Origin of the sequence: Aquidulcibacter paucihalophilus (genome assembly GCF_002105465.1) — a bacterium.
In the GTDB taxonomy this organism is placed as follows: Bacteria; Pseudomonadota; Alphaproteobacteria; order Caulobacterales; family Aquidulcibacteraceae; genus Aquidulcibacter; species Aquidulcibacter paucihalophilus.
In genome coordinates this window covers 1-57346 of sequence record NZ_NCSQ01000169.1, presented here as the reverse complement: position 1 = coordinate 57346, position 57346 = coordinate 1, and the positions used below count along the sequence as shown (strand labels likewise).

Here is a 57346-nt window from a genome sequence, read left to right as displayed (position 1 = left end):
GGCGGTCAACGGTGTCTTTAGGGCATGTGCTAAATCACGTGCCCGCTCACGCGCGCGCGTCATATCGCCGCTACGTGCATCGGCAAGATCATTGATTGCTTCAATCAGTGGCTGGACTTCGTCGGGATGGTCTTTGACTTCAAGACGCGCTTCTGAGTCAGATTTCAAGCCGGCCAAGCGAACCCGCACCAAGGCTAAAGGAATCAAGCCTTGGGTTACCTGCACCACAGATGCCAAGGTCAAGATCGACCACAGCACCAAGAGAAATAGTCCAAGTTCACGCGCGAAATCCCTCCGGGCAATGGTAATGGCCTGATGGTCCAGACCGACCTCGACGACAAGCTCGGGGCCCGTCGCATCTGGGCGAATGGTGCGGGCTACGCGGATCATGCTTGGTTCGAACGGCCCGCTGGTGGTTGCACTTTCCCAATTTTTCGGCGACGCTTTTGGCCAAACAGGCCAACTTCCATCCCAAAGAGAGCGGGACTTAGCCGTGCCAGCGGGCCCCTCCACATGCCAGTAAAGCCCGCTCGCAGGACGGGTGAAGCGGGGATCATAGGGGCCTTGTGTTACGACAGGCGCGGTTTGCTCGTTTAAGGAAAGCCCAGCAACCAAAGCCTCGCCATAACGGACCAACTCTCCCGTCACTTGTCGCTCTGTATGACGCTCAAACAGTAGTGACAGCGCGACCCATGATAAGCCAAGCGCCAAGGCATTCCACAAAGCAGCCAGTGCGAATAGGCGAAGCTTAAGGCTGTTGCGCTTCATGACGGATCAGCGAGCCCACGCAGCACATAGCCAAAGCCACGGCGCGTCTCGATGGTCTCAGCACCAATCTTGCGGCGCAAGCGAGCGACCAAAGCCTCTACTGCATTGGCGTCCAACATGTCGGTGCCGTGTAAATGTTCGCCCAATTCGCCAGCCGACAGGGGCCGCCCGCCTGCGTTGGCGAGCAAGTCCAATAGCCGAAATTCCAGTGGCGATAGGCGCACAGGTGCCCCGTCATAGGTCGCGGTTGCGCGGAACAAATCAAGGCTGAGACGACCTGCCTGGATCACATTGCCGGTACGTCCAGCCGCTCGGCGGATGAGACCACGCAACCGGGCAATCAATTCTGGTGGCTCAAACGGTTTGGCCAAATAATCATCAGCACCGGCCTCAATCCCCGCGACTTTTTCTGCCCAAGACCCGCGTGCCGAGAGAATGATGACCGGCATTGAACGTCCGCTTTGTCGCCAGTCCCTTAGGACGGATAAGCCGTCCAAACGCGGGAGACCGAGATCAAGGATCACGGCGTCAAAATCCTCATCATGGCCCAAGGTGCAGGCCTTCTCGCCATCGGCACAGGCCTCCACCAAAAAGCCTGCTGCTTCGAGGCTCAGTCTCAGCGCCATGCTGATTACGGGATCATCTTCAACCAACAACAGGCGCATCAATCGGCCTCCTGCTTGAGGATTTGGCCGGTCCCGGCATCAATCTCGAGCTCGATAACCCGACCGGAAGCGGCGAGGATCTTGAACTCATAAATGTCTTTGCCATGCTCTTCTTCAAGGTCCACCCGCACCACTTCGCCTGGCACTGCGGCCAATGCGATTGCTTGAACCTTTAAAAATGGCAAATTGGTAGAGGCGGGTTTGATCGGGCCGGTATCCTGACGCGGTGCCATCCCATGTGGCGCAGCCTCTGCCCGTTCATCACTTTGGGCTGGGGCTTGGCCGCAAGCGGTAAGCAGAAGGAGTAGAATCAGGCAAGGGGCGCACAGCGGCTTCATGGACAGACTGTGTAATGGAACGGGGCTGACATCAAGCTGACGGCTAGCTGACGCAAACCAGCGGCAGGCCGTCAGGAAGGCCCGGCTAAAGTCTCCCCATCAACAACCCCCTGGAGGAGAATTCACATGGCCCTTTCAACCCCAATTCGCATCGCCCTTGGCCTCGGTGTCGCCACACTCGCGCTTGCCGGCTTTGCGCTCGCCTCGGGTCAATTGTCGCCGACAAAGGCCAATGCTGGCCCAACATCTTTGACCAATCAAATCACCAACCACGTCGACGATCAGGAGGACGATGACCGCGGCGACCGCCACGAAAGTCGCACGGAGACCCGCGTCATTGACGCACGGACTGGCCAAGTCTTGACCGAAGATATCCGCCACAGCAAATACCGCTCTGACGATGCACACGACGATGATGAGCGGCAGGATCGCACGGATGATCATGGCGGTCGTGACCATGACTGACCGTCCTGCACCTGTCACCGAAGCCGCTTGTGAACCAGAAGCTACCAACCCATGGGTTAAGGTATGGGACCCCTTGGTTCGCATCGGCCATTGGCTGTTGCTGGTCGCGATTGCTACGGCTCTCATCACCCGCGGCGAACCTGAAACCCTACATCAAGCAGCTGGGTATTTCGTTGCGGGTTATGTGGTGTTTCGCCTGTTTTGGGGGATCTCTGGGCCAACCCATGCACGGTTTGAAAACTTCCTAGCTTCGCCTCTGGCGGCCATTCGGTATCTAACCCATTTGGTGACCGGTAAAGGCACGCGCCATATCGGCCACTCCCCCCCGGGTGGCCTGATGGTGATTGCGCTTCTTGTGGTCATGAGTTTGACTGCGGGGACGGGCATGGCGATGGAGAACCGCACACCAGTGCCCACGGCCTTGGAAAGCCTGCTACAAGGTGAAGCGCGTGCGGGCGGCGATGACGATGACAGCCCATGGGAGGAGGTGCATGAGGCCAGCGCCAATCTCCTGCTCGGCTTGGTGTTCTTCCACTTGGGCGGCGTGCTTTTGGCCTCTTTCGGTCATCGCGAAAACTTGGTCCGCGCCATGGTGGACGGGAAGAAGCGGGCGGCGTGAAATCGCCCGCTTCTGCCAGATGTGCTGGCGGCTCCCGACGGCATCACGCTCCAGCGCTCACACGATTTGAAAGTCGACCTGCTGGGCTGGAACCGCCTGACCATCGGGGGTCACCAAGGCAATTTGAAGCATCTGGCCAGTCCGGCGATCGGTGAGCCGGACTGGGGAAGGACCGGTTTGCAGGTGACGCTCGCCCCATTGCATCAAAGCGATCAGGGTTAAGGCCAGATCTTGGCCCATCGGGCTCAATTGATACGCATAGCGAACCCGGTCGCGCCCTTGTCGATAAGGTGTTTTCACCAGAAGGCCTGCACCAACGAGGGCCTTCAAGCGGGTGCTTAAAATGCCACGCGGAATGGAAAGGTCCGCGCGTAAATCATCAAAGCGCGACACGCCATAAAAAGCCTCACGCAGGATCAAAAGGGTCCAACGATCTCCCAAAAGCTCGGTCGCCAAAGCCATGCCACAGGCATCGCGCGCCACAGGGGCAGATCGGACGGGGGGTTCAGAGGGGTAAGTTTCCGGCGTTGACATCAGGGACTGAGTAGGACATTTTTAGCTAAGTTCAAACTAAAGACTCAGGAGCCTTGAACGTGCGCTTACTTCCCCCGCTTCCCGATCCACATCGATTTGGCGGTCCTGGATGGGTGGAACGCTCAGGCGGGGTCATGAATCTGCCCGAATGCGCGCGCGGCCTTGCCATTGCCAGCCAGCAGCAGGTGGCCAACATCTGGCAGCGCCTAACGCCCCGCTTGGCACGCGTGGGAGATGTAAGTGACCTGCCGCCCGTCCCTGATAGCCGACTGGTGCGTCTGGCCGAGGAAGCCGCCCTTTCCCAAAGCCCAGAACTCTTAAACCACGGCTATCGCTCTGCCCTTTTCGGGCGGGCGTTAGCCCATATCGACAAGGTGAAGATTGATCCTGAATTGCTGCATCTGTGTGGGATATTGCACGATGTTGGGCTGATGGAGGACGTCGCGGGCGAGGATTTTACGCTGCGCAGCGCCAAAACGGCCCGCGCCTGTGCGCATGAGGCTGGCGAACCAGCGGCCACGGGCGAGCATCTCCACGATGCGCTGATTGTCCATACCAGCGTCGGCATCAAGCCGGATCGCGACGGTGCCTTGGGGTGTTACACCCAATATGGCGCGATGGTTGACTTAACCGGTTTACGCCTCTCCCACTTGCCGCGCCCCTTTGTCTATGAGGTGCTGGCGCGGCATCCGCGCGGTGCATTTAAGCGGGAAATCTTGCGGCGTCTCGAACTGGAAGCGAAAGCTGTGAAAGGCGGCCGCTTTGATTTTGCGATCCAAGTTGGTTTCCCATTGGCCGTGAGGGCCGCCCCTTTTAAAGGTTAAGCGCGAAGCTATCGACACCGATTGCCCCTCGCTTTCTGGTTCGGAGTTTCTCTGAAAGCGCGCTAGGGTCTGAGGCCTTGGGTTGAGAAGTTTCTCCTGCATCCGGATGTGACCTGAGACGCCAAACCGATCCAGGATCACTCACGATCAGGCCCCCCGGCGAGGTCCGCGTTCTCGGCCTTACTTCGGCGTGGATGACATCGTGGGGGTGTGGGGAGCGCGGGACCAAGGCTGCACAGGCAAAGGATACCGAAGTTTATAGATCACCCATCGATTTCTTAAGCCCTTGGCGGCCACCAAAAATGCCAACACAAACGCCCACCTGTTGTCGTGGTGTGGAGCACGAAGTCCCCTTCGCCACGTGCAAGTCTCTCAAGACAGGCAATCAAATCTGCAGAACTTGTTGCCCCAATCGTCAGGTGCAAATGATTGCCCTGCGCAACCAGTTCAAGCCCGGATACATCGGATGAATAGGCCACGCGAAGCTTATCAAACTGGCGATCACAGGCTTGATTGTATCCAACCCCATAGAGGAGAGGCTCCGAGACCAATTCCAGAGGCGAAGTACGGTAAGCAGCATCATCGCTGCGCAAAAAGTCGATCCATGTGATAAAGGCTTCAGCGCCGGCTCGATCAGCCGAGACATGCCAGCCCCGCCAGCCTTCTTTTGGCTCGCGATATTGCCACATCCAAATCTTTCCCAAAAATGGCGGAGGGGGTTTCCAAGTCTGCACGCCAACCTCCTTTGTCTTTGGACGCCGTGCACGCGCACGTGCCTATGCGTGAACGCAGGCTACGGCTAGGTAAGGACATTTCTCTCTCGGTCAAGCGTGGGCAAGCCCCCGGAGTGCCGTGGAGTGATCCCACTGACTCACTTCGGCTCATGGATGCCGCAGGGCGATAGCCAAGTCTGTGGTAAAAAGCCCCACCCTGTCTCCAAAAAGTATATCCTTCATGTGGAAATCGGTTGCATAAATCTGTGTTCGCTTTCAAATCTGATTTCAGAAAGCGGTGACAAGCTGCGTCAGCCTTGCACACGCAAAAGGAGATGATTTGTGGCAGAAGATGGCCCCTTGAAGATGGCCGATGTGGCGCGCTTGGCAAAGGTGTCTATGTCGACGGTGTCGCGGGCGCTGGCAGATAATCCCTTGATCCCAGAAGACCGGCGGCGGGAAATTCAGCGTATCGCAGCCGAGGCTGGTTATGTCATCAATCAATCGGCGCGTTCGCTCCGCATGCGGAAAACCCAAACGATTGGCGTTGTTTTCCCATTGGGCCATGACGTTGGCCAATTAATCTCTGACCCCTTCTTTATTGAGATGTTTGGCCGCTTGGCCGATGAAATCACAACCCGCGGCTATCAAGTCCTGTTATGCCGGGTGACCGATACGTCAGACGGGTGGCTCAACCGGATCATCCAATCGCATCGCCAAGATGGTTTGGTGATTGTCGGCCAATCCGACCAACATGAAGCCCTGAATCATGCAGCAGCGTCCTACCATCCGCTGGTAGTATGGGGCGGGCATTTGAGTGGGCAGGTCTATTGTTCGGTGGGGACCGACAATATTGGCGGGGCGCGCCGGGCCGTGGATCATTTGTTGGCGCTGGGTCGCAAACGCATTGCCTTTTTGGGCATGTTGGAACTGCCGGAAATTAGTTTACGCTATGAAGGCTATATGCGGGCCCTGCGCGCGGCGGGGATTGAGCACGACCCTGCCTTGGTGATCCCCGCCCATTTCTCGTTTGAGACCGCCTATGAGGCCGCCCGCGAACTGATTGAAAGCGGCACGCCCTTTGACGCGATTTTCGCCACGTCTGACATTATCGCGCTGGCCGCCATCCAAGCCCTTGCCGCGGCGGGGATTGATGTGCCGGGGCAAGTCAGTGTCGTGGGCTTTGACGACATCGCCATCGCGGCCCAATCAACCCCACCCTTGACCAGTGTGCAACAAGACCTCGCCAAGGGGGCCAGAACCATCGTCGACCTTTTGTTTAAGCGCATGGCCGGCGAAGACGCACCATCGGCAACCCTCCTACCCAAACTGGTCGTGCGCAAATCCTGCGGCGGCTAGAACGACTGGGCTTCACGGCCGCCAATGAGCCTCCACGACCCCGGCCTACAAATGGTCACGCTTTTCCACTTGCTTTTGCAATCGATTGCGTTAGCGTAAATCTCTGAGGACAGAGCGCAAAAGCGCCGATGCACTTTTGGGAGGAAGAACATGACTCAACCGGCTTTGAAGCCGCATTTGCCCTTATGGCGCATTGCGGAAATGAATCTGGGCTTTCTCGGCTTGCAGTTCAGCTTTGGCTTGCAGCAGGGCAATATGGGCCCGATCTATAGCTATTTGGGTGCTGATGAGGCATCGCTCCCCTTATTGCAACTGGCAGGGCCGCTGACCGGTCTTTTGGTGCAACCCATTATTGGCGCGATGAGTGACCGGACGGCCAGCAAATGGGGCCGCCGTACCCCCTATTTCATTGTCGGGGCGATCATGTGTTCGCTCGGGCTGTTCTTCATGCCCTTAAGCTCGTCCATTCTGATGGCGGTCTCGCTCCTGTGGATTTTGGACGCGGGCAATAACATCACGATGGAACCCTACCGCGCCTATGTCAGCGACCGGCTGAATCCGAACCAACGTCAATTCGGCTTCCTATCGCAGAGCGCCTTTACCGGCCTCGCCCAGATGTTGGCGTTCCTGTCGCCCTCGATCATGATTAATCTATTGGGCTTTGATGTGAATGCGGTCGATGCCCATAATATCCCTGAGACCACCAAAGTTGCCTTTACCATTGGTGCGGTCTTGTCGATCAGCACGATCCTATGGTCGGTTTTCCGCGTCCGCGAATTGCCACTGACTGAGGCTGAAATCGCTTATATCAAAAGCAAGCCTTTGACGGTGAAAGGCACGTTGCTTGAGATTTGGGACGCGATCCTCACCATGCCGAAGGCCATGCGCAAGTTGGCGCTCATGAGCTTGTTTCAATGGTATGGCATGGCCGCTTATTGGGGCTATATCATCTATTCCATCAGCCGGTCGGTTTATGGAACGTCCGAGGCGGTCTCTGAAGGCTTTCGAATGGCCGTGGTTACTAATGGCGAGATTGGTGGCTTTTATAATGGGATTGCCTTTATCGCCGCGTTCGCGATGGTGCCCTTTACCCGGCGCTTTGGGCCGGAAGTTGTTCATGCCTGCTGTCTGACTTTGGGCGGGATTGGCATGTTGTTTATGCCCCATATTGGCGAGAAGGCCCTCTTATTCATCCCCGCCATTGGCATAGGCTTGGCGTGGGCAAGCATCATGGGCAATCCCTTTGTGATCCTGTCAGGGGCGGTGCCACCTGAGCGGACCGGGGTGTATATGGGGATTTTCAACATGATGATCGTCATCCCGATGTTGCTGATCGCCGCAACCTTGCCCTTCTATTACGAGCCTTTGATGGGGGGTGATGCGCGCCATGTGATTACGATGGCTGGCATCATGTTGATGATTGCGGCAGTCTGCGTGCTGTGGGTGCGAGAGAAGCGCCCCGCTTAGGCAGGATAATGGCAGTCCATTGGCTTCAAACTGGCCTCGCCAAGCGCGACCTTCAGGATATGGAGGGCGCGCTTGACGCATTAGAGCGCGCGGTCGCTTTCAGCCCGACGAACCCGACCGCCGCCTTTGCCTATGCGCAGGTGCGGTTTGAAACCGGACGCGAAGCGGTAACTGCCTTTGAACGCGCCCGCGCGCTGGACCCCGCTAATCCGCATTTGATCCGCACCTATGCAGCGGCCTTGGCCGCCGAAGGTGATGCGGCGCGCGCCCAATCCATCCTGCTCGATACTTTAACCCAACATCCCCAATGGCTCGACGGACATAAAGGTCTTGCGACCTTGCGGGTGGCCATCGGCCAGCGGGACAGCTTTGACGAGAGCTATCGCCGCGCGATTGCCGCATTGCCGGGTAGCCTCAGCCTGCGGCTGGCTCATCTCCACTTGCTGCAAACCGCTCAGGCTTGGGAGGAAGCCCGCACCCATCTTGCCCAAGCCCACCAAGCGTTGGGCCCAAGTCGCGGGTTAGAAGTCGCCCGTGTCTCGATTGAGAGTGAAAGCGGCGGGCCTTTGAGCCGCGATCCGCATTTGTTTGATGCCCTGAAAGATTGGGCCGATCCTGGCCTGGATCTGTGCCGGGTGAGGCATGCCTTGCGCCTTCGAAATCCAGAAGCCGCCCTTGCCCGCGCGAAACCTTATGTGTCGACACCCCAAGCCCGCTTGTTCTGGCCCTATCTGTCCTTATGCTGGCGGCTTCTAGGCGACCCAGCGGCCCCTTGGCTGGATGGGGCGGCGACGGATTATGTCCGCGCGATTGATCTTGGCCTAAGTGCGGTTGAGTTGAGCCAACTGGCCGATGATTTGCGTGCCTTACACACCGCTCAAGCCCCCTATTTGGAACAATCGGTGAAGGGTGGCACACAAACCGACCGCCAACTTTTTTTCCGTCCGATTCCAAGCATTCAGCAGGTTCGCACCAAGATCCAAAGCGCGGTTGCACAGTATCTGGCAAGCCTTCCGCCCCCGCGTGAGGGCCATCCCCTCTTGGCCCCGGCAAGGGACAAGCCAATCCTGTTTGAAGGCAGCTGGTCGGTTCTGTTACGGGCAGGTGGCTTTCATCGTGTCCATACCCATCCGATGGGCTGGATCAGCTCAGCCTTACATATAGAGATGCCAGACCGGGCGGCGGCAGGGCCAGCGCCTGCCGGCTTCCTTAGCTATGGCGAAGGCCCGCCCGAGTTGGAGCTTGGACTTGGCCCAACCCATCAAATTGCCCCTAAAGCCGGAACGCTCGTCCTCTTTCCATCCACCCATTGGCACCGGACCGTGCCGATTGAGGCTGGCGAACGCCTCAGCCTCGCCTTTGATATTCGCCAGCCGACCTAGCCGATAATGGTGCTGGTCCTCCCGTCTAGTTTCAAAAAACTGGACGGGGCGATAGAGCCTGCGAATTGGGCTTGCTTCAGCGCTGGATCCTTGAGGATATCCCCGCCCTTTAGCCCCCAGAAATCGACGAAGCTGACGACTTCAAGCGATGGCAGAACTTGCCAGGCATAGGCTTGGCGTGGCTCTTCGGGTGGATTGGCGAGCACAAGGCCTGAGCCATTCAAGGGCTCAAACGGTCCAAACAAAGAAGGGCCGACCATGCCATAAAGCCCGGTCGGGCCTTGAGCAAAACGGGTGTCAAAAATATGCGATTGGGTCGACCAGAATAGATAATAAAGCCCATCGCGCACAAAAATATGTGGCCGCTCCATCTCACTGGCCAGACCAAAGGCATCCAGAATAGGTGGCAAAAGCTCAAAGGCCTCTTGGCCGTCTGGGTCGTTTGCTTTGGCCAGACCAATCACCCCGTCATAGGGGCTGGCCGGCAAATGCGAGGCGCGCGAAGCGGTGAACAAGAGATAGCCCACGCCGTCAGCAGGGTCGCGGAACCAGTACGGGTCGCGGAAGCCCTTGATTTGACCGGGCACGCCTTGGGTAATGGACAGGTCGGCATAAAGCTCACCGGTATTGACGACTGTTTGGGTGAGGCCACGCCAATTTATCACGCGGGGCAAGGTGCCCGTCAGGTCCAAAGTGCCGACCGCATGGAACAAGCGTTGCTCAAAGTCTGGCTTGGCTTCGCCGCGGCGACCAGCAGCGGTAAACCATAAGGTGACTTCGCCGGTTTCAGGGTTTAGGCGGGTAGACCCCGACCACTCGCGGCTGCCGGGAGAAAAGCCGTCGGGCAAAAGATTGCCGCAATCGCGCCAACCCGCTTCAGACTTCAAGAGCAAGCGCATCCGCGCCATATTGTGGCGCACATCCGGGTCTGGCAGGCGCGGTGCAGACAACATCACCCATAAGCTGCCCGCCTCAAGCGTAACCAGATCGCCAGTATCCAATTGAACGGGCCAAATGTCCCACAGGGTTAAAGTTGGATCGAGATGTTGAACATCGGCTGCGCCAAATAGGCGTGGGCTCGGCTGGCGCGCGGCATCAAGCTGGGCCAAATGCGACGCACGCCAAAAATTAGGCCGCCACTGCGGGCTGACATCAGGAACACGTTTTGGAGACGGGGTTAGAGGCACGCTGAATTTGTCCTGATTGGTCATCACACAGGTGATGGTAAATGGCGGCAGAGGAAGGTCACTTAAGCAACCGCCCGTTCTGCCGCGCAATGTTGATTGACAAAGGCTTGGTGGGTCGGCACGTTTTCAGCACTTGCTACCAAGGCGGCCTTGAGCTTACCCAGATAGTCGCGGCCATCCGTCCCCCGGAAGTCAAACAAGGGGTCGACATCTTGGGGGATATTGCCTTGACCAATATGGACCGCAAGCCAGCTCGGCTGACCAAACAAATCCATATCGCGGGCAATATGGCGGCCATAACGCCGGAAGTGTTCAATCTTCAGCTTCAACGTGTCTGGGATGTCCATGCTGGCGCAATAGCGCCAAAGTGGGCTGTCATCCCGGGTCGTGAGCTTATAGTGCAGGACCAAGAAGTCGCGGATACGCTCAAACTCGGTTGCGGCGATATGGTTGTATTCGTCTACGATGAGCGGATCAAAGTCGCGCTGCGGGAAAAGGGCAAGCAGCTTTGAAATACCGGCTTGGATCAAATGGATCGACGTGGATTCAAGTGGTTCCAAAAAGCCGCTGGACAGGCCAATGGCCACCACATTCTTTTCCCAAAATTTGTCACGTCGCCCGGTGGTAAAGCGCAACTTATTGGGTCCGGCCAAGGCTTCGCCATCGAGATTGGCGCGGAGCGAGGCTTCGGCATCTTCGTCGGAGATAAACTGGCTACAATAGACATAGCCATTGCCCGTCCGGTGCTGCAGCGGAATGCGCCATTGCCAGCCCGCTTCGCAGGCGGTTGAGCGTGTATAGGGCAGCATGTCACCGACCTTGGCACACGGCATGGCCACAGCGCGATCACACGGCAGCCAATGGGTCCAATCCTGATAGCCCACTTTGAGGGCCTCGCCGATCAAAAGGCCGCGAAAGCCAGAGCAATCGATGAAGAGATCGCCTGTTAGTTCCAGTCCACTCTCCAGCGTCACGCCTTCGACAAAGCCGGTCTCGCTGTGTTGGCGGACGCGGACAACTTTGCCCTCGTGACGGGTGACGCCGCGGGTCTCTGCATAATCGCGCAGCAAGCGCGCATAAAGGCCCGCATCAAAATGATAGGCATAGTCAAAGGTCGACATGACGTGTCGCGGGTCGGGGCTTGGGCGGGTAAAACGACCACGTTGGGCCAAAGCCCAAGCCATCGAAAAGTCGTCAAACGAGGTTGTATCCCCCGCCTCGCGGGCTTTCAGCCAAAAATGGTGCAGGCCGACGATGTCAAAGGCCCTGCCATGTGGTCCAAAGGGGTGGAAATAGCGATTGCCCTGATTTCCCCAATTGACAAACTCAATGCCGAGCTTGAAGGAGCCCCTCGTCTTGGCAACAAATTCGCGCTCATCAATCCCCAGCATTTCATTGAAGGTACGGATCGGTGGAATGGTGGCCTCGCCCACACCCACTGTCCCGATCAGTTCGGATTCAACAAGCTTGATGTCGCAATCCTGTTTGAGGGTATTGGCCAAAGCTGCGGCGGTCATCCAGCCAGCAGACCCACCGCCAACAATGACGATGGAGCGGATGCGTCGATCAGATGATGGGGTCATAACGCCTCCTTGATCCAGCGTTTCAGCTTAGTCGAACAAATGGGGCTGAAAGCAGTTGCGTCCAGCCCCATCTATCAAACTCCCTGCCCTGTAGGGAGCCTCATCTTGTTCCTAGCATTGGCTTGAAACCAAGTCTGGTTTCAAGCCTCTGCCACGGCAGCTTTCACCTTGAGAGCCGGGCTCTAGAAGGTGTAGCGGATCGCTGCCGTCAGGGTACGACCCAAAGCTGGGTTACCACTGATGACGACGGGGTTCACAGCGGCGTTTGCCACGCCACCATTGCCGCGCAGGTCAAACTTGTCGAACAAATTGTAAGCCGAGAGGCTCAGTTCGATGTTTTCCTTAATGGCATATTTCGCCGTTGCGTTCAGGATCGCACCACCTGGATATTCACGGCCAGCATCGTCGATCGACGAGGTTTGGCCCGTGGTGCTGACGCCTAAGGTGACTTTGTCGTTGAAGTCATAATTGGCCGCGACCGTGAAGCTCAAGTCAGGAATGCCTGGCGCGCGGGTAAATGGTCCCGAGACACCGCTGCTATTGGGACGCGAGATTTTTGCGTTCGAATAAGTGGCATTGCCGATCACCGAGAAGGGGCCATTGCGATAGGTGGCATAGGCTTCCGCACCGCTCGACTCATATTTGGCATCGATCACGCAGCCGCCCGAACCGCCAGGGCAACGGGTTGCCGACAATTCAAACGTGCTCTGCTTGAAGTCGCCTTGCAGCAAGGTGAATTCCAGCGTGTAGCGGCCCCCGGCCAATTCGCCGCGGTTCTTCACGCCCAGCTCGTCCTGATTGACGAAGTCGACCGAAGCGGTCCGGCCCGCTTGGGTGAGCGAGCCGTCCGCATTGATCTTGCCACTGACAGTTTGGCGGTCACCATTGAAGCGGCCACCCTTCGAACGACGAACGAAGACGCTGGTGTCTTCATTGACTTTGTAGAGGGCACCAACCGACCACGAGGTATAGTCTCGGGTATAGTTCAGCCGCTCCCGCGCGCCATTGGCACGAATGGTGGTGATTTGAACACCACCAGAATTGACGAGGAATTCCGGACCGCCAGCAACCGTGGTGCCGCGTGCTTCGACCGATTCAAAGCGGACCGAGCCGTCGAGTGCAAACTTATCTGCATCCAATTCCAACGCGATATAAGGCGCGGTGTTGGTGTAAGACAGGTCGTAATCGCGGGCGCAGCAATCGCCCCAATTGTTGTTATAGCCGGAGATACCTTCTTGAGTCAGTTTGTTGCCAGCCGCATCAAAGAGGTCCAATTGCGAAGGATTATTGCCGCTTAACTCACGCAGCGATTTGTTGACATGCCAATCCATGGCGATGTCTTGCTTCATGTAGAAATAGCCAACCCGTGCCGTTACCGCCCCAAAGCCGGTGTCATATTTGCCGGTCAGTTTGAAATCGTTAGCGGTGCTGCCAATGTCACGGATGTTGGTGCGGACATTGACGTTATTGTCGACATAGGTGTCGGTGAATACCTGACCGGCCCGGGGACCAGCGGCGTAACGGATGCTCGCAACTGTTGCATTTGGCAGACCTGGGCGGCTGATGACCGAGCCAATGACGCTGGCGCGGGTAGCGACGTTCAAGAAGGGCGAGGCAAACCCACCGCTCATATCCGTCCAACGGAAGTTGTTATCAACGCTCCAATTGTCATTCACATTGTAGCGCAACTGACCGCCCAAGGAGGTCGCCTTGGTGGTGATCCCGTCCATTTTGACGCGCTCTAGCACGCCATCGCGGTTAAAGATCAAGAAGTCTTTATTATAGACCGAATAATTGGAGTCCTTACGGCCATCAAAGCCGGGGAATGGCTTAATGTTGGAAACTTCCAAACCATTGATCGTGGCCAGAGCTGGCGAGCCGGTATAGTTTGGCTCTTGCGTGTCGGCGATCTTCACCAAAACCCGGACAAAGCCTTTGTCGTCGGCAAAGTCGTGGGTCAGATTGGCCTTGATTTGATAGGAATTGCTGACGTCATAGCCAGCGTCCAAGGGACCGCTGCCCTTTTTGTAGAAGCCACCGACATGGAAGCGGGTCGAGTCATTAATCGGGCTGCCATAACGGAAGTCCAACTTGTTCTCATCAAAGCCGAGGCCGGTGTTCCACTGAACATAGCCGCCCTTCTGCTGACCTGTGTTGGAGATGTAGTTGATAACCGCACCTGGAGCTTGCGAGGCATAGGTCGAAGCCGAACCGCCGCGAACACCTTCGACATTGGCGACGGTAGCGTCAAAACGGGTCCAATAGTCGTTGTTCCCAAACTGAATATCGCCGAACAGAACGGTTGGCAGGCCATCCTCTTGGATCTGCACGAAGGGCGAACCCCCGGTGGCAACGGGAAGACCGCGTACGGCGATGTTGGAGTTCCCGCCTGGGCCAGCGGTACCAGCGACCTGAATACCGGGGATCATCCGAAGCAATTCGGATTCAGAACTTGGCTTGAAGTCTGCAATCACTTGCGCATTGACAGTGGTCACCGAGACCGAGCTGTTGATTTGGGTGCGATTACCACCCGAGGCGGTTACGATAACGACTTCCAAGCCTTCAGGCTCTGCAGGCGCTGCTGCGGCCTGTTGAGCCATGGCAGGCGCACCGGCTGCGAGCGCAGTAACCAGCGCAATCGCCGAAACGCAATTAGAGAATTGGGCAACCTTCATGACTTAACTCCCAGTGTCTGTTTATAGCTAAGGCTCTGATGGCCTGCCTGACCTTTTTGATACCATCTATGCAATGGATTGCAAGAACGATAATGCAATCCATTGCATAAAAAGCGTCACAAATTTCCTTAGCCTCTGACAGTGCTAGGTTTTTTGTATCCCCATCTGGCCAGTTCCGCCGAGTAAGGCCGGAAAAATGACGATTTTTGGGCTAGGATTGTGCCTGTTCGGCCAACCAAAGAGCGCCCAGAAGGCCTGAGTCTAGTCCTAATCCGGCACCCACAACATCAAAACCGCCTTCGCCGGGAGCGGCCGTCCCATAGGGGCCGATGAGGGCTTTTGCCTGGGTGGCGACCCGCTCTACCAGCCCACCACGGGCCATCACGCCACCACCAAAAATGACGCGTTTGACCGCTGTGGTCAGGACCAGATTGGCTGCCAAATGCGCCAAATAATGGGCTTCTATGTCCCAGGCAGGATGATCATCTGGCAATTCAGACGCATCCATCCCCCAACGCGCCAGCAAGGCCGGGGCCGAAGCTAGGCCTTCAATGCAATCGCCGTGGAAGGGGCAAACGCCCTTGAATTGCAGGTCGTTTGGATGTCGCGGGGCCCGCATATGCCCGGCCTCAGGGTGCATCGTGCCCCAAACGGCTTTTCCACCCAAAATGATTCCGGCACCTATGCCTGTGCCCACCGTCACATAGGCAAGATCATCAAGACCCTGACCCGCACCCCATGCCCGCTCCGCAAAGGCTGCTGCCGTCACATCGGTCTCCAAGGCGATCTGACACCCCGTCCCGGCTGCCATATGTCCTGCCACATCCGCACCCGACCAATGCGGCTTGGTGGTCGCCAAAATATGACCCCAACGTGGGCTGGCGGGATTCACGGCCAAGGGGCCAAAGCAGGCCATGCCAATATGGCTGACGGCCAAGCCTTGGTCTTTATGCCCATTAAAAAAGGCTATCGCGCGCGCCAAAGTCTCGTCTGGCGTTGTGGTAGGAAAGGCCGTCCGCGACAGGATTTTGTCCTTGCCGTCGAAAATGGCACAGCGCCATGAGGTCCCTCCCGCATCTATACCGCCAAACTTGCTCACGAATCTGCCTTTCTTGGGATGGGGTGCCTGCGGCTTCCCCCTCTAGCGGGAAATGGGCCGCTGGCAAGGGTCGCCTGCGAAACCGATTGCAGGGACTTAGGCATGGGCCGACCCATTCGCTTGCGCTGCCACTGCTTGCCGCAGCAAAGGACGGGCAAAGATCAGCGCAACAACAGCGATCGCGTAAAGACCCGCCATCATCGCAAAGCCTGCAGCAAGGCCGGTATAGACCGCCATGGCCGGCAAAGCGAAGCTGGTGATCCCGGCGCCGATAAAGCCCAACATTGTCATCAGGCCAGCTGCCGTCGCCCGGGCCTCCGGTGGCATCACATCATGCATGGCCGCATAGATACAACCGTCAAACAGGCCCTTGCCAAAGCTGGTTGCGAACAACAAAAGCCCTACCGCCGTCGCGTTTGAAACCCAAGGGAATGGCACCAGGAAAAGGGCGGCAAAAACCAACCCAATCGCCAAAACAGTGAAGCGGCCAATGGGGCTGCGCGCCGCAAATTTATCGGCCATAAAACCACCCACGAGGACCGAGAAGAAGCCAGCTGTTGTAATCATCACAGGGCCTACCAAAGCACTATCGGCTAAGTTCAGGCCCAATTCGTCGTGCGCATAGGTGTTACACCAGTTCAAAACCCCCGACGAAGCCGATGTTGCCAGAAAGAAAACAAAGCACAGCAACAAAGCAGCCGGGTTCTTAAAGATGATCCCAATCGGCTCTGCCTTCTGCTCATCCTTAACGACGGGCTCGCCCGGTGCATCATCGCGCAAGTATTTGAACAAAATCGCCATGACAACAAAGCCAAGCGCAGCAAACACGATGAAGGGTGCGGGCCAGCCGTGGTGGTCAGCAAGTTTACCGGCCACCCAACCCCCAATGCCACCGCCGGCGAACACGGCGGTTTGATGGATCGACAGCGCGCGGCTGCGCACACTTGGCTTATGCCACGAGCTGATGAGTGCAGTCGCGGTTGGATAATAGGTCGACTCCCCGATCGCGACCAAGGTCCGCATGCCGAGCAACATGGCAAAGCCTGTGGCCAATGGCATGATCCCGGTTGCCATGCTCCAAAAGACGAGGCCGAAGATAATCATGTGGCGACGTCGGACGCTGTCGCCCATCCGTCCAAACACAAAGGCGCAGACGGCATAGGTCCAGAAGAAGGTCGTATCGATAATCCCCAATTGCACATCTGTCAGACCGAATGCATCGCGCAATAAGGGTTTGACAGAATTGAGGATGGAGCGGTCGGCCGCATTGAGGAAGGACACCATCCAGAGGAGAGCGATCAGGATCCACGGATAGGTGTCAGGCGCTGGCTTGCGTTGTTTCTCGGTCATGTTCTGCCTCACTTTCCACACCAAGCCAGCCACATGGCTGCTGTCCAAGAGAAGTCTGGTCCACCAGACCCCGCACCGGTCTCTGGGCTGAAGCTTTCGAAAAAGCCCGAGAGCTCGATCAGCTTGCGGGAATCGGTGCGAATGCGTTCAGCCCAATCGTCATGACCTGCTTCGGCAAGACCTTGGGCGACCATATAGCTAACCACCAGCCAGATCGGCCCACGCCAATAACGCTTATGGTCATAGGCACGGCTACCGGCTTCCAAGCTGGGCACCAGATAGGTTGCGCTTTTGGTCATGCGCTCTAAAGCGGCGATCAGGCGTTGCCTTTGTGCCTGCGTTCCCACCCCAGCATAAAAGGCGAGGAAACTGGCATTGGTCACAAGGCCCGAACTTTCGCCTGTGACCACATCGCGCGAGCAATAGGCCCCGACGTCCTCATGCCAGAGCCAGTCCATCCCCGCTTCTGATAGGGCGATACGGGCCTCCAGTTCTGCCACGACTTCGCGATCGTGCAGCGCGCGCGCCAAGACCAAAAGGTCGCGATTGGCGCGCAATAATTCCATCGACATGCCTACATCCAGCATCCGGAAGGGCCCATGATTGGCAATTTCACGGTGGTTCCAGCCAGACTTGCGGCCAAACTGCAGGATGGCAACATAGCGGTCATATTCCACAGCGGTAGGCCGCATGGCCGCATCAACATGGCCCGTATCGCGGCGCTGATAAGTGCCGACGCCAGAGGTGTCGACACGTGCAAGCGCGTCATCCCATTCACTGCTATTATCTCGGCCCGTCTCCCAATTATGGGTCACCATCACGAGGCCATTGCCCAAAGGATCACGATAGGTGTGGAACCAGCGATGGCTTTTCACGCAGGCTTGATAGAGCGCGATCATACGCGGATTGGCGGGGTCTGCCCCTTCATCTTCCCAGAGTTTTCGCACGATCGTGGCCAAAACAGGGGGTTGGGTAATGCCAGAAGTGGGCGGAGTTTTCCCCGTAGCCCACACCGATGGCCCCGGAAAATAGCCCGGATCATCCTTATGAAAGATGATATGCGGGATCATGCCATCTTCCCATTGGCCAGAAACCAAAGTCTCAATTTCTTGCCACGCGCGATCACGATCAAACTCGGCAAAGCCCAAAGCCACGAAGGCCGAGTCCCAATTCCATTGGTAGGGATAAAGCCCATGGGTTGGCACCGTATAGCCGCCGCGATCATTGCGGCGCAGAATCTCTTGGGCAGTTTGAGACAGGTCTTGCGTCACGTGGAAGCTCCTTCAATGGCAATCAGCCGGATATCATTCACATTGGTTCGGGTAGGCCCGGTCATAATCAGCCCGCCAAATCGCTCAACGAGGGGGTAGGTCCGGTTCGTGCTTAGGGCGTGGAGGGCCTCATCTTGAGGCACCCAAGAGGCGTGCAAATAGCCCCCAGCATTATCCTGCGTCCCATCAATCCCATCGGTGTCGCCAGCCAGAGCTTCAATCTTGGCCGTGTGCGGCAAGGCCGACATAATGCCCACTAAATATTCAAGATTGGGCCCACCCTGCCCATCCTTGCGGGCTTTGGTGACCGTCAGTTCCCCGCCTGAAATCATGAGGTGCCGACCGGGCGAGCGGGCAAGTAATTGGGCGCGCAATGCATGGGCTTTGCCGCAGCTTGCAGCATCACCCGTCAAGGCTTTGCCCGCGTCAATAATGTTCCAGCCATCGGCACTGGCACGGGCTTCAACGGCGGCCAAGGCGTCGCGATTGGTAGCGATGACTTTGACAGGATGGGTAGGTGTTGGGCTCGGCTCATTGGTGAGGATGGCTGCGCGAACAGCCTCGGGAACATCGACGCCGGCTGCCTGTAAAACCGACAAAGCGCCCTCAGGATAAAAGGTTGAGGCGATGCTGGGGCCAGATGCAACCAAGGCAGGGTCATCGCCCGCCACATCGGAAATCACATAGGTATAAAGCTCTGCGCCGCGAGCGCCGGCAATGGCGGCCAGCCGTCCACCCTTGACCCGGGACAAATGACGGCGAACCAGATTAATGTCCTGAATGGGCGCGCCCGAGCGCACCAAAGCATCGGTCACGGCCTGCTTTTCAGCCAAACTAATGCCCTTAGCGGGCGCACATAAAAGCGCGGAACCACCGCCCGAGGCCAGAAAGATCACGCGGTCATCGGGGCCAGCGGTCGCAGCCAAGTCCAACATCTTGGTGCCAGCTTGCAGGCTGTCATCATCGGGAACAGGATGGCGGGCCTCGATCAGCTCAATGCCTGTCTGGCTGAGATCTACCCCATGGCCATGCCGCGTGACCGCAAGACCCGTGATTGGCCCGTCTAGGGTTTCGGCTGCAACCAAAGCCATCTCAGCGGCAGCTTTTCCATAGGCCAGAACATAGGTTTTGCCCTTGACCAACCCCTTGGGCAGGGCCGGCGGCAGGGCGAGACGAGGACTTGCGGCGGCAATCGCGGCAGCAAAATAGTCGGTCAAGACGGTGCGATAGGTCATGATGCGTGCTCCTCCCCAGCCAAGAGCCATAAGGCTTCCATCAAGGAAGCGGTTGGAAGGAAAGCGTGCAAGGCTTGACTTGCGCCCTGCCCTGCACGCCTGTGATTGGCAGCTTTAGAAGCTATAGGTTACGCGAGCCATGATGCGGCGCGGCAGAACCGGACGGCCGACGAAGAAAGCACCATTTGCCGCTTGGTTATTGTCCTGCCGGGGCGAGCCTTCAGTCACGGCATCCTCATCCAAGAGATTATAGACATTGAGGCTGAAGCGCGCGCTTTGGTTGCCGATTGGCAGGGTATAGCCCATATCCAAATTCACGATATTCCACTCATCCAACAAAATTGTGTTGCTGGAGGAGGTATAGTTGGACCCCGTGAAATTGGTGAAGATGGACGCATCCCACTTGCCGTCATCGTAATAGAGGCCGGCATTATACAAGAAGCCCGGCTGACGCTCGACATCCTTGCCAATCAGAGCGGTATTGGAGTCAAACGCGCTATATTGGTTGGATTGTAAGGTAGCATTGCCGCTGAAGCGCAAGTTCGAGGTGATCTTGTAATCAATCGTGCCTTCGACCGCATAGGATTCAGTCCCAACCAGATTGACCCGCTCGATGAAACCACCCGCACCATCATTGACGAACAAGACTTGGCGGCGGTTGTCCAAGCTGGTCGCAAGACCTGCAAGCGTCAACGACACGCGCTTCATATTCATCTTCAGACCGATTTCGCCCTGATTGATGATTTCGGCCTTGAAAGACGAAGGCTGGAACAGAGAGTTGAACGACACCGAACGCAATTCTGGGAAGAAATAGCCGCGCGAGAAGTTCGCATAGAGGCTGACCCGGTCCGTTGCCTTATAAAGACCGCCAATCGCCCCTGCCCACTCGGTGGTCGAGACTTTACCCTTCGTGAACGCACCATTGCCCCAAATGACATCACGCAAAGCGGTCGACAAATTGGCTGTGGTGGAATCGGTCACCACGACAGAGGTCCGTTCGCGGCTAATCGTACCGGTCAGCTTCTCAACCCGGAAACCAATATCGAGGTTGAATTTCTCGCCAATCTTGATCTGGTCTGCAAAATAGCCGGCATAGCGCTCGGCTTCATGGCGGTTGTTCACATAGCCAGCACCGGCGTTCAAAAGACCATTGCGCGATACGATGGTTTGGGTCGCGCCATTGGTAATAACCAAATTGACCAAGCGGGGGCGGTTGTTCAGCTCTGCCAGATACGTGGTGGTGACGTTGTAATCATCCGCACTCGCATTACCGTAGAACGCACCCAGCGTAATGCTGTGATCCAAGGTACCAGTCACAAACCCCTTGGTCAGATTGATCTCAGCGGTGACGTCTTCTGCCGGACGCACGCGGTCGGTGAAGCGGTTGGCGAACAAAAAAAAGCGCATTGGCCGCAACTGTTCCCCCACCAACATAGGTGAAGTTCGCATTTGCGGTGCTACCAAGGCCACGATTGGTCAAGAAGCTTTGCAGGGTTTCAGGCACGTTGATCACGCCGTCACCGTCAGAGAACAGCCCGAATTTGTGCTTATAGTCGCTATATTTGATCTTGCCATTGGCTGCCCAGCCAGAATCGCCAAAACTCTTGTCAAACGACAGAGCGATCAGGCCGCCGGTGGTTGCCACACCATCGTTAATCTGAGAGACGAAATTCCCGGTCGGGGTTCTAAAACCTAGGCTCGGTCCAAAGTCGTTCTGAACCGAATTCACGATCTGACCGTCATTGCCAACCAAGCGCTCCCGCGTGGCACCATTTAGGGGAATGGGCAGATAAAATTGCGCTTGATCGTCGATATATTGACCCGACAGGGTGACCGAACCGCTGCCATCGCCAAAGCGATAGTCGAGATTGCCGCGAATCTGGCCACCGACCGTGTCCAAATTGGTGTCCAATGGGCCCGTGTCGCTGCGATAGAAGCCAGAGATGGAATAGAACAAGTTCTCGCTGATTGGGCCGCTGACAGCAAAGTCGCCCCGAACGCGACCTTCTTCGGCCACTTCAACTTGGGCAACGCCCTGATAGGTATCGCCACCCTTTTTGCTAATATAGTTGATCAGACCCGCAACCGAGCCTGGGCCAAACAGGTTGGACACACCACCGCGCACAAACTCCAGGCGCTGAACACCCAAATCGTTGCGGTAATAGACGTCATAGGCAGACGAGTTCAAGCCAAAGCTCGAAAGGACGGTGATACCGTCATACATGAGGGGCGTGAATTGGTATTGGCCGCCCGATGGCAGACCTTTGACGAAAATATTGGCCGCAACTTCACCGCCCCCGCCATCAGCTTTGATGGTTGGCACGGAGTTCAAGATATCGGCTTGACCGCCCGAGGACAGACGCGACAGGCTTTGCGCATTCAATTGGGTTACGGCCAAGGGCGTATCCAAAGCCACACGGCTGCGGCTGGTACCTGTTACGATGACGACGTCAACTTCCTTCTCCGGCTCGGAGGCAGTCGACTGAGTCTGGGTTTGGTTTTGGGCCCAAGCCATCGGTGCGAAGGCGAAAAGCGACACGCTGCCCAAAGCGATCGCCAGTTTTGACGTTGATTTCATAGTTTCTCTCCCCGTCGCTGGGTTTCCGCAAAGACCCCAACTGTTCATGAATATTTTAAGACTAGCAGGAATATAACTTATGACAAGTATTATTCAGCGGTTGGTGAGTTGCACTCCGAGAAACTTCGGGCCAAACTGACAGGCATGACCTCAAAGTTCCTGCCTCGCGACCAATTTGAGCTGCCCTCGGACAGCGAAATGGCGATTTTGAGCCATATTTTGCGCAACAAAGGCGCGGCGCAGCCCGACATCGTGTCGGCGACGGATTTGTCACAGCAGACAGTTTCGCGCTTGGTCAATGGCTTGTTGGCGCGAGGTGCGGTTCAATTGGGCGGTCGCATCCCCAATGGCAAGCGCGGTCAGCCACGGCTAAAACTCGAGATCGCCCCAAGCTATGCCTATTCGCTGGGTGTCGCGCTGATGACCGATGCCATGTCAGTCCTTTTGATGGATTTTGCCGGCCAAGTCGTCGACTATCATTATGTCGAAATGCCCAAAATGAGCCGCAGCGCCGTGTTCGCCCAATTGGATGAAACCGTACACGGATTTTTGGACCGGCATCCCCGTGCGAAGGACCGCTTGTTCGGGGTGGGGATTGGGATATCGGGCTATAGTTTGGATGGGCGGGCCCGCTACAACCCACCAGCCGCGCTCGATGATTGGGCGATGGTGGATATTGATCGGTTGTTTACGGACGCCTTGGGCCTACCTGCTTGGGTGGAGAATGATGGCAATGCAGCAGCCATCGGGGAAAGCTTGCTGGGCGTGGGGCGGCGCTATGCCAATTTCGTTTATGTGTTCATCGCCGCCGGTATCGGTGGCGGCGTGATTTCCAACCATCAGCTATTGCGCGGCATACATGGCAATGGGGGCGAGATTGGCTTGATCCTTCCGCGCAACATGTTTGAATTGCCCACGCTCGAGACCCTTTTGGCGTCGATCCGCGACAAGGGAATCGACGTCTCTAGCATTTCAGAAATGCTGGCGCGCTTTGATGCGAGCTGGCCGGGCGTGGATGAATGGATCGAGCGGTCACGCGACCCCTTATCCTTGATTGCCTCCTCCATTGCTGCCCTTTTAGACCCAGAGGCCATCGTCCTTGGGGGACGGCTTCCAGCTGAGCTCTCAGAAAAGATCATTCCGATGATTGAGCTCTATGACGATGCGCGGCGAGAGGAGCCTCGGCCATTGCCCAAGCTCCTCCTGTCTGAAACCCAAGTCGATGCCTGCGCGATTGGCGCGGCAATGTTGCCGCTAGAGAAGCAATTCTTCGCCAGCATGGTGTGAATTCGTTCTGGCTATTTTGGACACGCGCCTAAACGCTTGCCACTCACTTTAGTCTCAATGACTCGCCGCAAGAATTGAGCGCGCCCAACAACCATAAAGTCCTCATCGGCGAAATTGCCCTGCCAGCTTGTCACCATGGTACCAAAGGGCATGGCGCAGCGGGTTTCAAACGGATCCAATCGCCCTCAATCACGACATTCTGGGTTTGGCATTTTACCGCCTCCCGGCCTGGTGGAGGCTCAGGTTTAAACGGGGCCAGGGCGTCGGTCTGGAGGCTGGCGTCCGAATAGCAGGCGGTCCGGGTTTGAATCTGATCGGCATCGGGGCCCATATTCATACTTTGGCTCACTTGCCATTGGCCCGCCATGAGATGGGGGACCATCTGGGGTGTTGGCGGGGGCGTCACAGGGGCCGCTGCCATCAGGAACAGAAGCGTTGGAATGGCCAAGCTCGCTTGAAAGCGCGACTTGGAAAAAGAGAAAGCAAACATGGTTGAGGCCTTTCCTATAAAGACCTCAAGCGTTTAGCGCAGAGCCCAAAGCCTTAGGTGACAAGCTCTGGCGTCCGGGCCCAAGAGTGTGACAATCTGTGACAAGGCAATTGAATCCGCCGGCAATCTGGGGTGAAGGGGGATATGACATCACGACTTGGAACCCGCCGCCATGATCACCCCTGAGACCCCTCACATCTTGATTGTGGATGACCATCGCGAAATTCGAGACAGCCTTGGTGCCTTTTTGCGTCGCCATGGTCGACGGGTTACCACCGCGGAGTCTGTCGCGGTTGCGCGCGAAGCCATGAAGGTCAATCGGTTTGATCTGATCGTACTCGACATCATGATGCCGGGCGAAGATGGCCTGTCCTTTTGTAAATCCCTCATTCCCAGCCAGTCACCTCCGGTCATTTTGATCTCAGCGCGCGGCGAAGATGTGGACCGCATTGTCGGGCTGGAAATTGGCGCGGATGACTATTTACCCAAACCCTTTAACCCGCGAGAATTGTTGGCGCGCATCGACGCCGTCATCCGTCGTGCGGTGCAGCCGCCGCGGGGCAGCGTCACGGGCAGTATGAAAAAGGCGCAGTTTGGCGATTGGTCCTTCAGCCCAACCCAATTTCGCCTACAGCGTGAGGCAGAAGCCCATCTCCTTTTATCGTCAACCGAGGCGCGTCTATTGCAAGTCCTCGTACAACGACCCGGCATTGCTTTCTCGCGCGACCAATTGTTAGACCTCTCCAGCGTGCACGGGCTCGACATCAGCGAGCGGGCAATCGACACCCAAATCTCGCGGCTTCGAAGAAAGCTCGGCGACGATCCAAAAAATCCGCGCTTCATCCAAACCATCTGGGGCGGCGGTTATGTCTTCGCGGAGGCCGTAACATGGTCGGACGAAAACTAATTGGCTCCACGCTGGCGATGCAGGTCGGAGGGCTTGCCATTCTGGCAGTCATCCTTTCCAATATTCTCACCGTGGTCTTCTTCTTTGGTGACCGCAATGAAATCATCCGCACAATCGTCGACGTTGAGACCACCGCCCGCTTAACCCCGATTGTCGGCGCTATAGAGCGGGGTGAAGCCCTGCGCTTGGATGAAACTTTTAGCGTTCGCCCCGCAGACGGATGGCAAGCCAAGCCCGAGGTTTGGCAGGAAGCGCCCATGCTAGCCGATCAGATCAAGGCCTCGGCGGGGGCAAAAGATTTGCGTGTCTTTGTCCCCCGGATTTCAACCTTCACCTTTAAAGACTTGTTTCAGCAAGTGCAGCAGGGCGGGCCGGAAGTAGCCGCCATTGTCCGGCCGCAAGACCAAGCGCCGCTCCTCATCCAGGTTCGCATTCAACCGGATTTGCCACCACCCTTGGCGGCTCTTGTTGCGACCCTCATCTCTGGCATATTGATCACCTTTGGGACCAGCTTTCTGATCGGGCGGATGACCCAGCCCTTAACAAAGCTTGCGGCGGCGTCCGAACGCATCGGCCAAAGTGCGCAGATAGAGACGGTGCCGGTGCGCGGACCCTTAGAACTGCGTATCGCTGCAGGGGCCTTCAACCGCATGGCCCAACGGATCGGCCAATTGCTTGATCGCCAACGCGCGACCTTGTGGGCCTTGGGTCATGATTTGCGCACGCCTGTGACTGCCATGCGCATCCGGCTGGAACTGGTTGAAGATGAGGAGTCGCGCAACCGCTTGCGGGAATCGGTGCGGGAGATTGAGCGCGTTGTCGAAGACGCGCTGTTTCTGGCGCGCAGCGAGTTGGCCGCCCCACCTACCCAGCTTGCGAGCCTTGATGAGCTTGTGGAAAAGGCGGTCGCAGGTCTGAAAGAGGCAGATCCCAGCGCATCAGGCCGGCTGACTGTGGTCGGGGATGCGCAGGCCAAAATCCTGGCAAGGCCAAATGATGTGGTGCGCGCAATCCGCAATCTGGTCCACAACGCCTTGCGCCATACCTCTGGCCCCGTCCACGTCAATGTTTCGGCAGACCCGCAGCCTATCGTTGAGATTGGAGATTGGGGGCGAGGCCTCCCACCAGAAGTCTTACACTCCCCAGGCGAGCCTTTTGTACGCGGAGACCAAGCGCGCAGCGCCGATGGCAGTACAGGCCTCGGCCTTGCGATCGTCCGCTCGATTGCCGAAGGCCACAAGGCTCAGTTCGTTGCAGCGAATCGCACGGGCGAAAGCGGCACCATCATGCGGCTCCTATTTGATCCACGTTGAGCCCCAAAACAGTGGTGACACAGTTTGTCACACTTAAACAAAGCCTTGACGCACATCGCCCCGGGGCTTGATTTAGAGACAAGACCATTCTTCCCCCAAGAGAAAAGAGATGGTCTGATGAAACTTGCAACCTCCCTCGCCTCAACGGCACTTTGCCTGTCGTTAGGCATCCCCAACTTAAGTGCGGCGCAATCGACGCCAGCGAGCCTACAGGCAGACCCTGCGATGGAAGTCGTGGTTGTGCGCGGATCGCGCCTGCCCGAAAGCGTGCCGGGCGATGTTAAGCCAGAGCTGGTGGTGGGCACATTTGAGATCCGTACCACCGGTGCCACTACGCTCCCCGAACTTTTGGTGACCCTCCTCCCCCAAACCCAAAGCGGCGTCCGCAGGGGCGATAACAAGCCGATCCTGTTGGTGAACGGACGTCGGATTGCCGACTTTAGTGAAATCCGCGCCATCCCTGTCCGCGCAATCCGTCGGGTCGAAGTCTATCCTGAAGACGTCGCGCTGCGCTACGGCTTCCCGGCGGATCAGAAAGTCGTCAATTTGATCCTGTTCGGCAAGTTCTCCATTACCGGGATTACGGGAGGCATCGGCCAATCCGCAGACGCAGAACGCGAGACTTATGATTTGGTATTGGACAGCACCAAGATCGATACAAATGGCCGGTCGGTCTATAGTTTTGATGCGCAAAAGGCCTCTGGCGTCAGCGAGGAAGATTTAGGGCTGTCTCTATCCCCCGGTGGTATACCCAGTATACGGAGTATTCTGCCTGAGACCGAGACCTATCGGTTTTCAGGTGCCATTGGTCGTTCGGTCGGACGTTTCGGCGAACAAGGCTATGCGACCTTGGGCGTCGACGCTCAATCCGAAACAAGCCAATCCATCCTATCGCGGGTGCCAAACGGTGCCCAATTGGCCCGCGATTACGAGGCAACCAAGGCAAAAGCTTCCTTAACCCTTGAAGGGATCGTCAAGGATCGCCGCTGGAATGCGATCGTTTCGACTTATTCCGAAGATGAGGCCACGCGCACAGACCGGGCGGACGGCCGCGCGCGAGACCGCACAAATCAACAACTCAAAGGCGCATCATTTGACGGCACTTTGGCAGGGCCTGTGCCTGGTCTACCGGCTGGAACCGGTGCCTTCAATCTGCGGACGCAAGCCTCCACCGAAAAGCTTGAGTCGGATTATCAGCGCGGCTTGCAGGCCGGATCTGAAGACATTGACCGCACGAAACTGGAAACCAACGGCAGCTTGACCATTCCCCTCGCCAGCCGCAAAACAGCTGGAAACCTGTTGGGAGATGTCTCCATTACCCTCAATGGGGCGTTGTCGAGCAGCAGCGACTTTGGGGGCTCGAGTGGATGGGGCACAGGTCTCAACTGGTCGCCTAATTCGGAACTTCAGATCACCACACGCTATAGCACCGGCGAGAAGCTACCCACGTTGGAGCAATTGGGCGGACCGCAAACCAACATTCCTTCCGCCTCGGTCTATGATGCCCGAACGGGCCAGAGCGTGCGGCTGGACGAGACGCGCGGCGGCAATGGCACCCTTCTGCCAGAACAGCAGCGGGACTTTATCCTGGGCGCAACCTTCGCACCGCTTCAGATTGAAGGCCTCAATCTGTCTTTGACCTATGCGCGCAACAAGACCGAGGATTATATCGGCAGTATCGGGGTAAATACCCGCGCTGCAGAGACAGCTTTCTCCAGCCGCTATCAGCGCAATAGCGCTGGGACCTTGATTGGGCAGGACACGCGCGCCCTCAATCTTGGGGACCGAGAGACCGAGACCCTGAGCTTTGGTCTGTCTTACAGCCGCAACTTTGGCCAAGCCCCGCAGTTCTTGCGGGACATTGTCGCAAAGGTTCAAAAAGCACAGGAGGAAAATCCAGACGCCACCACTTTGCCCGGCGGCCTACCACCTGGCATTACACCACCGCCCGGGTTCAAACCGCCGCCCGGGGGCACACCACCCGACTTCAACCAACTCATGCAGGCAGCGAAGATACCCGGTGGCCGTTGGAACATCGGTCTCAACTATGCCTACACGCTTGATGACACCCTCATTCTGAAAAATAGTGGCGTGAAGCTTGATTTGCTGGAGGGTGACGCACTCGACACCGAGATGGGGCACAGACATCAACTGACCCTCGATGGCGGGCTCAATTATCGTGGGATTGGTGGACGTCTCGCGGCTGTCTGGAAGGGCGAAAGCGAAATCGCAACCGGCTATGGTGCAGAACGTCTATTTGTTGACGATCAGGCGACCTTGGACCTCTCGCTATTTGCCTCAACCGATTTGATGCCACAGCTCAATATGGCTGTCCCCTTCTTGAATGGGGCGCAGGTGCGGTTTGAAATCAACAATCTAACCGACAGCCAGCGAAAGGTCACCAATTCGGCTGGCCTCGTACCAACGGCCTACCAAAGTGGGCTCTTGGAACCCGAGGGCCGCAGCTACAAACTTAGCCTGAAGAAGCAATTTTAGTCCAAGGAGCAGCCTCTGTGCCCTTGGAAAGGCACAGAGGTTGTCCACTATAGGTTAGCGGATGTAGGGCAAGTCTGCTGGCATCAGGACCGTATCAATGGCGTGGATCAGGCCATTGCTGGCCGGGATATCAGCCTGCACCACGGCAGCGTTATTGATGCGAACGCCATTGCGACCGTCAATGGCCACAGAATGACCCTCTAGGGTTGGGCTGGTCATGGTGATGCCCATCAGGCCAGACGAAGGCACGCGTCCGCTGACAATGTGGTAAGAAACGATCCGACGCAACGCGGCGCGATTTTCAACTTTCAACAATTTTTCCAGCGTTCCAGCTGGTAGATTGGCAAAGGCTTGATCAGTTGGCGCAAAAACTGTGATCGGGCCAGACATAGTCAATCGGTCATAGAGACCTGCTGCATTGGCAGCGGCCAACAAAGTGTTGAACTGGCCATAGCCAGCTGCAACGCTGGCAACGTCACCTGGGCCGGTTGCCGGAACGGTCATCACCACAGGGTCGGCCGTCACAACGGTCACGGCCTGTGGCTTTGGTGCTTCGATCGTGGTGGTCGAGCAAGCACCCAGGGTCAGGGCCAAAAGGGGTAAAATGGCAAAGGTTTTTTGAAAATTAAAAATGGTCATGGAGATATCCTTTAGTGACGGGCAGTCAAAGCTGTCGGCAAGGCAACGCGTAAGCGGCGGACTGGTTCCAGTCTCGAAGCCCTAGCGAAGTTGATCGGGCAATTTTGGGATATCGATCAGACAAAAGGCCACAGAAGAATCTGAGACGCCATAAGGGAGCAGAATTTTATCGCCGTTGCGCAGCGCGCCGCAGGCGTAGACCACATTAGGCACATAGCCATTTCGGCCCCGATCACTTGGTACTAAAATAGGTTCTGCTGTGCGGCCTATGACCAATTGAGGGTCATTCTTGTCAAGAAGGAGTGCGCCCATCGCATATTTGCGCATCGCGCCTACGCCGTGAGTCAGTAACAAGAATCCCTCATCCAACTCAATCGGTGACCCACAATTACCTGTTTGGACGAGATCCCAAAGATATTTGGGACCGGCAATCGCCTTGCCTTTGTCCCAGTGCAACAACTTATCGGATTGCATGAAGAAATGGCTCTCACCATCATAGCGACCGAGCATAGCATAAGCTCCGTCCACACGGCGGGGAAAGAGCGCCATGCCTTTGCCATTAACTGCCGTTCCGGTCATGGGCTGGAGCTTGAAGTCGGTGAAGTCCAAAGTCGTCATCAATTCTGAGCGCACTTCAAGGCCAGAATAGGCCGTATAGGTTCCATGAAAAACCGAAGTTTGCCTGTCGTCTTCAAACCGCACCATGCGCAGATCTTCCAGACCGTTACGCTGGGCATTTGTGACCGGGAAGATCACGGCTGCTGAGATCGGGACCGTTGGCGGTCGTGTCACAGTCACAATGCCATCAGCATCGGGGCCGCTCGAATTGGCCGCCAGTGTTGGGCTAGTCTGGGGCCAAATCTGAAGGGTGTTGCCCCGCGTCAATATTCCTTCCCGAAATGAGATCGACGAAATGTGGCCTTCGCCGACATTGCGAAGCGACAGGATGAAGCGAAGGTCGCCCGGCCGCATACCCGTTTGGTCTGGGTGCGCCACAATGGAGGGATTAGTAACTGCAGCTGCGCAATAGGCATATTCAAGACAAAAATAGGCACCGATAAGCTCTAAATGCGCCGTTGACAGCGTGTCGCAATCGCCGGCAATTGCCTCGCAGATCTTAAGACTGCGCTCTAGAAATAAGCTGCGAGTCTCCCAATGCCGCCCCTTAAAGTCAGCATTCACATGGTCCAACGCATGCAGACAAGTTTCTTGATCGAGGGTTGCTACCGTGTGAAAGATCCGCCGAGCGCGAGCCAATTGGGTTGGGTGCAAGTCGCGTGGTTCCGGCGCGATGTGAAACGGCCGGATCACAACTAAGGACGGATCGGGAAGAAGGGTGCCCTCCAAGAATTGGATCACATGGATAGCCCAATTGGAGTCGCTGCCGGGTTATTCCCAACAATGGTCACACGTGCCATCGCACAATTTGCCATTTGGCGCGCCAGAATTGATTCAGCACCTTGGTTTCGGTTCACACCTGTCTCGGTTAAGCCATCAAAACACCCGCCCCGCTGATCACTCAACGGCAAGCCATTATCGTTCTCGCCAAAGAACCATGCATGAGCGGTTTGCGCCATGATCAGCCACTTGCTCTGCTTGGTGGCAGCATAGGCCGCCAATGCTGCATCAATGGTGGCACAGGCCTCAATCGGTTGTTGGTCAAGCAGCCGTGGCGGCGCGAATGCGGTCGCGGGGGTTGAGCTTCCCACCGCTCGGAAAAACCCATTGGGAGCCTTTTGAATGGTGTCGAGCCAAGCCAGAGTCTTCAGGCCGATCGACAGCATATCAGGCCGGCTGAGACTAACGCCAGCTACGATCAAGGCCTGAGGGATGCGAGCGTTGTCATAAGATAGGCTGGGCTCGAGCCACTGCCAAGTTGGCGCGCTGTGGGTTTCAAACCGCGCCAACAGGCCTTCGGCATGCTGTACCAACATGTCATAGACTGCCAGATTATGCGGCTCTCCATGTAACAGACTGACCGCCCCGAGGATCGTGAAGCATTGGGCTCGCAACGATCCTAAAGTCGCTGCCGATAGCCCCACTTCTTTTGCCAGAGCAATGGCCCACAAGCGAACTTGCTCATGCTCAGCATAGCAAGCTGTCTCACCCAGCGCCCAGAAGGTTCGACCATTGCTGTCTGGCGAGCCTTCAGGCTCCAGCCAGGTCCGATCATAGCCCATGAAATTGCGGAAGGCTTGTGTGTTGGGGTTCCAGGCATGTTGTACAAAGGCAGCATAGGTGCGCTCCAAATGATCAAGCGTGTGGTTCTTATGGCCCAATTGCCGGAAACGTTGGATGAGTATGAGCGCGCGAACGGCGTCATCAATGCAATAGCCGTGCGCTCGATTATCAATGCCGTAGGACGCATGTTGCATAATCCCGCAAGCATCGGTCACCCGCTGGACCCCCAAAAGAGTCGGGAGACTTTGGTCATGTAGGCGGGGAGCAGCCACATGCGTTTCTTGGCACCGCGAAATCGCGGTTTGAAACGCGGCGGCATAAGCCTCAGCCGAGCGCTCCCAAATGGTTGTGCGTCCTTTGGCATAGGCCGATCGCCCGGCCGCCAACAGCCGTTCGGGGTCTTCGAGCAGGCGGGAGATGACAGCGGCAAAGCCAGCGGAGTCACCAAAATCGACCAAGGCACCGCACGTCTCATCCACCCATTCGGTTGCGTGCCAAAATGGCGTGGATATGACCGGCTTGCCCAAAGCAATCGCGTAAGCCAGCGTACCGGATGTGACTTGGGCTCGGTTCAAATAAGGTGTCACATAGATGTCTGCCGCGCTGAGATAAGTCATCAAAAGCGCATTGTCGACAAAGGCATCCACAAAGCGGATATGTTCCGCAACGCCCAAATCTTCCGCTAGTCTAATCAAACCATCGCGGTAGGCCTCGCCATCCACTCGTTTGAGGTTGGGGTGGGTTGCGCCTAGGATAACATAAAGGGCGTCTGGATGGGTTACGACAATTTGAGGCATTGCCGCAATAAGGGTTTCAAGGCCCTTGCCCGGCGACAACAAGCCAAAGGTCAATAGCACTTTATAGGGGCTAAGGCCCAAACTTGCTTTGAAGGAATCCGGTCGTACAAACGGCCGATCTGGCGTGCCATGCGGACAAATAGTGACCTTCGCTGGGTCGGCGCCATAGACGTCATTCAGCAAATCCGCGCCCTTCTTGGCCATCACAATGACTTGGTCGGCACGCCGCAACAGGGCGGCAACCACATGGCGCTGTCCTTGGGTTGGTGTCTCGATTACCGTATGCATGGTGATTACTACGGGGGCGGTCAGACGGTCGATTAAGTCGAGAATACAAGCGCCATCAATACCGCCAAAAATCCCAAACTCATGCTGGATCGACACCACGTCGGTTCCGAGATGATTGAGGCGGTCAGCCGCCTTGCGATAGTCGGTTTGCACATGCTGACGGATACGACACAGCGCCGGCTCATCCGACAGGGATTCGTCGTCATCTAAGATGCGAACAAGGTCGCAGGCCCAGCCGTCCAACAGGTTTAGAGAGCGCCGTACGTCTGCGGTAAAGGTTGCGATTCCGCACCGTCGCGGCGGAAAAGTGCCAACAATCGCGACGCGTCGGTCGGTCGGCTCAGCCGTTTGCGGCAGAAAGCGCAATAGCCCCTCGAGGCTTGGCAGAATGGTCGTACGCGGAGCTTCAGGGGGAGCTGGCTGCATGGACTTGATCCTTATCACGCCAGCAAAGGCCAGCATCAGTCCATCAACGCCAACACGAAAAAAGGGTTCCTTTAAGAAAGGCGAACGCAGATATTTTTGGAACCGCGTGGGGGTGGGGGCGTAACTCCTCCACAAGGAGATACCTATGCGCCCTGCACCTAAATCCAAACCCATTAATCCCGCTGAATCCTTGACGATTCCTGATGCGAACAATGTCCTCCAGCTTTACGCGCAAGACTTTGACAGCTGGGAATTCACCGAAGCGCATCCGCGCACCACCCCATTTTGCGAAACTTCTTCTACCCTCGGAGGCCCTGATGACACTTGAAGGACATACCCTATCGCCCGACGAATCCTTCGGGGTTTTCAACCGATCTTCCAGTACTTTCGTACTGCCCAGCTTACCATTCGAAGTCACCGCCTTAGCCCCCATAACCGGTGCTGAAACCTTGGGCGTTCATTTGGGCAAACACCATCAGGCCTATGTCGACGGCGCAAACCGATTGATGGAGCCGATGGTCAAGAAATTTGAGACCGCCGTTGACGTGATTAGCTTTGCCCGCAGCGTCGAAGCCCACGGGCTTCTGGAACAAGCGGGTCAAGCGCTAAACCACGCTTTCTTTTGGACGTGTCACCAAGCTGCCGGCCTAACGCGCCCAGAAGGCAGTCTCGAAATTGCAATCAACGACAAGTTTGGTGACTTCACGGGTTTTACCGACGCAGCCATCGCCTTGGGTAAGTCTAGGGTTGGATCTGGCTGGATCTGGCTGGTCGCCGACCATGAAGGTGCGGTCCGCTTGGAACTGACGCGCGATGCCGAGACGCTTCTGGATGACCCAAGTTTGGCCGTCTTACTGGTCTGCGACGTCTGGGAGCATGCCTATTATCTCGACAGGGCGTCCGACAGAGCCGGTTGGATTGATGGCTTTTTTGGCCAATTGGCAGACTGGTCTATGGCCAAGTCGCGCTACGAACATAGGCTGTGCCGGGAACCAGATGCCACATAGAGCGTTTCATCCATACCTCCCAACCAAAGGCGAAGATTATGAACAACGACACCATTAAAGGCCAATTCGACCAATTCATCGGCGCAGCTAAATCCCAGTGGGGCAAGTTGACCGACGATGACTTTTTGCGGGTCAGCGGTGACCTGCAAAAACTGAAAGGCGCAGTACAAGAGCGCTACGGCATCACCAAAGAAGAGGCGGAAAAGCAAGTGAGCAAATGGGAATCTAGTCGCCCACGCGACATGACTGACCGTTCTGGAACCTAATCGATCATGCCCGCCGACTTCTGACATGGTCCTCTCGTTAGATGTCATGTGGGCCTGAGCCGGGCTCTTTAACACCGCAGTGCCCACTGCGATCCCCCTGTTTATTGTTCGGTTTTGGCCGCCGCCCTTCTCACCAAGTGCGGCGGCCAGTTTTTGGGGTGCGTTGACAGCAGAAAAAGCCAAAGCGGCCCAACTCCCCAATTTCGGTTGGGGAGTTGTCTGTTTGGACTGGACTCACGAAAAGATGCAGACGAATGCCCCCTCCCCATAAAGAGAGGGGGTCTTTTGGTTTATAGACCGCGTGGCGATTGATCGCGTACCCAACAGGTTCGATTGCTATTTGGGATGACGTAGTAATAGGCACCATTACGATCGCGGTAAGTTGGTCCACGACGCGACGTTGCGCATTCATCACGGCGTTGGTCCAAACTATAGCCGCGCACCGCGCCTGCCGTCCCGCCGATGACAGCACCGACTACCGCGCCATTGCCCGCATCGCCGTTACCGGTGTTATTGCCGATAACGGCACCAGCTATGGCGCCAATGGCGGCACCAGCGCCGGCATTGCGTTCCATATTGCCGGTTGTGGTGCATGCACCCAGTGCGCCGGCCCAGATAATCAGGCCTAATGTAGGTATTTTCATAGCAAATATCCAATTCGAGAAGAGAGAAAGGTTTAGCTTTAAGGCTAACTAGGCAGCCTGCCGCGCAGGGCGGCAGCAACAGCACTGATTAGAAACAAGACCGCAAAAACAAAGAAGAGGATTTTGGCGATATCGACGGATGCGCTTGCGATGCCACCAAAACCCAGCACCCCTGCGATCAAGGCCAGTATCAAGAAACTAATGGACCAACGCAGCATGTCGGTTTTCCTTTCCGAAAAGGTGGGACCACATGGCCCACACCATGCAGATCAAACTCTGGCTCGCGCCAATCGTTCCCTTTCCGGAAAGCTTAAAGAGTGGGAAGAAGGAAGCTGACGCTCACACACGAACCGCCCCCTTTGAACCCTGACAGTACGAGTTGGCTGCCCAATTGCCGGCCAAACGCGGTCAATAGGCTGTGACCAGTGCCGAGCTTTGGCCCAGTTCCAGCCCAGCCGATCCCAGTATCGCAAATCTGCAAACAAGCGAGCTTTTGGTCTGTGATATCGAGGGAGACATGCACTTGCCCTGTCGCTTCACTAGGAAAAGCGTGGATGATAGCATTAGTGAGCGCTTCAACAACAAACATCGAAATCGGCACGGCCAGATCTGTCGCAACCGGCAATGCCGGACAACGGCATTCGATGGTGATCCGCTGCATCTGGATTGGATAGCTTCTACGGACCTGGGCGCAGAGGTCGACCAGCAATAGTTGGACGTCGATTGTCGACGCGTGGGCTAAATCATCGCTCTCAACGATTAGACGCTGCACAAGAGCTAAAGCGGTTACGCGGGACTGTACTTGCTCCAGCGGGGCTCGTTGCTCAGCCGTTTCGAGTTGTCGCGCTTGTAAGCTCAATAAGCTCAACACCACTTGGATATTGTTCTTGACCCTGTGGTGCAGTTCTCGAACCAGATTGTCCTTTTGTTTGGCGATCTGGACCAAATGCTGATCTCGTAGGTCTACTCGGGCTGCCATCGCCACCATTTCCGCATGCAACTCCAAGAGCTCTTGTGGCTCAAATGCATCGCCTACATGATCTTTGGGCACCAGCCCTGCACCATAATGTTTGGCCATAACGCGCAATCGTTCGATTGGCCGAATGGCCCAGTATTCCATAGCAAACCAACTTGCCGCTCCGGCAAACAATAACGCGATCAAAGGCAAGGCAATATCGGTCGCCATGTGGAAGAATGTCGAAGAATATAGAATTTCGTCGGGCATCGCATACCGGACCAGAAGGTGATTAGGTACCAAGATGTAAGAGGTGGATGACCAAGTTTTACCTCGATTGTCGCGGGTGATCTCAATTGAGTTGGAGGGATTTGCGCCCAAAGGTTCTGCAGTGCCCCTAGCGTCTACTAAGGTTAATTGCGCTTGGCGGTCCAACATACGGCGATTGAGATCTTGCTCAAGACGGTTCAAGTCTAAGCCGAAGACAATATGGCCATCCGGACGGGTCTGTTCATCTACCAGGCCGAGTGCGAGGATGAGGCTTGGTTTGCCCGTCGCACGATCAACCACCGGGCCTGCAGCGGACAATTCCTGGCCTGATGATAACTCACGCCACCAAGCTCTATCACTGACATTATTGGTTACCGAGATCCTATGGGCGGCACAGAGAATTTTCCCGTTGGCATCAATCCGCGCAAGGTTAGAAACAAAGGGCATACCGACCAAGGCAATCGCCAAGGTCTCGCGACAGGTTGCAGAGCCCTCCCTTACGTCTCTTCTATTGCTCAAGCGCAACAGAGCGTGACGGCCCGTTTCAATGACATGCATCCCTTGTTCACCCGCAATCGAGACCTGATCAATCAGACTAGATTGAACGACCTTGCGATCATGGGACAGTCGCGCAAAGGCTTGCGCAAAACTGATGCAGAAGACCGGCACCATTGCCCCGCCTACTGCAACCAGTAACAGGCTGCGCAAGGACTGGCTTTGAAACCATGTACGCCAGAATTTAGAATTACGCGCTAACAGCATTAAGGACGGTTGGGATCAAGGCGGCGAAGTTCGCCCAAAATAGCTTCGCTGGCTTGTGCGCTCGTGGGTCTGGGCTGACTAAGGTCGCGCTGTCGATCATCGACAAAGTCCCGCAAAAAGGCTCTCCCGCGCGCAACCCGGCTTTTCACCGTACCAACCGCGCAGCCAATGATTTGTGCGGCTTCCTCGTATGCAAACCCGCCTGCCCCAACGAGGATCAAAGCCTCTCTTTGTTGGGCGGGAAGCGACTGCAGACCTGCCGCTAGTTCTGCCAAGGCCATATGGCCTTGTTGAGCTGGCTCACAAACCAAAAGCTTGTCCGCAGCATCTGGATCCCAAGGTGCAACGCGCCTTTGCTTGCGGCACCACGAATAATAATGGTTACGCAGGATCGTAAAAATCCAAGCCTTGAAATTTGTATTGGGCAGATAACTCGCACGCGCCGCCCAAGCCTTGGCTAAAGCCTCTTGTGCCAAATCATCGGCCAGATCAGCCCGACCGCAAAGGCCGCGCGCGAAAGCACGTAGGGGTGGGATGACCAAAACAAGCTTGGAGGCAAATTCAGCGGCCAGCACCCGCGCCAGTTCTACATCTACTTCGGGCAGTTTCACCGGCTGGATGGCGACCCCGCGACGGGCAAAGTGCAAGCGCTCGCGGGTCATGAGCTTGCCTCATTTTCAGGCTTATCAGTTGGCGGCGGTGTTTCATCGCTATTAGCGACAGCTTCTAAAGCTGCATCTATCTGGGCAAGGAGGGCGCTGAATTCTTCTGGGACCGGTTCCAGCAGGACCTCTTGGTACAGAGTGCGTAATCCAGCGACGATCGGGTCGTCATTCAAGTCTGGGGAAGGGCTAGGACTGATTTCATTCAGCGGATCTATTGGGGGCGGTGGCACCTGGGTCACGCGACGGGTCCGATCTGTGGTAAAGCGCCTTATGGTCCCACCGGAACGAGATGGCGCGGGCAAGTCTTCAGCAGGGTCGGGCAGATTTCGAGCCGCCCAATATAGGTTTCAAACGCGGCCCTTTCCGAAACGTTCCAAGTGATGGGAACTTATTTCCCGGATGTGCGTTTTCGCGGTGCAAGCCTTAAGGAGAATTCCATGTCAGCAGTTGCCAATTTCGGACCGCACCTTCCCATCCTGCGCCGTTATGCGCGCGCCATGACCGGTTCGCAAGTCAGCGGCGACGCCTGCGTCCGCGCAGCATTGGAGGCCATTTTGGCAGCGCCCTCTCAGATCTCTAACGCCTATCCGCCCAAGGTAGAGTTGTTCCGCCTGTTTCACGCCGTCTGGACATCGGTTGCCCCTGCCTTGGACCCAAAGCAAAGACCAGAGCGCGGTGCGCTTCTTCTCACAGCCGTGGAAGGCTTTAGCCACGATGAAGCGGGCATTGTCTTGGGGAAGCCCGTTTTTGATATCGTCCTAGAGATAGAAGCCGCGCGCGGCGATCCAATCTGAATCGATTGGAAAAGTGCTCATTATTGAGGATGAATCCATCATCGCGATGCATTTGCAGACTTTGGTGGAGGATTTAGGCCACCGTGTTATCGGCGTGGCCACAACACGGCGAGAAGCTGTGAGCTTGGTGGAGCAGACTGAGCCCGACTTGATCCTGGCCGATATACGTCTAGCAGATGGATCATCAGGAATTGACGCTGTGGCCGATATCCTGACCCTATGCGATGTGCCTGCCATCTTCATCACAGCATTTCCTGAGCGCCTGTTAAGCGGCGAGGCCCTAGAACCAACCTATCTGATCACAAAGCCTTTCTTGCCAGAAACAGTGACGGCTACAATCAGTCAGGCCATGTTCTTTCATCGCGAGAACCAGAGGGAAATGACGGCCAATCGGCCCTAAATTCCCCTGCCGTTGAAAGTCGCTCATACATTAGAACCCGACCAGAGTTTGGCCGAGCCCTTTTTGTGTTGTTGAATGCTCTCGAGCCAAGTCTAACGAGGGCTGTTAATGATCACCTGCGCGATCAGACCCCCGACAATCGCCGCGAGTAGATAGTCACCGCGATCATCCTCGACCCAGCGATAGCCGCGAGGTGGGGCGCGCAGATTGTGGCCGCGATAGTCAAGTTCAACGAAGCGCTGGTTGTAGCCGCCCAGGCTTTGGCCACGCGTCCAGGGGCGATAGCCCATGGAGAAGCCGCGCTGGCGCATCTGCCATTGCGATGGCTGGCCATAACGCCACTGGTTCCGGTTGTTGTAGTAGCCGTTGTGGACGCTTTGATCCCACGTGGCACCGCGACGTGTATCGCGCCATGATTTGCGGTCTTGGTTCAGTTCGCGGCGGTCTTGACGAATGGCAGCCTCGCGTTGGTCAAGACGGTCATCGCGACGTTCCATATTCCGGTCTTGCGCGTCAGTGCGTTCACGGCGGGTCGGTTGGCCATTTTGATCGAGCCAGCCGCCGCCAGCGCGTCCAAACTCAATTCGCGCTGGCTGCGCCATGGCAGTGGAACCGATAAAAGCTGGCGCAAGGACAGCAGCGGCAAGAAGATAGGCGGGAAGCTGACGTTTCATGGGTAGTGTCCTTTGGGACGCGAGCACAAGGCTCTAGTTTGAGTGAGGCTTGGCGCGCACGGCCGCCTTGCGATCGGCTTCATCCTGCGCGTCCTGTTTGGCTTTTGAAGCCGCGATGTCGGATTGAACTTTGCTAGCGGCATCGCTGACCACTGCGCCGCCCGCGCTTACGTCGCGTCCCGCGCCGCGTATGGTATTGCAGGCAGCCAAAGAGGTGACGCTCCATAACGTCAAACATAAGATCAGGAATTTAGGTTTCATGGCTTTAGTCCTTAGGTCGCTGGCAAGATTGCTCAGCCTATGGACAAGAAACGTATAAGCGCGGCCTTGGTTCCAGCGAACCGATCATTTAGCGTTTGGTAAAGGGCTCAATGCCCCCCAACGCCTTGGCGATGGAATCCTTCGTATAGGGCTTGGTGATAAAGGGCCGCGCATTCTGATCTGAGGGATAATTGATGCCGCTGCCATAGCCTGTGGCAAAGATAAATGGCACTTCAATCTCGAACAGGCGATCGGCAATTGGGAAACTATTTTGATTGCCCAGATTGACGTCCAGTAAGGCAAAGCTTGGTTTTTCGCGGTCAAGAATGGCCAGTGCATCTTTCACATTGCTGGCGACCAAGACGCGCTCGGCACCAAGGCTCAGCAGCATGGCTTCTGCGTCGAGGGCGATGATGAGATTGTCTTCAACCAGCAAAACATGCCCCTGCAAGCTGCCAACCAGCGGTGTATCGGCTGTCGTTGTTGTGGAAGTAATCGGCTGTTCCTCTAGGACGATGAATTGGGCCGGGACGGAAAAGTTTACCTTCACGCCAGTAGCCAAAAAGGTAATCGCGGACTCTCCACCCAGCTCGTGGGGAATAGACGCTTCAATGATGGTAGAGCCAAAGCCGCGATGGGATGGTGCCGTCACCGGTGGGCCACCAATTTCTGCCCAATTGACGATTAAGTCGCCCTGAGGGCCGATCCGCCAAGAAATATCGACATGGCCACCCTCGCCGCAAAAGGCCCCGTACTTGGCGGCATTGGTTATGAGTTCGTGGATGACGAGGGCAAGCGTAGAAAACGCTTTTGGAATCAACAAGACAGGTGGGCCAGACATGTGAATGGTGTTGCAGACTGGCCCCAGATAGGCCTCAACTTCGGTGGTAATGAGGGATTGAAACGACCCGGGCCCCCAATTCTTCGCGGTGATTTGATCATGCGCACGGGCGAGTGCATGAACCCGGTCGCCCAGCACGCTGGCGAATGTATCCATATCTTTGGCATTGATCCGAGTTTGCGAAATCAAGCCCCGGATGAGGCCCAGGATGTTTCGGACCCGATGGTTGAGTTCGGCAATCAAAAGGTCTTGCGTTTGGCTAGCTGCGTTGCGCTCTGCCTCCGTGGCACTGATCAAGCGCAAAACCACTTCCAGCACCGTGATTTGTAGGGCTTCCGCTGCACGCAGCTCCGCATCCGTCCATTGCGTACTTTTGCCGTGCAAGGTTTCCTGCCACGCCTTGAAGCTCTTGCGCGGGCTGATACGGACTTCACCTGAGCCAAGCACCTCCACTGATTTGGTCGGATCGCCAGCCCATTTCACCGTCGACGCGGTTTCTTTGCGGAAAAAGACAAGATAATCTCGCGGAATGGTTGAGATGGGGATCGCCAACATGCCCGCCGCACGATCCTTAAAGCTATTTGCCGACGGGCAGACGCTTTCGATTTCATTGCTACTATAGACGCGGCTCGCCGAAACACCATCAAGAAAACTACGCAACACCTCAAATTCTTCCAAAGAGGGTGTGGAGCCCTTTAGGGTCACGCTGCCGTCGATGCAAAAAGCTGTTCCATCGCAGGGGACAATACTGACCAATTGATTGGCCAATTGCGCGACGTCCTTAGTAGCAACGCCCGCGAGGGCGACGGACGCCAGAAGATCCGTAGTAATCTGACGGGTCGAGGTTTCAAACGTAATGAGCTCTTCCCGCTCACATTGATCAATCAGCAGGGCCAGGATTTGGCCAAATACTTCGGCGGTCGTGCGCCGCTCATAACCAATCGTGCGAGCGGTCATATGGTGACACGCAATTAAGCCCCACAGCGCGCCATTCTTGAGAAGCGAAATCGTCATGGTCGCCGCCACACCCATATTGCGCAGATATTCGAGATGGATCGGCGAGTGCGAGCGGAGGCTGCTCATGGACAGGTCTGTCAGCGCATCAGCGAATGTCTTTGTACTGACGATAAGTGAAGGTGGACTATCGATATCCAGCAAGTTGCGGATTGGATTGCGGATCAAAAGCGCCCGAGCTTGTTTGGGGATATCGGTTGCTGGATAGCGCAGGCCCAGATAGGGTTCCATCGATGGGCGACACCGTTCGGCAATCACCTCGCCCGAGCCATCGGGATGGAACTGATAGACCATCACACGATCATAGCCAGTCAGAGCTTGTACCAGTCGGACGGCTTCATGTGTTAGGTCGGGTACATGATGCTGATGCTGCACGTGGTCAATCATCGACCGTACCATCGAGCCCGCGTTTAGCTCACCCGATTTCTCGCTCAGCTCCGCCTCCAGCAGGATCAAATCGCCGCTGGCATGGACCGCGAGGTCAAAGCCAGGACCGCCTTCCTGCAGAACAATCGCAAACAATCGCTCGATGACATCCTGCCGATAAAGGGAGGACAGGCGATTGCGGATCGCATGCACCGCTTCAGACATGATCAAGGCCGTTAAATTTGCCCCCAATATCTCTTCAAGCGGCTGATTCAGAAATTCCCCGCAATTGGCCGAGGCCCGCTCAATAATCCAGTCTGGCGTTAGCGCGATCAGAAAGCCGCCGCTTTGGATCGAATTGATCTCATGGATCCGCTCCTTATCGCAATTGGTCAGGGTTGGCGGATCAGGGGGAAGGGTTGGTGAGGCAAGGGTCTGGGGCATAGCCATTAAACGCCTCCGTGGTTGATTGGTTCCCTGGAGCCAGAGACGCCCTATCTCAAATTTTAGCCTCGCCGGTTCTCGGCATCATCCATGTGTCAAAAAGCTGAAAACTGGCCAGAGCCGCCGCAAGCGCTTGGTCTTGGGCTTCTGGTTCATTGAGGCCATCCAACGCACGACAAAGCCTCTGCCAAGATGCCCCATCGCTACTGCCGCCTTGAAAAAAACTGCGCCCGCTTGCTTGGTCGCCGCACAAATGATCAAGCTTGGCAGCTAAAGCCCGTCCACCCATCATCGAACCTTCGCGTACATAAAAGACACCCAACCACGCACCGTAGGACTTAATCTCGGTATGCGCGACGGCTTGTACATGGCCGATGTGGTGAGAGCTGCTTGGCCGTAATTCTTCCATGTCGCGCAAGAGACGTTGACTGCGATGATCGACTGCGGGGGCCTGTGACCGTTCTGGGAAGACGGCGCTGTCCAGAGCATGCTCTAGGCCTTGATGATAAGAGTATAAGTTCTCAAGCAACGCCAAATAGCCGGGCAGAGCAATCGTTTCGTCCATCAACTCCGCAAAGCTTGAATGATGGTGAAGGCGCTCATGGATGGTCCGAGTGCCCAGACGGAGGAGGTCGCGCGTCGTACCCAAAGTCCATCTCCATCTAGATTAGTTGGATGACGCGCGCATCGGGCGACAAAGTCAATCTAAAACTGATCGGTCACCGCCTTGTTACAACCACAACCCCGCCTATTGGGCCTTTGGGAAGACTTACATGCGGCGCAAGCGTCGGTTCCGCGTCAAAACTGCCTTCTGATAGGCCGCGCTCCAACAAGGTTGAACGGACACGATACAACCGTTGCTTGGCCACGTTGGTAAAGGCGGGTGCACCATCATCGCCTGAGACTGCCAACAATAGGATCTTGCGGCGTGGGCAGCGCAAGAGGCTGGTGCTCAAGACCGACAGCACCTGAACCGCACTGGGGCTTAGGACGTCATCCTGGTTGGCAAAGTAAATTTGAGTTGCCTCGCCTCGGCAAATTCGATCCCCCATGACCAAATCTTTGGCCGCAGTCGTTATAGCCAATGGCGACGCGCACGCCCCCAAGCCCAAAGCGACCAGCGCCAAGCCCCAAGAGTGAGGCGTGACTGACCCAACGGTCGATTGCTGATGCTTAAGCAGACGGTGCGACATGGGACTCAACGAACCAGAGTTGCTGATCAATCCCCCGCGACATCTCGGTGAATAGGTCAGAGGTGTCGGCATCGCCAAACTTGGCGGCTGTTACGCTCGCTTCGCGCACCGATTGGCCAAAAGCCGCCAAACTGCCAGCGACGGCAAATACATGCTGGCTTTCATCGGCCAAGCCTAAATCATAGGGGACCAGAAATGAGTTTTTGGTGGCGACTTGGATAGTGCCTTGCGCCACACCGCCTAAGCCACCGGCGCGTTCGGCCAACATATCGGAATAGGTCTCGACTTGTTCTGACACGCGATTGAACAACTCATGAATGGCGATAAAGTTTGGGCCGCGCACATTCCAATGGGCTTGCTTGGTTTGGGCATGGAGATCGATGGCCGCAGCCAAATGCTGTTTGAGCAATTCAACCGATTGGGCGCGAATGGTTTCATGCAGCGTGTTGCGTGTCTTGTTCATGTGATAACTCTTGGGCCTATCCAAGTGGGACGAAGGCCTTACACGAACATGGTTAGGCGTAGGACGCGGTGTTGCGTTTGACGGGCATCAAATCAGAGGACTGTCTCGCGGGAAGTCAACGATGGTCAAGCGAGGCAGGTTTCCTGAACTCGCAGAGGAGAATGGATCCTCTCACGGAACCTCTTGATCTCCAGAAGGTTGAACTGAGGCTTTGGTTGCCGCGTGTCTCTTCGAGGCATTCAGCAGCTTTGATGGAGGCTCACTGCATGGCCAAACCCCTACTCCAAACAAGCGATCTGGACCTCTATTTGAGCCGGCCGCGAAACCGCCCCTTCTTTTCGGAAGGCGACCCCAGCGGCGCAATCTATCAAGTTGAGAGCGGCTGTATCCGCCTGCAAAAGATGACAGAGGGCGGCAGGCGGTGCGTGTTGTCCTTTTGTTATCCAGGCGACGTGTTCGGCTTAGGAACGCATGGGCCAGAACAGGTTGATGCAGAAGCCGTCTGCTCGTCGCGTGTCGCGCGCTTAGGGCATTTGGGTCTGCAACGTATGCTGCAGTCTGAACCCGCCCGTGCTATGAAAGTTATTGATGCGGCCTATGGCGGCCAAGAAGCAGGCAGCGAACATGTCGTGATGATCAGCTTCGCCCCTGCGGAGCAAAAGCTGGCGTGGTTTCTGGACAATTTGGGCCACCGTTTAGGTCAATCCATTGGTGACGAGCTTTTCGTCGATCTACCTATGATGCGGGCCGATATTGCTGACCATTTAGGCATGACGTTCGAGACGGTCAGCAGAGAGATGACAAAGCTGCGTGACCTTCAAATCATTGATCTCTTGGGTCTTCGTAAATTCAAGATCCGACGGGCCGCAGCCTTACAATCTCTGGCGCTGACGGGCAGCCTCGGAGCCAAACTATGTTCTTCACGGTCAAGGAGCATTCAAAGCCGCCGTGAAAGCAGTCGAATGGCTCGCGGTCCCTCGCTGGCGACGTTGGGGCACATTCGCTTGCATTAGGCAATTTATGCGGACCCCATACCATCGAGCCCAAGCTGATTGACCCTTCCGTAGAAATATGACACGTTTAGTGTCAATAATTGCAAGGGGAGAGTGAGCTTGAAGGTCCTACGTACACCGGAGGCCGCGTTTTCAGCGATTGAGGGCTTTGACTTTATGCCCCGCTATTTGACGATCAAAGACCCAGCAACCCAGACGCCCATGCGCGTCCATTATGTCGATGAGGGGCCGCGAGATGCGCCGGTAGTCCTCATGCTGCATGGGGAGCCAACTTGGAGCTATCTTTATCGTCACATGATTGGGCCAGTCGTCGCTCAGGGCCTGCGAGCGATTGCCCCCGACCTTATCGGTTTTGGTCGCTCTGATAAACCAGCCACGAAGACGGATTATAGCTACGCCCGGCACGTTGCCTGGATGCGGCTTTGGCTTGAGGCCCTCGACCTAAAGAATATCACTTTGGTTTGTCAGGACTGGGGTTCGCTGATTGGTTTGCGGCTTTTGGCCGAGATCCCAGAGCGGTTTTCCAGTGTGGTGCTTTCAAATGGCGGGCTTCCCGCTGGGCAAAGTGGCCCTGCAGCCTTCAAAATCTGGCGTGCTTTCTCGCAGTTCAGCCCGATCTTTCCGATCGGCAAGATTGTGCAAGTTGGCACCAAGCGCACCCTGTCGCCTGAAGAGATCGCAGCCTATGACGCCCCTTTCCCAAATTCGCGTTATAAAGCCGGAGCCCGCATTTTCCCGTCCTTTGTGCCCATTGGCAAAAATGTGGCCGTTCCAGACCAGTTGAAAGCGTGGAAGGTTCTAGAGACATGGGAGAAACCCTTCCTATGTTGCTTTAGCGACGGCGACCCTGTGACGCGCGGCGGACAGCGCCTGTTCATCGGTCGGGTACCGGGTACGGCCAATCAACCCCACACCACCTTGCGCGGGGGTCACTTCATCCAGGAAGATGACCCACAAGGTTTTGTTGCCTCCATCCTGAAAGTGGTTTCCCCATGAATGTGATCAATGAAGTTTTCCCAAGCCCAGAGCGTGCCGCCGCGTTTTTTGGAGGTGAGGAGGATGGCCCCTTCTGCATGGTCAATTTGCTAAAGTTCAAGGACAAAGCGACCTATCCAGATGGCGCAGAGCCCGATCTTACGGGTCGGGAAGCCTATCTGCGCTATGGTATGGCGGTGGTGGCCTGCGTTGAAGCTGTCGGCGGCAAGACTCGCTTTTCCGGCATGGTCACCGATCTGATGCTAGGCCAAGTTGAAGAGCTTTGGGATATGGTGGCGATTGCCGAATATCCTTCGCGCGCGGCGATGTTGGCGATGGTGCAATCGCCAGAGTATCAAGCCATCGAAGTGCACCGCATGGCAGGACTTGCCGGCCAGTTGAACATACGTACCAAGCCCATGGGCGGCTGAGATAGCTCTACCCCGCTGCCAAAGCTGACCCGCCCCAAGCCAATCGCAAAGAGCGGGTCGTCTGCCTTAGTATTTGAAGCGAACGCCCAGCATATAGCGCGGGCCAAAGGTCTCATACTCAATCGGATAGAGTTCGCTATCGGCAAACCGGCGGCCTGGGCTATCGGCCAGATTGATGCCATCAAAGGTCAATTCGAGATGGTCGTTCAATTGATAGCGGGCTGAGACCGATAGGCTTTCAGAATCGTTCCAGTAAATGTCACCATTGCCATCTGGCACGAGAACTCCATTAACGGTGGCATACCCACCCACCGACTGCAGCCATTTGGTACGGTATTGATAGGCGATGCGGGCAGAAATGCCGTATTTCTCATAGGTCAGACCAACATTTGTCACGAGATCTGAGGCACCAGGAAGATCTACAACCCGTAAGGGTGCGGTTCCAACTGCGGGAACATTGATCTCGCTATCATTGACGTTAGCCGACAGGCGAATGCCAAAGCCTTCGAGCCAATCAGGCCCGTTGATCGACCCAACCCATTCCTCAATCGTGTGATTGAAGGTGACTTCAAGACCCATAAGCTTGCCATCGCCGCCATTGCGCACCGTCGTGAAATTATAGCCAGAACGGTCGCGGTCTGGTGTATTGAGGACGGTGCTGCCAAACGTGCCGCTTTGGGTAAACAACGCGTCCTTGATGTCCTTGTAATAGAAGCCGATTTGGAAATAGCCCTGAGACTTCATGTACCATTCAAAATAGGCATCAAAGCCGATGGACTTTTCAGGCTTAGCCTCTGGATTGCCGCCGGTGATGTTACCTGGAGCATCATCGATCGAGAAGTTGGCCGCCAAATCGTCAAAATCCGGACGCGCAGCCCCACTATTGAGGCTGAGGCGGACCTTCATTTCCTCATTCAGATCATAATTCACATGGATGCTGGGATAGAAAAGCGTGTCGTCGCTCTTAAGCTGTGTCAGGACTCGCCGACCGCCAATGAGGGGGAGCGCCTTTGACGTATTCTCCGTGCGCTCTAATCGGCCACCAAATACTACGCTGCCCCAATCCTGCTTCAGCGTTGCCATCGCATAAGCTGCAGCAATATCTTCGGTTACTTCGAAATATTCGCCAGACCCGTCCTGGTACGAGCCGATGCGGCGATCCTTCAAGCTTTGGATGAGATCGCCAACCTTATCGCCAGAATAATAGCGGAATGTATAGCCAAGGGCATATTTGCCCTTGAAGGGGGTATCAATGGCAATGTCGTTATAGGTGGGCAAAGCAAGGCCGGCGGCGGTAAAGTCTGCAGCCCGGGCGCGATATTGGGTTAGTCGCCGCTTCTTGTCGCGCGAGGTATAGAGGCCACCGACCTTGAGAACCGCTTCGGTGCCAAACAAAGTGATATCCCGGCTGGCGTCAAATTTGCCCGTCCAAGCGGCCGTGAGGTCGCCGCCCTCTGCATCAACAATGTCTGTGAACAGCATGGGGAATGCTTCAACACTGCTGACGGCATTGCCCTTCGAGCGTGTCGTACCGGTCAAGATTGTATTAAACAGACGGACCGTGTTGTTCCGCACATCGGTGAAATCGTAATCGACCGTAGGTCGCGCGGTGACGGTGGTAGGGCTTTGGAAGGAAGGCGTTCCGGTCAAATCTTGCCCGTCTTCTGTCTCTGTAAAGTTCAAACGCCAGTCCAGATTCCAACCAAGGCGGTCGTGCTTGCCGCCAATCGTATTGGTGAAGATATATTCCTTGATGTCGCCGGTGCGGAAGTTCCAGTTCATCTGCACGCCATAGACGGTGCCTTTATTTGGCAGATTGCCGGTGCAAATATCATTGGCTGCACTGGTCGTGATGGGCGCCACCACCGTTGGACATGCAGTTGTTGGGGTGTTGGTTGCGCCATTGTCGAGGCGGAAGATGTAGTTATTCCGCAGCTCGATATCGGTGAATTCGCTGTATACGGATTGTGCGAAGAAGCTATCCTGTTCGCTTGGACGGAAATCGGCGCGCACAGAGCCAGAAATATTGCCGCGGGTCAAGCGATAGGGCTTATTCTCATGCTCGCGAGCCCAACGGCGGGTCTCTGAACCCGGACGGCGGTCGATTCCTGATGTCGCACTCCCGGGGCGCAGATAGGGGTCGGTCTCCCAATTGTCGGTTACCATTTCGCGCTCATAGAAGGAAACTTGCCCTAACAAGCCGAGCTTGCCGTCAAAAAAGCGGTCTGCAACGACGAGCGACGCATCAATCTCGCGCCCGCCACCCAATTCGACTTGACCGAGCGACAAACCGCCGGTGATCCGGCGCCCACGATAATCAAAAGCCGAGCGCGTGCGGATATTGATATTGCCGGCAACCGTGTCGCCAGACATGTCCGGCGTGATGGCTTTATTGACCGACACTTGGCTCGCAATCGCAGTTGGCACATTGTCAAAGCGGGTATCGCGCCCTTCCGGGGAGACCACGCTCATGCCGTCGATTGAATACGTGACCCAACGACGCGGTTGACCGCGCAAGTTCACATAGCGGCTCTGCCCCTGATCCTTCTCCACGGCGACCCCTGGCAAACGACTGACGGCATCTGCAATGTTCTGATCTGCCAGTCGGCCCGCTTCGTCGGCAGACAAGACGCTCACAAGGGCTGGAGCATTGCGCTGAACTTGCAGTGCGGCCCGGTCAGACTCGAAGATTGGACGGCTGCCACGAACCACAATTGTTTCGGCGGCTTGTGGTGCGGCCTCATTATTTGCCCCCGCAGACTGCGCCGATGCGCCACCAGCCGTCCATAAAGCAATAGAACCAACAGCGCCCATTAAGGCGGCACGCGTTACATAAACTGTCATCGGAATCCCCTCCGCAGGCGCACAGCGCCTATTTCCGGGGCGGCGAATAAAGCTGTGGCGTGACAGGCTGACGTCGTTCCGGCGTCAGTTTTGTGAAAAGCTGATCACAGAAACGTGATCTCCCTCTCGGATCACGTGATGGGTGTGCCCTAGGAGGGTGCGTGTGGCTTAGGTTTAGGCTAAAGCCTCCCCCCCCTTCCGATCACGCCCATGAAAGCCAACCAAACATGCCCGCACCCACCTCGACCCGTTTCGGCCCACGCGTGCTGGTGATCGGCACAAGTGGTTCTGGCAAATCGACATTTGCCGAAAAACTGGCCAAGGAGGCCGGCATTGCGCATCTCGAGCTGGACCAGATGAATTGGCGACCTGGCTGGTATGATCGTTCGAATGAAGAACCTGAATCGTTTTTGGCCGATGTACGGGCTGCGACCTCGCAAGATGCCTGGGTTCTAGCAGGCAATTATGCCATTACCCGCCCGATCGTGATGCCGCAGGTCACCCACCTGGTTTGGCTGGACATGCCCTTATGGCTTGTGATGGCCCAAGTGATACGCCGCTCTGTGCAGCGCGCCAGTTCTAAGGCGGATGTCTTTCCCGGCTGTCGTGAGGATTGGCCGCGCCTTTTGGAAGCCGAACATCCCATTCGTTGGGCATGGGCAACCCACCAAGCACGCCGCCCGCGCTATGTGGAGATTAGCCGACTAATCCAAGCCCAAGGCGGGGAAGTCCTGCGCTGCGCAACCCGCTATGAGATCGATCAAGCCCGTCAGTTCTTGGTGACCTTAGCTCGTTCTCGCTCTGCGGCTTGAGCGGCAAGGATCAGGGCCGAGAGCGCGCCTGCACCCTCCCTATCGCGCTGTTCCGCATTGGCTTGGCCATTTGAGCGCGCCAGCGTGAGGTCTAGACGCGGACAATAGACCGCAGACGTGCCCCAGAAACCGGCATGGCCCCAGCACAACTCTCCATGCAATTTGGTGGGATAGAGGCCAAGCGCGTAGCCTTCACCCTTGGAATCAGGACCTGGCGTTTGCATCAGCAATCGGGTTGCCACTGGATTGGCAAAAACCTCGCCCCGCACCACAGCGCGCGTGGCCCGACCTAAGTCATCCATACTCATGACCAGGCCTCCACCACCATATTGGTCATAGGAAACATCAACAGCGGAGTCTTGGATGGCCCCGCGATATTGTAAGATACGCCGTGTGCCTGCCGGTTCTGGCTCCATCGCTTCCCAATAGGTTTCATCCGCCCCAATCTTTGGCCAAGACAACATGCTGCGGGCAGCGATCCCAATCGTTGGGGCTCCAATCGCGTGCTTAATCATGTCGGCTGCAATCAGATAATTGGTGTCGGAATAAGCGAAGTTCTCGCCCACTACATCTTTCTTGCCCAGAGTCACCGCAAACCAGATCTCAGCTTCTGCGGTCCAATGCGCGGAAATGCCATAGGCATTGGGCACCAGCGCCAAAACTTCAAACAGGGTGACGCCAAAATAGTCTGGAATGCCTGAAGTATGGTTCAGAAGTTGCCGCAGCGTGATCGTATCAATCTGATAGCCATTCTGGGTCATCATGGCCTTGACCGGCGGGGAAAGCGCGGGGCCAATTGGACCATCCAGCGACAATTTTCCAGCCTCTACCAATTGGAGAGCCATGGCGGCCACAAAAGTTTTGGTGTTGGAGGCCACCCGCACGTCATCCGTTGGGCTCAAGCCCTCCCCGGACGCAAAGCTTTGATCCAAGCCCAGACTGGGTGCTGAGACATACAAGAGTTGGCCTGGAATGTTTGAATTGGCCTTGGTTTCGCGATCAAGCTCGCGCTGAATCATCGCAGCAAGTCCCAAATCCTTATTGGCGAGCTGCCAGGTTGTCGGCGTCCAACCGCCGCGCTGTCTGCCCTGCCAGCTCGACCAGCCAATCGCCATGGCCAGAATCAGCACCACAGCGAGACTTCCACGCAAGGCATAGGTTCCAAACCGCTTCATCTCTCGTCCCTTTTTTTGAGATTTGTTTGGCACCCGAGGCCATAAAACGTCAACGGCCCGCCTGAGAGGCGGGCCGCTTTCGTTTGCGCTTGCAAATACCGATTACATTTTCCAGACTAGATTGATCGCATAGCGGCGACCAATGATGTCATATTGGTTTGGAAGCGTATTGGCATCTTGTTGAGCCGAGCCCAAGATCGGGGGCTCTTTATCAAACACATTGCTGATCGTACCGCCAATGCGCAAATTATCATTAATGCGATACGAGAAGCCCAAGTCAAAATAGTCCCAAGCGTCAATATGCTGGACGTTATTGAGGTTTGGAGCCACGTTGCGCCACTGGGGTTCAGGAACCCGCTTGATCAACGCATCGACTTGGCCTTGGTAACGCCACGCACCACGGATGGTCAGCGGGCCATCAATCCACGCCACCGCAAGGTTAGAGCGGAAAGCTGGGATCGCGCGGATACCGGTACCTGCATCCGAACAAGCGCCACCGCCAAAGTCACCCGCGCAATCAAACAGATTGTCGGCTGGGAACAGCAGGCGGACGAAGCTGTCCACCGTACCGCCTTGGAAGCTGATATTGATCCGGTCGCCCGGCAATGCTTCTGGCAGCTTTGCATTATAATAGATGGAGAAGTCGATCCCCGAGGTCTTGAGCAAGGTCAAGTTGGTGTCGCGTTGGTCGAACCGGATAACCCGACCATTGGCATCGCGGGTGATCTTCTTACACAGCGCGCTATTGGGGTCTTGCAGCACCAGATAGCAGCTATCCATCAATTGGATTGGCGTGATCGAACCGATCGCGTCATCAATTTGGATATTGTAATAATCCACCACAACCGAGAGGCCTGGGACGAACTGTGGGGTGAAGACGAAGCCATAGGTATAGGTCTCACCCGACTCTGGCTTGATTGCTTCACCACCGCCTTGGACTGCCACCGCATTGTCGATCAAGGGCAAGCCCGTGCCAACGACAGGGATATAGCCCGGTGTGGAAGGGGCCCCAAGCGCCGTACATAGCGCAGTTGGCACATTGAAGCGCGCTGGGTCTGAGCAATAATCGGTCGGGCGACCTGTGCCGGTGATTGGAGCTTCGACGGCGGCACCGAAGAATTCACCAATGTTGGGACCACGTACGACGGTTTGCTTAGAGCCGCGCAAACGGAGAGTATCGTTCACCGCCCAGTTCACACCAAGCTTCCAAGTGTCATAGTCGCCGGAACGAGAATGGTCGCTCCACCGACCTGCTGCTTCCACGTCGAATTGCTTGAAATAGGGCTTGTCGGCCAGGACAGGCAGACGCAATTCGCCGTAATATTCAGTCAATTCAAAGTCTGCCACCAGATTGGCGCGTGCGCCTTGGGTGTGCAAAGTGTCCCGGGTGAAGGCGCGTGGCCCGAAGACGGAGTTACCAAATTCTTCGCGACGCTCTGCCCCCACGGCCCAGCCGACTGGACCGCCGGGCAAGGAGAAGAAGCCGGTGGTGTCACCCGAAATGTTCAAGGACAAAATGTCCTGATGGCGGTTGCGCTTGTTGAACAATTCGCTGGTATCGCCTTGGATCCAAGCCACAGCAGCCGCACTGGCAGCCGATGGTCCGAACAGATTGAAGGGCACGCAGCCATTGGCTGGGTTGACGCAAGCTGCTTGACCACCAACGCTGGTGACATTGGTTGCTTGCTGAAAGCGGCTCCACGAGCCCCAGCCAATACGTTGAACTTCTTCAATGCTTTTGCCCGTCACATAGGACAGGTCGTACTTGATGTTGTCGGTTAATTCACCGCGCACACCCACCACGACTTGATGGCTGGTCCGCTCTGTCTCGTCGATGATCGGGCCCAATTCAATCAGGGTCTTTGCGACGCGGAAGCGGGCAGCGTCCGTACCCGGACCGGTGCCCGCTGCGTTCAGATTGAACAGAGACGTGCCGCCAACGGGGTTCAAAATCGCGAGGATTTGTGGGGTCAGGAACGGATTGGTACGCTGAATCAACACGTCGCCTTGGGTGACGATGTTGGCACCGCCGGCAACCGCCGGGGCAATACCGGCCGTGTTTCCGTTGGAGCGAACAGGAACCTGTTGGCTGGTGTTATTGATCAGCGAATAGGTGCCGCGGCCATAGAATTCAGCCCATTTGGCCAACTTGAATGTACCGAAAATTGCGGCATTGGTGCGGTCATTCGGGTTTTGGAAGGCTTCAAACTGCGAGAAGGCTTGCGTGCCTGCCGTGGTGCCCAAGGTGCCGTCTGGACCATAGGCAAAAGTCGGGGCAGCCGTACCGGCAGGAGGGGTGGTAGCGCTGGTCCAACGGGTGAACGCGCCGCCTGCTGTCGGGAAGGTCTGGATGAACTGGCCAGCGTCATTGACTTCTGGCAGTGCCCAAGAGCGGTCCTCGCGCTTCAGGTCGCCACGATCGGCATAGCTGGCATGCAGGACAATATTGGCGCGATCTTCAAAGAAGTTCATGCCGCCGGTGATGCCAATGCTATAGCTTTCTGCGTCGCCCTGCTCAGAAATGCCGCCATTCACGGCAACTTCAAGGCCTTCATAATTGTCACGAAGGATATAATTGGTCACGCCCGCAACGGCGTCTGCACCATAAACAGCCGCAGCACCACCGGTCAGGGTTTCAATGCGCGAGATCAAGGCCGAAGGAATTGAGTTCACGTCTGCCGAGTTGCGGAAGCCGTTTGGCGTCACGCGCTGGCCATTGACCAAGACCAAGGTACGGTTCTGGCCCAAGCCACGCATGTCGAGCGTCGAAGCACCGTGGGATTCCAACAAAGTTGGGTTGGTGGTCGCACCATTGGATGGCAGGAATTGGTTCTGCTGCTTCAGCACTTCGTCAATATCGATCAGACCAGTTGCTCGAATCGCTTCTGAATCAATGACGCGAACCGGCGAAATGGCGCGATTGGTCGCGGTTTGAATACGCGAGCCAGTCACAATGATGGTCTCAACCTGGGGGGTTTCCGCCGCTGCTGGGGCCGTTTGGGCCAAGGCCAGGGTGGGAGCGCCCATTACCAATGCGATTGTGCTTGCCGTTACGGCAAGGGCCAATTTGTGATTATTTTTTAGCATTTACTCAAACTTCCCCCGTTTCTCACGAAAAAAGCCCCAAAGGGGGGCCGTGCAAAGGCGACCAGTACAGAGCATGCTACCGCTGAGCAGCCCCAGACGCCGTTAGGTTGCTTCTGACAGAAATCCCGCGGGTTTCAAATCAAAATGGTATATCTTGCTGAAGGTTTTGATCACAAATACGTTAAGGCCATACAGTGGTCAACCATAGATGTCGCCTAACGGATAATGCTACCGGTTTCCTTAGCAGGATGGCGCCCGTGGCTCCCGCCACATTTTTTGCAGAAGTGGTGCCGTCTGTCCGTCGCGATCCTTGCCACAGGGAAAATATCCTTGCGACTCAAATCCATGCGACCGATAAAAGCCCTCATTGGCCGGATTTGAATTTTCGAGATAGACCGGTGTCTCGGTGCGATCGCAAGCCGCCAATACCGGTGCAAACAAAGCTTTGCCAAGGCCTTTGCCCCGATTAGCCAGCCTTGTGCCCAAGGTGAACAGATAGAGATGCGGTTCACGGGGGTGATTGGCCTGCATGCGGGCACCGGCATCCATCGCGCGCACAATGGCGTCAGCCGATCCAGTCGATACCAGTGCCCAAGCGATCTGAACCGTCGCCAACGGTGACACCTCGCTTGGCGCCCCCCAAGGCAACCACATCGCAGCGCCGCCATTTCCAATCATATGGCAAAAGCCATGCTTGAGATAATGCGTTCGGGCCAAGAAAGGGAAAACAGCATCCAAAGTCTTGGGCTTGCCAAATATCCAGCGATTGACCGGATCCTCATAAAAGGCCTCTGCGGTGATCGAGCCTAATTGTCGCCAATCTTCGGCAACGGCTTGCTTCATCCCCTCCGGTAATTGGATATCCATTGTGTTTTCCTAACGTTACCTTTTCTGCGCCCTCGCGTGGGGCAAAGCTTGCGTCAACATTCCACCACATTCACAGCCAAGCCACCTAGGCTGGTTTCTTTATATTTAGATGACATATCAAGCCCTGTTTGCCGCATGGTTTCAATTACTTGGTCCAAAGTCACGCGCGCGGGCTGCTCAGTTTGCAGGGCAAGGCGGGCCGCATTAGCCGCCTTTACAGCCGCCAAGGCGTTGCGCTCAATACAGGGGATCTGCACCAACCCGCCAACCGGATCACAGGTCAGGCCCAGATTATGCTCCATCCCGATTTCAGCCGCATTGGCTACCTGCGTTGGACTACCGCCCCAAACGGCAGCCAGACCACCCGCCGCCATCGAGCACGCAACCCCTACCTCTCCCTGACAGCCCATCTCTGCCCCTGAAATAGAAGCGCGTTGCTTATAGAGAATGCCGATGGCCGCAGCGGTCAGAAGGTAGGTATGAACGGCCGAAGGCGGCACTTTCGCGTCCAACAAGTAAAAGCGCAAAATGGCCGGGATAATCCCAGCTGCACCATTGGTGGGTGCCGTAACGACGCGGCCGCCCGCAGCATTTTCCTCGTTCACCGCCATGGCATAGACATTAAGCCAGTCGAATAGGGCCTCCCGCTCATTAGATTGGGGAGAGCTCGTCAGCTTCTCATAGAGCTCGGGTGCCCGGCGGCGCACCTGCAACCCACCGGGCAAAATGCCTTTTTGAACCAGCCCACGTGCGATACAGGCAGCCATTGCCTGGGCAATTGTATCTAGGGACGCCAACGTCTCGGTACGCTCACGCTTGCGATCTTCACACGCCAGCAGAACTTCAGCGATGGTTAGGCCATGATCTTGGCACAAGGCCAATAAGTCTGCGGCCGAGGTGAAGGCAAAGGGGCCCTCAGGACCACCACCCACCAGATCATTGGCCAAGGGCGTTTCCAATTGTCGTTGGCTCGCGATAAAGCCCCCGCCGGTCGAATAAAAGGTTTGATCGGCAAGTACATCGCCCGCAGCATTGAAAGCGCGCAAAGCCATGCCATTGGGATGAAGTTTGGGCGGGGTCTCAAAATCAAAAATCAAATCCGCCTTTGGATCAAACAGGATGGTTTGCCCCGAAGCCAAGCGTAAGTGCCGCGTCTCATGAAGGGTCTGAAGGGCTCGTTCGGCCTCTTCGGGGTCTGTTGTCTCGGGCTTAAAACCAAGTAGACCCAAATAGACCGCTTCAGGGGTACGGTGACCTGCGCCGGTATAGGCGAGCGAGCCTTGTAAAGATACAGATAGACGGGCCACCGAACTCAAAAGACCAAGCCGCTCCAAATCGGCCAGGAACCGCACGGCGATCCGCATAGGTCCGACCGTATGGGAACTTGATGGGCCAATGCCGATACGGAAAATGTCCAGCGCAGAAATCATCCCTTGGCCCCTTTGTCACAACCTCGTCTGTTGCTTCGACTTATGAACCAAACCGCACGCCTGTGCCAAGCGGGCCTGCCCTGCAACGCGCCTGCCGCTGCCCCTTGCAGCACCGCCACCCGTCCGCTATGAACCCGCCTTCCTGACAGACCGCTGCACACAGCAGTCTGAACGCCGTAACGGCGGGCGCGTAGCTCAGCGGGAGAGCACTACGTTGACATCGTAGGGGTCACAGGTTCAATCCCTGTCGCGCCCACCATTAAATCAAAGACTTAGCTGGTTGAAATGGCGGGGACTAAAGTTTGGTCCCCATATGGTCCCCAATTGGCTGAGTTTGGGCGACCCTCACTTTAGCACTCATAAACCTAAACCCCTTGACACCGCATGCTGTATGGTCACCCATAGCGGCTTGTGAGCAATCAATTTTACGTATTCATTGGGGTTTGGAATGGATGTATTTAATGAGGATATCGACAAAGGCCTGTTTGGGTTCCTGAAGTTCCTATTTGTGGTCTTGGTGTTTCTCGGCGGCTGGGGCTATGCAATCGGGGAGTGGGGGTGGTTTCTAGGTCTGGCCTTTGGCTGGGTTCCCGCCGGGATCATTGCGGGCATAGGCTTCTTAGTCTGGCCAGCAGTGCTTGCGGTGGGAGGACTAGGCTTGTTAGCCGCGTTATTTTTCGCCGTGACCCAAAGATAGTTTGACCAAACAGAATTTTGAAAGCCCTAAGGCTAGACCTGACAAAACTGACAGAAGTGC

Annotated in this window: 54 protein-coding genes and 1 tRNA gene (1 of these 55 cut by a window edge); 21 read left to right on the top strand and 34 right to left on the bottom strand. The window is 56.3% G+C overall.

All coding sequences use genetic code 11. The annotated features are described in order from the left end of the window. The 3 genes in view from B7364_RS15005 to B7364_RS14995 are tightly spaced (each overlapping or abutting the next) and all read right to left on the bottom strand, a layout consistent with a single transcriptional unit that may run on beyond the window. On the bottom strand, nucleotides 1–768 hold the 5' portion of the coding sequence (locus tag B7364_RS15005; RefSeq protein ID WP_085340853.1) for a sensor histidine kinase. The gene continues 591 nt to the left of window position 1, outside the view; only the first 768 of its 1359 coding nucleotides appear in the window; the start codon lies at nucleotides 766–768; the stop codon falls past the left edge of the window. Then, the gene (locus tag B7364_RS15000) at nucleotides 765–1433 is read right to left on the bottom strand and encodes a response regulator transcription factor (protein WP_085340852.1); all 669 of its coding nucleotides are present in this window, start codon (nucleotides 1431–1433) and stop codon (nucleotides 765–767) included. Before B7364_RS15000 ends, B7364_RS15005 begins: the two co-directional genes overlap by 4 nt. Then, entirely contained in the window at nucleotides 1433–1666 is a 234-nt protein-coding gene (locus B7364_RS14995) for a PepSY domain-containing protein (RefSeq protein WP_157893730.1), read from the bottom strand. The genes B7364_RS15000 and B7364_RS14995 overlap by 1 nt, the downstream gene beginning before the upstream one ends. A gap of 231 nt (nucleotides 1667–1897) precedes the next feature. Between B7364_RS14995 and B7364_RS14990 the strand changes: the two genes are divergently transcribed. Continuing rightward, nucleotides 1898–2236: a hypothetical protein gene (locus tag B7364_RS14990; protein WP_085340850.1), complete on the top strand. Its 339-nt coding sequence runs from the start codon at nucleotides 1898–1900 to the stop codon at nucleotides 2234–2236. Next, on the top strand, nucleotides 2229–2855 hold the full coding sequence (locus B7364_RS14985; protein ID WP_085340849.1) for a cytochrome b/b6 domain-containing protein: 627 nt from the start codon (nucleotides 2229–2231) through the stop codon (nucleotides 2853–2855). The genes B7364_RS14990 and B7364_RS14985 overlap by 8 nt, the downstream gene beginning before the upstream one ends. A gap of 57 nt (nucleotides 2856–2912) precedes the next feature. On the opposite strand, the gene B7364_RS14980 is transcribed toward B7364_RS14985, so the two are convergent. Continuing rightward, the gene (locus B7364_RS14980) at nucleotides 2913–3389 is read right to left on the bottom strand and encodes a winged helix-turn-helix transcriptional regulator (RefSeq protein ID WP_198534282.1); all 477 of its coding nucleotides are present in this window, start codon (nucleotides 3387–3389) and stop codon (nucleotides 2913–2915) included. A gap of 59 nt (nucleotides 3390–3448) precedes the next feature. On the opposite strand from B7364_RS14980, the gene B7364_RS14975 reads away from it, so the two are divergent. Further along, nucleotides 3449–4213 (top strand): HD domain-containing protein, encoded by a 765-nt coding sequence (locus B7364_RS14975; protein ID WP_157893729.1) that lies wholly within the window; start codon nucleotides 3449–3451, stop codon nucleotides 4211–4213. Between the two features lie 278 nt (nucleotides 4214–4491). On the opposite strand, the gene B7364_RS14970 is transcribed toward B7364_RS14975, so the two are convergent. Beyond that, nucleotides 4492–4947, bottom strand: coding sequence for a hypothetical protein (locus tag B7364_RS14970; RefSeq protein ID WP_157893728.1), 456 nt, complete (start codon nucleotides 4945–4947; stop codon nucleotides 4492–4494). A gap of 321 nt (nucleotides 4948–5268) precedes the next feature. On the opposite strand from B7364_RS14970, the gene B7364_RS14965 reads away from it, so the two are divergent. From B7364_RS14965 to B7364_RS14955, 3 genes are all read left to right on the top strand, one after another. Continuing rightward, on the top strand, nucleotides 5269–6285 hold the full coding sequence (locus B7364_RS14965) for a LacI family DNA-binding transcriptional regulator (RefSeq protein ID WP_332835091.1): 1017 nt from the start codon (nucleotides 5269–5271) through the stop codon (nucleotides 6283–6285). A 150-nt stretch (nucleotides 6286–6435) separates the two neighbouring features. After that, the gene (locus B7364_RS14960) at nucleotides 6436–7752 is read left to right on the top strand and encodes an MFS transporter (protein WP_085340846.1); all 1317 of its coding nucleotides are present in this window, start codon (nucleotides 6436–6438) and stop codon (nucleotides 7750–7752) included. Between the two features lie 8 nt (nucleotides 7753–7760). Then, a complete protein-coding gene (locus B7364_RS14955; protein WP_085340845.1) occupies nucleotides 7761–9134 on the top strand; it encodes a putative 2OG-Fe(II) oxygenase in 1374 nt (457 codons plus the stop codon). On the opposite strand, the gene B7364_RS14950 is transcribed toward B7364_RS14955, so the two are convergent. From B7364_RS14950 to B7364_RS14910, 9 genes are all read right to left on the bottom strand, one after another. After that, nucleotides 9131–10321: a glycoside hydrolase family 68 protein gene (locus B7364_RS14950; protein ID WP_198534281.1), complete on the bottom strand. Its 1191-nt coding sequence runs from the start codon at nucleotides 10319–10321 to the stop codon at nucleotides 9131–9133. The two genes, B7364_RS14955 and B7364_RS14950, sit on opposite strands and share 4 nt — an antisense overlap. 62 nt (nucleotides 10322–10383) lie before the next feature. Further along, nucleotides 10384–11904 carry a tryptophan halogenase family protein gene (locus tag B7364_RS14945; RefSeq protein WP_085340843.1) on the bottom strand — a complete coding sequence of 507 codons (1521 nt, stop codon included), beginning with the start codon at nucleotides 11902–11904 and terminating at the stop codon, nucleotides 10384–10386. Between the two features lie 182 nt (nucleotides 11905–12086). Beyond that, nucleotides 12087–14579: a TonB-dependent receptor gene (locus tag B7364_RS14940; RefSeq protein ID WP_085340842.1), complete on the bottom strand. Its 2493-nt coding sequence runs from the start codon at nucleotides 14577–14579 to the stop codon at nucleotides 12087–12089. Between the two features lie 211 nt (nucleotides 14580–14790). Further along, nucleotides 14791–15678 (bottom strand): ROK family protein, encoded by an 888-nt coding sequence (locus B7364_RS14935; RefSeq protein WP_085340841.1) that lies wholly within the window; start codon nucleotides 15676–15678, stop codon nucleotides 14791–14793. 96 nt (nucleotides 15679–15774) lie between these two features. Then, nucleotides 15775–17028: an MFS transporter gene (locus tag B7364_RS14930; protein ID WP_085340840.1), complete on the bottom strand. Its 1254-nt coding sequence runs from the start codon at nucleotides 17026–17028 to the stop codon at nucleotides 15775–15777. A gap of 8 nt (nucleotides 17029–17036) precedes the next feature. Then, complete coding sequence (locus B7364_RS14925; protein WP_085340839.1) at nucleotides 17037–18299, bottom strand: MGH1-like glycoside hydrolase domain-containing protein; 1263 nt, start codon at nucleotides 18297–18299, stop codon at nucleotides 17037–17039. Then, a complete protein-coding gene (locus B7364_RS14920) occupies nucleotides 18296–19534 on the bottom strand; it encodes a glycerate kinase type-2 family protein (protein ID WP_198534280.1) in 1239 nt (412 codons plus the stop codon). The genes B7364_RS14925 and B7364_RS14920 overlap by 4 nt, the downstream gene beginning before the upstream one ends. Before the next feature lie 114 nt (nucleotides 19535–19648). Further along, on the bottom strand, nucleotides 19649–20941 hold the full coding sequence (locus tag B7364_RS14915; RefSeq protein WP_085340837.1) for a TonB-dependent receptor domain-containing protein: 1293 nt from the start codon (nucleotides 20939–20941) through the stop codon (nucleotides 19649–19651). Then, complete coding sequence (locus B7364_RS14910; RefSeq protein ID WP_157893726.1) at nucleotides 20874–22112, bottom strand: TonB-dependent receptor plug domain-containing protein; 1239 nt, start codon at nucleotides 22110–22112, stop codon at nucleotides 20874–20876. The genes B7364_RS14915 and B7364_RS14910 overlap by 68 nt, the downstream gene beginning before the upstream one ends. A 144-nt stretch (nucleotides 22113–22256) precedes the next feature. Here B7364_RS14910 and B7364_RS14905 point away from each other — a divergent pair, with 144 nt between their 5' ends. Beyond that, complete coding sequence (locus B7364_RS14905; RefSeq protein ID WP_085340835.1) at nucleotides 22257–23399, top strand: ROK family transcriptional regulator; 1143 nt, start codon at nucleotides 22257–22259, stop codon at nucleotides 23397–23399. A gap of 130 nt (nucleotides 23400–23529) precedes the next feature. On the opposite strand, the gene B7364_RS14900 is transcribed toward B7364_RS14905, so the two are convergent. Further along, nucleotides 23530–23889, bottom strand: a complete 360-nt coding sequence (locus B7364_RS14900; protein ID WP_085340834.1) for a hypothetical protein — start codon at nucleotides 23887–23889, stop codon at nucleotides 23530–23532. Between the two features lie 172 nt (nucleotides 23890–24061). Here B7364_RS14900 and B7364_RS14895 point away from each other — a divergent pair, with 172 nt between their 5' ends. The 3 genes from B7364_RS14895 (at nucleotide 24062) to B7364_RS14885 (ending at nucleotide 28605) form a co-directional block, all read left to right on the top strand. Beyond that, nucleotides 24062–24796, top strand: coding sequence for a response regulator (locus B7364_RS14895; protein ID WP_085340833.1), 735 nt, complete (start codon nucleotides 24062–24064; stop codon nucleotides 24794–24796). Continuing rightward, nucleotides 24778–26109: a sensor histidine kinase gene (locus B7364_RS14890; RefSeq protein ID WP_085340832.1), complete on the top strand. Its 1332-nt coding sequence runs from the start codon at nucleotides 24778–24780 to the stop codon at nucleotides 26107–26109. The genes B7364_RS14895 and B7364_RS14890 overlap by 19 nt, the downstream gene beginning before the upstream one ends. A gap of 117 nt (nucleotides 26110–26226) precedes the next feature. Beyond that, nucleotides 26227–28605 carry a TonB-dependent receptor gene (locus B7364_RS14885; RefSeq protein ID WP_085340831.1) on the top strand — a complete coding sequence of 793 codons (2379 nt, stop codon included), beginning with the start codon at nucleotides 26227–26229 and terminating at the stop codon, nucleotides 28603–28605. A 54-nt stretch (nucleotides 28606–28659) separates the two neighbouring features. Here the strand turns inward: B7364_RS14885 and B7364_RS14880 are convergent, their stop codons facing one another. From B7364_RS14880 to B7364_RS14870, 3 genes are all read right to left on the bottom strand, one after another. Continuing rightward, nucleotides 28660–29244 (bottom strand): fasciclin domain-containing protein, encoded by a 585-nt coding sequence (locus B7364_RS14880; protein ID WP_085340830.1) that lies wholly within the window; start codon nucleotides 29242–29244, stop codon nucleotides 28660–28662. An 81-nt stretch (nucleotides 29245–29325) separates the two neighbouring features. Next, nucleotides 29326–30603, bottom strand: coding sequence for a glycoside hydrolase family 130 protein (locus B7364_RS14875; protein ID WP_106407657.1), 1278 nt, complete (start codon nucleotides 30601–30603; stop codon nucleotides 29326–29328). Then, nucleotides 30600–32936, bottom strand: coding sequence for a glycosyltransferase family 4 protein (locus B7364_RS14870; protein WP_198534279.1), 2337 nt, complete (start codon nucleotides 32934–32936; stop codon nucleotides 30600–30602). The genes B7364_RS14875 and B7364_RS14870 overlap by 4 nt, the downstream gene beginning before the upstream one ends. 145 nt (nucleotides 32937–33081) lie before the next feature. Between B7364_RS14870 and B7364_RS18040 the strand changes: the two genes are divergently transcribed. The 3 genes from B7364_RS18040 to B7364_RS14860 are packed head-to-tail and all read left to right on the top strand — an operon-like array spanning nucleotide 33082 to nucleotide 34209. Next, the gene (locus B7364_RS18040) at nucleotides 33082–33264 is read left to right on the top strand and encodes a hypothetical protein (RefSeq protein WP_198534278.1); all 183 of its coding nucleotides are present in this window, start codon (nucleotides 33082–33084) and stop codon (nucleotides 33262–33264) included. Beyond that, nucleotides 33254–33943 (top strand): superoxide dismutase, encoded by a 690-nt coding sequence (locus B7364_RS14865; protein WP_198534277.1) that lies wholly within the window; start codon nucleotides 33254–33256, stop codon nucleotides 33941–33943. Before B7364_RS18040 ends, B7364_RS14865 begins: the two co-directional genes overlap by 11 nt. A 38-nt stretch (nucleotides 33944–33981) precedes the next feature. Further along, nucleotides 33982–34209 carry a CsbD family protein gene (locus B7364_RS14860; protein WP_085340826.1) on the top strand — a complete coding sequence of 76 codons (228 nt, stop codon included), beginning with the start codon at nucleotides 33982–33984 and terminating at the stop codon, nucleotides 34207–34209. Between the two features lie 290 nt (nucleotides 34210–34499). On the opposite strand, the gene B7364_RS14855 is transcribed toward B7364_RS14860, so the two are convergent. The 5 genes from B7364_RS14855 to B7364_RS14835 all read right to left on the bottom strand — a co-directional run bounded on the left by B7364_RS14855 (nucleotide 34500) and on the right by B7364_RS14835 (nucleotide 37744). Further along, nucleotides 34500–34853: a YMGG-like glycine zipper-containing protein gene (locus B7364_RS14855; RefSeq protein WP_085340825.1), complete on the bottom strand. Its 354-nt coding sequence runs from the start codon at nucleotides 34851–34853 to the stop codon at nucleotides 34500–34502. A gap of 44 nt (nucleotides 34854–34897) precedes the next feature. Continuing rightward, nucleotides 34898–35071 carry a DUF1328 domain-containing protein gene (locus B7364_RS14850; protein ID WP_085340824.1) on the bottom strand — a complete coding sequence of 58 codons (174 nt, stop codon included), beginning with the start codon at nucleotides 35069–35071 and terminating at the stop codon, nucleotides 34898–34900. Nucleotides 35072–35163: 92 nt separating this feature from the next. Continuing rightward, nucleotides 35164–36840 (bottom strand): sensor histidine kinase, encoded by a 1677-nt coding sequence (locus tag B7364_RS14845; protein ID WP_085340823.1) that lies wholly within the window; start codon nucleotides 36838–36840, stop codon nucleotides 35164–35166. Beyond that, a complete protein-coding gene (locus B7364_RS14840) occupies nucleotides 36840–37502 on the bottom strand; it encodes a sigma-70 family RNA polymerase sigma factor (protein ID WP_085340822.1) in 663 nt (220 codons plus the stop codon). Before B7364_RS14840 ends, B7364_RS14845 begins: the two co-directional genes overlap by 1 nt. Further along, a complete protein-coding gene (locus B7364_RS14835) occupies nucleotides 37499–37744 on the bottom strand; it encodes a NepR family anti-sigma factor (protein ID WP_085340821.1) in 246 nt (81 codons plus the stop codon). Before B7364_RS14835 ends, B7364_RS14840 begins: the two co-directional genes overlap by 4 nt. Nucleotides 37745–37942: 198 nt before the next feature. Between B7364_RS14835 and B7364_RS18315 the strand changes: the two genes are divergently transcribed. Both B7364_RS18315 and B7364_RS18310 read left to right on the top strand, forming a co-directional pair. After that, nucleotides 37943–38299, top strand: a complete 357-nt coding sequence (locus B7364_RS18315; protein WP_332835090.1) for a hypothetical protein — start codon at nucleotides 37943–37945, stop codon at nucleotides 38297–38299. A 13-nt stretch (nucleotides 38300–38312) separates the two neighbouring features. Continuing rightward, nucleotides 38313–38699: a response regulator gene (locus B7364_RS18310; RefSeq protein WP_332835089.1), complete on the top strand. Its 387-nt coding sequence runs from the start codon at nucleotides 38313–38315 to the stop codon at nucleotides 38697–38699. Between the two features lie 92 nt (nucleotides 38700–38791). On the opposite strand, the gene B7364_RS14825 is transcribed toward B7364_RS18310, so the two are convergent. The 6 genes from B7364_RS14825 to dps form a co-directional block, all read right to left on the bottom strand. Further along, nucleotides 38792–39373 (bottom strand): RcnB family protein, encoded by a 582-nt coding sequence (locus B7364_RS14825; protein ID WP_085340820.1) that lies wholly within the window; start codon nucleotides 39371–39373, stop codon nucleotides 38792–38794. A gap of 33 nt (nucleotides 39374–39406) precedes the next feature. Further along, a complete protein-coding gene (locus B7364_RS18305; protein WP_085340819.1) occupies nucleotides 39407–39634 on the bottom strand; it encodes an entericidin A/B family lipoprotein in 228 nt (75 codons plus the stop codon). Nucleotides 39635–39722: 88 nt separating this feature from the next. Continuing rightward, nucleotides 39723–42305 carry an HWE histidine kinase domain-containing protein gene (locus tag B7364_RS14815; protein ID WP_085340818.1) on the bottom strand — a complete coding sequence of 861 codons (2583 nt, stop codon included), beginning with the start codon at nucleotides 42303–42305 and terminating at the stop codon, nucleotides 39723–39725. A 49-nt stretch (nucleotides 42306–42354) separates the two neighbouring features. Beyond that, nucleotides 42355–42948, bottom strand: coding sequence for a biliverdin-producing heme oxygenase (locus tag B7364_RS14810; RefSeq protein WP_085340817.1), 594 nt, complete (start codon nucleotides 42946–42948; stop codon nucleotides 42355–42357). A gap of 70 nt (nucleotides 42949–43018) precedes the next feature. Next, entirely contained in the window at nucleotides 43019–43351 is a 333-nt protein-coding gene (locus tag B7364_RS14805) for a hypothetical protein (RefSeq protein ID WP_085340816.1), read from the bottom strand. Between the two features lie 121 nt (nucleotides 43352–43472). After that, complete coding sequence (gene dps / locus B7364_RS14800) at nucleotides 43473–43979, bottom strand: DNA starvation/stationary phase protection protein Dps (protein ID WP_269798785.1); 507 nt, start codon at nucleotides 43977–43979, stop codon at nucleotides 43473–43475. 242 nt (nucleotides 43980–44221) lie between these two features. On the opposite strand from dps, the gene B7364_RS14795 reads away from it, so the two are divergent. The 3 genes from B7364_RS14795 to B7364_RS14785 all read left to right on the top strand — a co-directional run bounded on the left by B7364_RS14795 (nucleotide 44222) and on the right by B7364_RS14785 (nucleotide 46374). Next, a complete protein-coding gene (locus B7364_RS14795) occupies nucleotides 44222–44968 on the top strand; it encodes a helix-turn-helix domain-containing protein (RefSeq protein WP_198534276.1) in 747 nt (248 codons plus the stop codon). 99 nt (nucleotides 44969–45067) lie between these two features. Continuing rightward, nucleotides 45068–45964: a haloalkane dehalogenase gene (locus B7364_RS14790; RefSeq protein WP_085340859.1), complete on the top strand. Its 897-nt coding sequence runs from the start codon at nucleotides 45068–45070 to the stop codon at nucleotides 45962–45964. Continuing rightward, nucleotides 45961–46374: a DUF1330 domain-containing protein gene (locus tag B7364_RS14785; protein WP_085340813.1), complete on the top strand. Its 414-nt coding sequence runs from the start codon at nucleotides 45961–45963 to the stop codon at nucleotides 46372–46374. The genes B7364_RS14790 and B7364_RS14785 overlap by 4 nt, the downstream gene beginning before the upstream one ends. Nucleotides 46375–46440: 66 nt before the next feature. Here B7364_RS14785 and B7364_RS14780 read toward each other — a convergent pair whose 3' ends face one another. Further along, entirely contained in the window at nucleotides 46441–49218 is a 2778-nt protein-coding gene (locus tag B7364_RS14780; protein ID WP_085340812.1) for a TonB-dependent receptor, read from the bottom strand. Between the two features lie 227 nt (nucleotides 49219–49445). On the opposite strand from B7364_RS14780, the gene B7364_RS14775 reads away from it, so the two are divergent. Continuing rightward, on the top strand, nucleotides 49446–50030 hold the full coding sequence (locus B7364_RS14775) for an AAA family ATPase (RefSeq protein WP_085340811.1): 585 nt from the start codon (nucleotides 49446–49448) through the stop codon (nucleotides 50028–50030). On the opposite strand, the gene B7364_RS14770 is transcribed toward B7364_RS14775, so the two are convergent. The 4 genes from B7364_RS14770 to B7364_RS14755 all read right to left on the bottom strand — a co-directional run bounded on the left by B7364_RS14770 (nucleotide 49988) and on the right by B7364_RS14755 (nucleotide 56589). Continuing rightward, nucleotides 49988–51205 (bottom strand): serine hydrolase domain-containing protein, encoded by a 1218-nt coding sequence (locus B7364_RS14770; protein ID WP_085340810.1) that lies wholly within the window; start codon nucleotides 51203–51205, stop codon nucleotides 49988–49990. The two genes, B7364_RS14775 and B7364_RS14770, sit on opposite strands and share 43 nt — an antisense overlap. Before the next feature lie 102 nt (nucleotides 51206–51307). Next, on the bottom strand, nucleotides 51308–54292 hold the full coding sequence (locus B7364_RS14765) for a TonB-dependent receptor domain-containing protein (protein WP_085340809.1): 2985 nt from the start codon (nucleotides 54290–54292) through the stop codon (nucleotides 51308–51310). A 240-nt stretch (nucleotides 54293–54532) separates the two neighbouring features. Next, a complete protein-coding gene (locus B7364_RS14760) occupies nucleotides 54533–55159 on the bottom strand; it encodes a GNAT family N-acetyltransferase (RefSeq protein WP_157893724.1) in 627 nt (208 codons plus the stop codon). Nucleotides 55160–55212: 53 nt separating this feature from the next. Then, nucleotides 55213–56589: an L-serine ammonia-lyase gene (locus tag B7364_RS14755; RefSeq protein ID WP_085340807.1), complete on the bottom strand. Its 1377-nt coding sequence runs from the start codon at nucleotides 56587–56589 to the stop codon at nucleotides 55213–55215. Nucleotides 56590–56773: 184 nt separating this feature from the next. Here B7364_RS14755 and B7364_RS14750 point away from each other — a divergent pair. Further along, nucleotides 56774–56848 (top strand) — tRNA-Val (locus B7364_RS14750). A 189-nt stretch (nucleotides 56849–57037) separates the two neighbouring features. Then, complete coding sequence (locus B7364_RS14745; RefSeq protein WP_085340806.1) at nucleotides 57038–57286, top strand: hypothetical protein; 249 nt, start codon at nucleotides 57038–57040, stop codon at nucleotides 57284–57286. The last annotated feature ends 60 nt before the right edge of the window (nucleotides 57287–57346 follow it).

Coding starts and splice junctions, on each gene's coding strand:
- B7364_RS14890 (WP_085340832.1), top strand. CDS start 24,778: ATGGTCGGACGAAAACTAATTGGCTCCACGCTGGCGATGCAGGTCGGA.
- B7364_RS14760 (WP_157893724.1), bottom strand. CDS start 55,159: ATGGATATCCAATTACCGGAGGGGATGAAGCAAGCCGTTGCCGAAGAT.
- B7364_RS14815 (WP_085340818.1), bottom strand. CDS start 42,305: ATGGCTATGCCCCAGACCCTTGCCTCACCAACCCTTCCCCCTGATCCG.
- B7364_RS14885 (WP_085340831.1), top strand. CDS start 26,227: ATGAAACTTGCAACCTCCCTCGCCTCAACGGCACTTTGCCTGTCGTTA.
- B7364_RS14860 (WP_085340826.1), top strand. CDS start 33,982: ATGAACAACGACACCATTAAAGGCCAATTCGACCAATTCATCGGCGCA.
- B7364_RS14945 (WP_085340843.1), bottom strand. CDS start 11,904: ATGACCCCATCATCTGATCGACGCATCCGCTCCATCGTCATTGTTGGC.
- B7364_RS14905 (WP_085340835.1), top strand. CDS start 22,257: ATGACCTCAAAGTTCCTGCCTCGCGACCAATTTGAGCTGCCCTCGGAC.
- B7364_RS14930 (WP_085340840.1), bottom strand. CDS start 17,028: ATGACCGAGAAACAACGCAAGCCAGCGCCTGACACCTATCCGTGGATC.
- B7364_RS14870 (WP_198534279.1), bottom strand. CDS start 32,936: ATGCAGCCAGCTCCCCCTGAAGCTCCGCGTACGACCATTCTGCCAAGC.
- B7364_RS14895 (WP_085340833.1), top strand. CDS start 24,062: ATGATCACCCCTGAGACCCCTCACATCTTGATTGTGGATGACCATCGC.
- B7364_RS14795 (WP_198534276.1), top strand. CDS start 44,222: ATGGCCAAACCCCTACTCCAAACAAGCGATCTGGACCTCTATTTGAGC.
- B7364_RS14920 (WP_198534280.1), bottom strand. CDS start 19,534: ATGACCTATCGCACCGTCTTGACCGACTATTTTGCTGCCGCGATTGCC.
- B7364_RS14840 (WP_085340822.1), bottom strand. CDS start 37,502: ATGACCCGCGAGCGCTTGCACTTTGCCCGTCGCGGGGTCGCCATCCAG.
- B7364_RS14955 (WP_085340845.1), top strand. CDS start 7,761: ATGGCAGTCCATTGGCTTCAAACTGGCCTCGCCAAGCGCGACCTTCAG.
- B7364_RS14765 (WP_085340809.1), bottom strand. CDS start 54,292: ATGCTAAAAAATAATCACAAATTGGCCCTTGCCGTAACGGCAAGCACA.
- B7364_RS14985 (WP_085340849.1), top strand. CDS start 2,229: ATGACTGACCGTCCTGCACCTGTCACCGAAGCCGCTTGTGAACCAGAA.
- B7364_RS14880 (WP_085340830.1), bottom strand. CDS start 29,244: ATGACCATTTTTAATTTTCAAAAAACCTTTGCCATTTTACCCCTTTTG.
- B7364_RS14770 (WP_085340810.1), bottom strand. CDS start 51,205: ATGAAGCGGTTTGGAACCTATGCCTTGCGTGGAAGTCTCGCTGTGGTG.
- B7364_RS14755 (WP_085340807.1), bottom strand. CDS start 56,589: ATGATTTCTGCGCTGGACATTTTCCGTATCGGCATTGGCCCATCAAGT.
- B7364_RS14855 (WP_085340825.1), bottom strand. CDS start 34,853: ATGAAAATACCTACATTAGGCCTGATTATCTGGGCCGGCGCACTGGGT.
- B7364_RS18305 (WP_085340819.1), bottom strand. CDS start 39,634: ATGAAACCTAAATTCCTGATCTTATGTTTGACGTTATGGAGCGTCACC.
- B7364_RS14995 (WP_157893730.1), bottom strand. CDS start 1,666: ATGGCACCGCGTCAGGATACCGGCCCGATCAAACCCGCCTCTACCAAT.
- B7364_RS15000 (WP_085340852.1), bottom strand. CDS start 1,433: ATGCGCCTGTTGTTGGTTGAAGATGATCCCGTAATCAGCATGGCGCTG.
- B7364_RS18040 (WP_198534278.1), top strand. CDS start 33,082: ATGCGCCCTGCACCTAAATCCAAACCCATTAATCCCGCTGAATCCTTG.
- B7364_RS14805 (WP_085340816.1), bottom strand. CDS start 43,351: ATGGGGGATCGAATTTGCCGAGGCGAGGCAACTCAAATTTACTTTGCC.
- B7364_RS18315 (WP_332835090.1), top strand. CDS start 37,943: ATGTCAGCAGTTGCCAATTTCGGACCGCACCTTCCCATCCTGCGCCGT.
- B7364_RS14910 (WP_157893726.1), bottom strand. CDS start 22,112: ATGAAATCAACGTCAAAACTGGCGATCGCTTTGGGCAGCGTGTCGCTT.
- B7364_RS14775 (WP_085340811.1), top strand. CDS start 49,446: ATGCCCGCACCCACCTCGACCCGTTTCGGCCCACGCGTGCTGGTGATC.
- B7364_RS14980 (WP_198534282.1), bottom strand. CDS start 3,389: ATGTCAACGCCGGAAACTTACCCCTCTGAACCCCCCGTCCGATCTGCC.
- B7364_RS14780 (WP_085340812.1), bottom strand. CDS start 49,218: ATGACAGTTTATGTAACGCGTGCCGCCTTAATGGGCGCTGTTGGTTCT.
- B7364_RS14900 (WP_085340834.1), bottom strand. CDS start 23,889: ATGTTTGCTTTCTCTTTTTCCAAGTCGCGCTTTCAAGCGAGCTTGGCC.
- B7364_RS14785 (WP_085340813.1), top strand. CDS start 45,961: ATGAATGTGATCAATGAAGTTTTCCCAAGCCCAGAGCGTGCCGCCGCG.
- B7364_RS14915 (WP_085340837.1), bottom strand. CDS start 20,941: ATGCGCTTTTTTTTGTTCGCCAACCGCTTCACCGACCGCGTGCGTCCG.
- B7364_RS14940 (WP_085340842.1), bottom strand. CDS start 14,579: ATGAAGGTTGCCCAATTCTCTAATTGCGTTTCGGCGATTGCGCTGGTT.
- B7364_RS14745 (WP_085340806.1), top strand. CDS start 57,038: ATGGATGTATTTAATGAGGATATCGACAAAGGCCTGTTTGGGTTCCTG.
- B7364_RS14865 (WP_198534277.1), top strand. CDS start 33,254: ATGACACTTGAAGGACATACCCTATCGCCCGACGAATCCTTCGGGGTT.
- B7364_RS14850 (WP_085340824.1), bottom strand. CDS start 35,071: ATGCTGCGTTGGTCCATTAGTTTCTTGATACTGGCCTTGATCGCAGGG.
- B7364_RS14825 (WP_085340820.1), bottom strand. CDS start 39,373: ATGAAACGTCAGCTTCCCGCCTATCTTCTTGCCGCTGCTGTCCTTGCG.
- B7364_RS14845 (WP_085340823.1), bottom strand. CDS start 36,840: ATGCTGTTAGCGCGTAATTCTAAATTCTGGCGTACATGGTTTCAAAGC.
- B7364_RS14990 (WP_085340850.1), top strand. CDS start 1,898: ATGGCCCTTTCAACCCCAATTCGCATCGCCCTTGGCCTCGGTGTCGCC.
- B7364_RS14960 (WP_085340846.1), top strand. CDS start 6,436: ATGACTCAACCGGCTTTGAAGCCGCATTTGCCCTTATGGCGCATTGCG.